Annotated in this window: 51 protein-coding genes and 1 tRNA gene (1 of these 52 running past the window's edge); 23 read left to right on the top strand and 29 right to left on the bottom strand. The window is 71.0% G+C overall.

Annotated elements, in window-relative coordinates; genetic code table 11:
* Positions 1-527: the 5' end (the start) of a glycerol-3-phosphate dehydrogenase/oxidase gene (locus ACFO0C_RS44750; RefSeq protein ID WP_378072967.1), read on the bottom strand. It extends 1,183 nt beyond the left edge of the window; the window shows 527 of its 1,710 coding nt (coding positions 1-527); the start codon lies at positions 525-527; its stop codon lies beyond the left edge, outside the window.
* A 22-nt stretch (positions 528-549) separates the two neighbouring features.
* Positions 550-2,028: a glycerol kinase GlpK gene (glpK, locus tag ACFO0C_RS44745; RefSeq protein WP_378072966.1), complete on the bottom strand. Its 1,479-nt coding sequence runs from the start codon at positions 2,026-2,028 to the stop codon at positions 550-552.
* Positions 2,029-2,109: 81 nt separating this feature from the next.
* Between glpK (ACFO0C_RS44745) and ACFO0C_RS44740 the strand changes: the two genes are divergently transcribed.
* From ACFO0C_RS44740 to ACFO0C_RS44730, 3 genes are all read left to right on the top strand, one after another.
* Positions 2,110-2,871: an IclR family transcriptional regulator gene (locus ACFO0C_RS44740; RefSeq protein WP_378072965.1), complete on the top strand. Its 762-nt coding sequence runs from the start codon at positions 2,110-2,112 to the stop codon at positions 2,869-2,871.
* Positions 2,868-4,325 (top strand): glycerol kinase GlpK, encoded by a 1,458-nt coding sequence (glpK, locus tag ACFO0C_RS44735; RefSeq protein WP_378072964.1) that lies wholly within the window; start codon positions 2,868-2,870, stop codon positions 4,323-4,325. Before ACFO0C_RS44740 ends, glpK (ACFO0C_RS44735) begins: the two co-directional genes overlap by 4 nt.
* Positions 4,326-4,553: 228 nt before the next feature.
* A complete protein-coding gene (locus tag ACFO0C_RS44730; RefSeq protein WP_378072963.1) occupies positions 4,554-4,805 on the top strand; it encodes a hypothetical protein in 252 nt (83 codons plus the stop codon).
* A 39-nt stretch (positions 4,806-4,844) separates the two neighbouring features.
* On the opposite strand, the gene ACFO0C_RS44725 is transcribed toward ACFO0C_RS44730, so the two are convergent.
* Complete coding sequence (locus ACFO0C_RS44725; protein ID WP_378072962.1) at positions 4,845-5,369, bottom strand: GNAT family N-acetyltransferase; 525 nt, start codon at positions 5,367-5,369, stop codon at positions 4,845-4,847.
* Between the two features lie 118 nt (positions 5,370-5,487).
* On the opposite strand from ACFO0C_RS44725, the gene ACFO0C_RS44720 reads away from it, so the two are divergent.
* From ACFO0C_RS44720 to ACFO0C_RS44710, 3 genes are read left to right on the top strand one after another with little or no spacing between them, the layout of a single operon-like run.
* Complete coding sequence (locus ACFO0C_RS44720; RefSeq protein WP_378072961.1) at positions 5,488-6,501, top strand: segregation and condensation protein A; 1,014 nt, start codon at positions 5,488-5,490, stop codon at positions 6,499-6,501.
* Positions 6,498-7,484, top strand: coding sequence for an SMC-Scp complex subunit ScpB (gene scpB / locus ACFO0C_RS44715; RefSeq protein WP_378072960.1), 987 nt, complete (start codon positions 6,498-6,500; stop codon positions 7,482-7,484). The genes ACFO0C_RS44720 and scpB overlap by 4 nt, the downstream gene beginning before the upstream one ends.
* Entirely contained in the window at positions 7,453-8,208 is a 756-nt protein-coding gene (locus ACFO0C_RS44710) for a pseudouridine synthase (RefSeq protein WP_378072959.1), read from the top strand. The genes scpB and ACFO0C_RS44710 overlap by 32 nt, the downstream gene beginning before the upstream one ends.
* A 24-nt stretch (positions 8,209-8,232) precedes the next feature.
* Here ACFO0C_RS44710 and ACFO0C_RS44705 read toward each other — a convergent pair whose 3' ends face one another.
* From ACFO0C_RS44705 to ACFO0C_RS44670, 8 genes are all read right to left on the bottom strand, one after another.
* Entirely contained in the window at positions 8,233-9,201 is a 969-nt protein-coding gene (locus ACFO0C_RS44705; protein WP_378072958.1) for an ABC transporter substrate-binding protein, read from the bottom strand.
* 201 nt (positions 9,202-9,402) lie between these two features.
* On the bottom strand, positions 9,403-10,698 hold the full coding sequence (locus ACFO0C_RS44700; protein WP_378072957.1) for an ABC transporter permease: 1,296 nt from the start codon (positions 10,696-10,698) through the stop codon (positions 9,403-9,405).
* Complete coding sequence (locus tag ACFO0C_RS44695; protein ID WP_378072956.1) at positions 10,695-11,390, bottom strand: ABC transporter ATP-binding protein; 696 nt, start codon at positions 11,388-11,390, stop codon at positions 10,695-10,697. Before ACFO0C_RS44695 ends, ACFO0C_RS44700 begins: the two co-directional genes overlap by 4 nt.
* The gene (locus ACFO0C_RS44690) at positions 11,387-12,361 is read right to left on the bottom strand and encodes an efflux RND transporter periplasmic adaptor subunit (RefSeq protein ID WP_378072955.1); all 975 of its coding nucleotides are present in this window, start codon (positions 12,359-12,361) and stop codon (positions 11,387-11,389) included. The genes ACFO0C_RS44695 and ACFO0C_RS44690 overlap by 4 nt, the downstream gene beginning before the upstream one ends.
* Before the next feature lie 133 nt (positions 12,362-12,494).
* Positions 12,495-12,698, bottom strand: coding sequence for a hypothetical protein (locus tag ACFO0C_RS44685; protein ID WP_378072954.1), 204 nt, complete (start codon positions 12,696-12,698; stop codon positions 12,495-12,497).
* An 81-nt stretch (positions 12,699-12,779) separates the two neighbouring features.
* Positions 12,780-13,556 carry a metallophosphoesterase gene (locus tag ACFO0C_RS44680; RefSeq protein ID WP_378072953.1) on the bottom strand — a complete coding sequence of 259 codons (777 nt, stop codon included), beginning with the start codon at positions 13,554-13,556 and terminating at the stop codon, positions 12,780-12,782.
* A 43-nt stretch (positions 13,557-13,599) separates the two neighbouring features.
* Positions 13,600-15,855: a putative bifunctional diguanylate cyclase/phosphodiesterase gene (locus tag ACFO0C_RS44675; RefSeq protein ID WP_378072952.1), complete on the bottom strand. Its 2,256-nt coding sequence runs from the start codon at positions 15,853-15,855 to the stop codon at positions 13,600-13,602.
* A 37-nt stretch (positions 15,856-15,892) separates the two neighbouring features.
* Positions 15,893-17,224 carry an AMP-binding protein gene (locus ACFO0C_RS44670; RefSeq protein ID WP_378072951.1) on the bottom strand — a complete coding sequence of 444 codons (1,332 nt, stop codon included), beginning with the start codon at positions 17,222-17,224 and terminating at the stop codon, positions 15,893-15,895.
* A gap of 120 nt (positions 17,225-17,344) precedes the next feature.
* On the opposite strand from ACFO0C_RS44670, the gene ACFO0C_RS44665 reads away from it, so the two are divergent.
* The gene (locus ACFO0C_RS44665) at positions 17,345-19,093 is read left to right on the top strand and encodes an ABC transporter ATP-binding protein (protein ID WP_378072950.1); all 1,749 of its coding nucleotides are present in this window, start codon (positions 17,345-17,347) and stop codon (positions 19,091-19,093) included.
* A gap of 74 nt (positions 19,094-19,167) precedes the next feature.
* Here the strand turns inward: ACFO0C_RS44665 and ACFO0C_RS44660 are convergent, their stop codons facing one another.
* The 3 genes from ACFO0C_RS44660 to ACFO0C_RS44650 all read right to left on the bottom strand — a co-directional run bounded on the left by ACFO0C_RS44660 (position 19,168) and on the right by ACFO0C_RS44650 (position 23,378).
* Complete coding sequence (locus ACFO0C_RS44660) at positions 19,168-19,854, bottom strand: aminoglycoside phosphotransferase family protein (RefSeq protein WP_378072949.1); 687 nt, start codon at positions 19,852-19,854, stop codon at positions 19,168-19,170.
* Between the two features lie 150 nt (positions 19,855-20,004).
* The gene (locus tag ACFO0C_RS44655; protein WP_378072948.1) at positions 20,005-22,149 is read right to left on the bottom strand and encodes a 3-hydroxyacyl-CoA dehydrogenase NAD-binding domain-containing protein; all 2,145 of its coding nucleotides are present in this window, start codon (positions 22,147-22,149) and stop codon (positions 20,005-20,007) included.
* Between the two features lie 14 nt (positions 22,150-22,163).
* Positions 22,164-23,378 (bottom strand): acetyl-CoA C-acetyltransferase, encoded by a 1,215-nt coding sequence (locus tag ACFO0C_RS44650; RefSeq protein WP_378072947.1) that lies wholly within the window; start codon positions 23,376-23,378, stop codon positions 22,164-22,166.
* A 114-nt stretch (positions 23,379-23,492) separates the two neighbouring features.
* Between ACFO0C_RS44650 and ACFO0C_RS44645 the strand changes: the two genes are divergently transcribed.
* On the top strand, positions 23,493-24,698 hold the full coding sequence (locus tag ACFO0C_RS44645) for a TetR/AcrR family transcriptional regulator (RefSeq protein ID WP_378072946.1): 1,206 nt from the start codon (positions 23,493-23,495) through the stop codon (positions 24,696-24,698).
* 111 nt (positions 24,699-24,809) lie between these two features.
* Positions 24,810-26,639, top strand: a complete 1,830-nt coding sequence (locus ACFO0C_RS44640; protein WP_378072945.1) for an AMP-dependent synthetase/ligase — start codon at positions 24,810-24,812, stop codon at positions 26,637-26,639.
* 48 nt (positions 26,640-26,687) lie between these two features.
* Here ACFO0C_RS44640 and ACFO0C_RS44635 read toward each other — a convergent pair whose 3' ends face one another.
* Positions 26,688-27,014 (bottom strand): hypothetical protein, encoded by a 327-nt coding sequence (locus tag ACFO0C_RS44635; protein ID WP_378072944.1) that lies wholly within the window; start codon positions 27,012-27,014, stop codon positions 26,688-26,690.
* Positions 27,015-27,268: 254 nt separating this feature from the next.
* On the opposite strand from ACFO0C_RS44635, the gene ACFO0C_RS44630 reads away from it, so the two are divergent.
* Together ACFO0C_RS44630 and ACFO0C_RS44625 are read left to right on the top strand one after the other, a co-directional pair.
* A complete protein-coding gene (locus tag ACFO0C_RS44630; protein WP_378072943.1) occupies positions 27,269-28,288 on the top strand; it encodes a glycoside hydrolase family 26 protein in 1,020 nt (339 codons plus the stop codon).
* Between the two features lie 532 nt (positions 28,289-28,820).
* Entirely contained in the window at positions 28,821-29,375 is a 555-nt protein-coding gene (locus ACFO0C_RS44625; protein ID WP_378072942.1) for an NADAR family protein, read from the top strand.
* Between the two features lie 25 nt (positions 29,376-29,400).
* On the opposite strand, the gene ACFO0C_RS44620 is transcribed toward ACFO0C_RS44625, so the two are convergent.
* Positions 29,401-30,024: a hypothetical protein gene (locus tag ACFO0C_RS44620; RefSeq protein ID WP_378072941.1), complete on the bottom strand. Its 624-nt coding sequence runs from the start codon at positions 30,022-30,024 to the stop codon at positions 29,401-29,403.
* A gap of 62 nt (positions 30,025-30,086) precedes the next feature.
* Positions 30,087-33,044: an AfsR/SARP family transcriptional regulator gene (locus ACFO0C_RS44615; protein WP_378072940.1), complete on the bottom strand. Its 2,958-nt coding sequence runs from the start codon at positions 33,042-33,044 to the stop codon at positions 30,087-30,089.
* An 84-nt stretch (positions 33,045-33,128) separates the two neighbouring features.
* On the opposite strand from ACFO0C_RS44615, the gene ACFO0C_RS44610 reads away from it, so the two are divergent.
* Positions 33,129-33,509, top strand: coding sequence for a cellulose binding domain-containing protein (locus tag ACFO0C_RS44610; RefSeq protein WP_378072939.1), 381 nt, complete (start codon positions 33,129-33,131; stop codon positions 33,507-33,509).
* A gap of 59 nt (positions 33,510-33,568) precedes the next feature.
* Here ACFO0C_RS44610 and ACFO0C_RS44605 read toward each other — a convergent pair whose 3' ends face one another.
* Together ACFO0C_RS44605 and ACFO0C_RS44600 are read right to left on the bottom strand one after the other, a co-directional pair.
* The gene (locus ACFO0C_RS44605) at positions 33,569-34,108 is read right to left on the bottom strand and encodes a pyridoxamine 5'-phosphate oxidase family protein (RefSeq protein ID WP_378072998.1); all 540 of its coding nucleotides are present in this window, start codon (positions 34,106-34,108) and stop codon (positions 33,569-33,571) included.
* 108 nt (positions 34,109-34,216) lie between these two features.
* Complete coding sequence (locus tag ACFO0C_RS44600) at positions 34,217-35,014, bottom strand: S1 family peptidase (RefSeq protein WP_378072938.1); 798 nt, start codon at positions 35,012-35,014, stop codon at positions 34,217-34,219.
* Between the two features lie 88 nt (positions 35,015-35,102).
* Between ACFO0C_RS44600 and ACFO0C_RS44595 the strand changes: the two genes are divergently transcribed.
* Positions 35,103-35,621 carry a hypothetical protein gene (locus ACFO0C_RS44595; protein WP_378072937.1) on the top strand — a complete coding sequence of 173 codons (519 nt, stop codon included), beginning with the start codon at positions 35,103-35,105 and terminating at the stop codon, positions 35,619-35,621.
* Here ACFO0C_RS44595 and ACFO0C_RS44590 read toward each other — a convergent pair.
* The 3 genes from ACFO0C_RS44590 to ACFO0C_RS44580 form a co-directional block, all read right to left on the bottom strand.
* Positions 35,618-36,886: a M14 family metallopeptidase gene (locus ACFO0C_RS44590; RefSeq protein ID WP_378072936.1), complete on the bottom strand. Its 1,269-nt coding sequence runs from the start codon at positions 36,884-36,886 to the stop codon at positions 35,618-35,620. The genes ACFO0C_RS44595 and ACFO0C_RS44590 overlap by 4 nt on opposite strands.
* Positions 36,887-36,953: 67 nt before the next feature.
* A complete protein-coding gene (locus ACFO0C_RS44585; RefSeq protein WP_378072935.1) occupies positions 36,954-37,871 on the bottom strand; it encodes an oxygenase MpaB family protein in 918 nt (305 codons plus the stop codon).
* Position 37,872: 1 nt separating this feature from the next.
* Entirely contained in the window at positions 37,873-38,901 is a 1,029-nt protein-coding gene (locus tag ACFO0C_RS44580) for an LLM class F420-dependent oxidoreductase (RefSeq protein WP_378072934.1), read from the bottom strand.
* 56 nt (positions 38,902-38,957) lie between these two features.
* Between ACFO0C_RS44580 and ACFO0C_RS44575 the strand changes: the two genes are divergently transcribed.
* On the top strand, positions 38,958-39,599 hold the full coding sequence (locus ACFO0C_RS44575; RefSeq protein ID WP_378072933.1) for a GntR family transcriptional regulator: 642 nt from the start codon (positions 38,958-38,960) through the stop codon (positions 39,597-39,599).
* Positions 39,600-39,602: 3 nt separating this feature from the next.
* Here the strand turns inward: ACFO0C_RS44575 and ACFO0C_RS44570 are convergent, their stop codons facing one another.
* Entirely contained in the window at positions 39,603-40,973 is a 1,371-nt protein-coding gene (locus ACFO0C_RS44570) for an aldehyde dehydrogenase family protein (protein ID WP_378072932.1), read from the bottom strand.
* A 91-nt stretch (positions 40,974-41,064) separates the two neighbouring features.
* On the opposite strand from ACFO0C_RS44570, the gene ACFO0C_RS44565 reads away from it, so the two are divergent.
* From ACFO0C_RS44565 to ACFO0C_RS44545, 5 genes are all read left to right on the top strand, one after another.
* The gene (locus ACFO0C_RS44565; RefSeq protein WP_378072931.1) at positions 41,065-42,189 is read left to right on the top strand and encodes an acyl-CoA dehydrogenase family protein; all 1,125 of its coding nucleotides are present in this window, start codon (positions 41,065-41,067) and stop codon (positions 42,187-42,189) included.
* A 135-nt stretch (positions 42,190-42,324) separates the two neighbouring features.
* Positions 42,325-42,678: a DUF1304 domain-containing protein gene (locus ACFO0C_RS44560; RefSeq protein WP_378072930.1), complete on the top strand. Its 354-nt coding sequence runs from the start codon at positions 42,325-42,327 to the stop codon at positions 42,676-42,678.
* A 245-nt stretch (positions 42,679-42,923) separates the two neighbouring features.
* Positions 42,924-45,053 (top strand): Hsp70 family protein, encoded by a 2,130-nt coding sequence (locus ACFO0C_RS44555; protein WP_378072929.1) that lies wholly within the window; start codon positions 42,924-42,926, stop codon positions 45,051-45,053.
* Positions 45,054-45,218: 165 nt separating this feature from the next.
* The gene (locus ACFO0C_RS44550; RefSeq protein WP_378072928.1) at positions 45,219-46,367 is read left to right on the top strand and encodes an ankyrin repeat domain-containing protein; all 1,149 of its coding nucleotides are present in this window, start codon (positions 45,219-45,221) and stop codon (positions 46,365-46,367) included.
* Positions 46,356-46,431, top strand: a tRNA-Cys gene (locus ACFO0C_RS44545). The genes ACFO0C_RS44550 and ACFO0C_RS44545 overlap by 12 nt, the downstream gene beginning before the upstream one ends.
* 19 nt (positions 46,432-46,450) lie before the next feature.
* Here the strand turns inward: ACFO0C_RS44545 and ACFO0C_RS44540 are convergent.
* The 6 genes from ACFO0C_RS44540 to ACFO0C_RS44515 form a co-directional block, all read right to left on the bottom strand.
* Complete coding sequence (locus ACFO0C_RS44540; protein WP_378072927.1) at positions 46,451-47,050, bottom strand: lysoplasmalogenase; 600 nt, start codon at positions 47,048-47,050, stop codon at positions 46,451-46,453.
* On the bottom strand, positions 47,047-47,874 hold the full coding sequence (locus ACFO0C_RS44535) for a sterol desaturase family protein (protein WP_378072926.1): 828 nt from the start codon (positions 47,872-47,874) through the stop codon (positions 47,047-47,049). The genes ACFO0C_RS44540 and ACFO0C_RS44535 overlap by 4 nt, the downstream gene beginning before the upstream one ends.
* Positions 47,871-48,599, bottom strand: coding sequence for a FadR/GntR family transcriptional regulator (locus ACFO0C_RS44530; protein ID WP_378072925.1), 729 nt, complete (start codon positions 48,597-48,599; stop codon positions 47,871-47,873). Before ACFO0C_RS44530 ends, ACFO0C_RS44535 begins: the two co-directional genes overlap by 4 nt.
* A gap of 82 nt (positions 48,600-48,681) precedes the next feature.
* Positions 48,682-49,662: a hypothetical protein gene (locus ACFO0C_RS44525; protein WP_378072924.1), complete on the bottom strand. Its 981-nt coding sequence runs from the start codon at positions 49,660-49,662 to the stop codon at positions 48,682-48,684.
* A gap of 82 nt (positions 49,663-49,744) precedes the next feature.
* Positions 49,745-50,578: a DUF4142 domain-containing protein gene (locus tag ACFO0C_RS44520; RefSeq protein ID WP_378072923.1), complete on the bottom strand. Its 834-nt coding sequence runs from the start codon at positions 50,576-50,578 to the stop codon at positions 49,745-49,747.
* Positions 50,579-50,763: 185 nt separating this feature from the next.
* The gene (locus tag ACFO0C_RS44515) at positions 50,764-51,741 is read right to left on the bottom strand and encodes an arabinan endo-1,5-alpha-L-arabinosidase (protein ID WP_378072922.1); all 978 of its coding nucleotides are present in this window, start codon (positions 51,739-51,741) and stop codon (positions 50,764-50,766) included.
* Positions 51,742-52,040: 299 nt separating this feature from the next.
* Here ACFO0C_RS44515 and ACFO0C_RS44510 point away from each other — a divergent pair, with 299 nt between their 5' ends.
* From ACFO0C_RS44510 to ACFO0C_RS44495, 4 genes are all read left to right on the top strand, one after another.
* A complete protein-coding gene (locus ACFO0C_RS44510; RefSeq protein WP_378072921.1) occupies positions 52,041-53,210 on the top strand; it encodes an FIST signal transduction protein in 1,170 nt (389 codons plus the stop codon).
* A 4-nt stretch (positions 53,211-53,214) separates the two neighbouring features.
* Positions 53,215-54,609 (top strand): diguanylate cyclase domain-containing protein, encoded by a 1,395-nt coding sequence (locus ACFO0C_RS44505; RefSeq protein WP_378072920.1) that lies wholly within the window; start codon positions 53,215-53,217, stop codon positions 54,607-54,609.
* A gap of 61 nt (positions 54,610-54,670) precedes the next feature.
* Positions 54,671-55,579, top strand: coding sequence for an LLM class flavin-dependent oxidoreductase (locus ACFO0C_RS44500; RefSeq protein WP_378072919.1), 909 nt, complete (start codon positions 54,671-54,673; stop codon positions 55,577-55,579).
* 64 nt (positions 55,580-55,643) lie between these two features.
* Positions 55,644-56,558: a DMT family transporter gene (locus ACFO0C_RS44495; RefSeq protein ID WP_378072918.1), complete on the top strand. Its 915-nt coding sequence runs from the start codon at positions 55,644-55,646 to the stop codon at positions 56,556-56,558.
* The last annotated feature ends 66 nt before the right edge of the window (positions 56,559-56,624 follow it).

Genomic DNA, 56,624 nt, shown 5'->3' with positions numbered 1-56,624 from the left:
TCGACCTGCGCGTCGTAGTAGCGGATCGCACCGACCAGCGTCTCCGGGCGTAGCGACGGGAAGGCCTTGAGCGCTTCGACCCGGCTGAGGTGCCGGTGTACGGGCACGCCCGCGCCGCCACCGGAGAGGGCGAGGATGTCGTAGAGGGCCACGCCGGCGCCGACGTAGAGGCGCTCCCAGGCCCGCTTCTGCAGCGGGTAGAGGAACGGCACCGGCCGGACCAGGTGCGGCGCGAGTTTCTGGATGAGCAGGCCGCGTTCCCGCAGTGCTTCGCGGACCAGGCTGAAGTCGAGCATCTCCAGGTAGCGCAGGCCGCCGTGGATCAGCTTGCTGGACCGGCTGGAGGTGCCGCTGGCGAAGTCGCGTGCCTCGAGGAGGCCGACGGAGAGCCCGCGGGTGGCGGCGTCGAGTGCGGACCCGGCGCCGACGACTCCGGCGCCCACGACGAGCACGTCCAGTTCGGGGCCGGACGACATGGCTTCGAGGGCCTTGGTGCGGGCCTGGGGCGAGATCACTCCGGTTTTCATACTGGTCCTTCCGGAAAAAAGGTCAGCCGACGCTGACCCAGTCGAGGGTGCGGTCGATGGCCGCTCGCCAGCGGGTGAGACCTTCGGTGCGCCGGTCCGCCGACCAGGACGGCTGCCAGCGCCGGTCCTCGTGACGGTTGGCGCGCAGGTCGTCCAGGGAGTTCCAGAAGCCGACCGCGAGCCCGGCCGCGTAGGCGGCGCCGAGCGCGGTGGTCTCGGCGACGACCGGCCGGCTGACCGGTACGCCGAGGATGTCGGCCTGGAGCTGCATGCAGAGCGCGTTCGCGGTGACGCCACCGTCGACCTGCAGGCAGTCGAGGGCGGTCCCGGAGTCCTGGGCCATCGCCTCGACGACGTCGCGGGTCTGGTAGCAGATCGCTTCGAGGGCGGCCCGGGTGATGTGGGCGGCGGTGTGGAAGCGGGACAGGCCGACGATGGCGGCCCGGGCGTCCGGCCGCCAGTAGGGGGCGAACAGGCCGGAGAACGCGGGCACGAAGCAGACGCCGGCGCTGTCCTCGACCTGGCCGGCCAGGGTCTCGCTGTCGCCGGCGGACTCCAGGACGCCGAGCTGGTCACGCAGCCACTGGATGGCGGAGCCACACGCGGCGATCGAGCCTTCCAGGGCGAAGACCGGGGCGTCGGTCCCGAAGCGGTAGCCGACCGTGGTGATCAGGCCGTGGCTGGACCGGACCGGGGTGGTGCCGGTGTTCATCAGCAGGAACCCGCCGGTGCCGTAGGTGCATTTGGCCTCGCCCGGCTCGAAACAGGTCTGCCCGAACAGGGCCGCCTGCTGGTCACCGATGGCCGCGGCGATCGGCACCCCGGGGAGAACCGCGTCGGCGGTGCCGTAGACCTCGGCCGAGGAGCGGATCTCCGGCAGCATCGCCCGCGGGATCCCGAAGAGCGCGAGCAGGGCGGGATCCCAGTCCAGGGTGGAGAGGTCCATCAGCATGGTGCGGCTGGCGTTGGTGACGTCGGTGAGGTGCAGGCCGCCGGTGAGGTTCCAGATCAGCCAGCTGTCGACCGTGCCGAACAGCACGTCACCCCGGGAGGCGCGGTCCCGCAGGCCGGTGACGTTGTCGAGCAGCCATTGGACCTTCGTGGCGGAGAAGTAGGTGGCCGGCGGCAATCCGGTCCGGTCCCGGATCAGATCAGGATCGAGAGCGGCGACCAGATGATCGGTACGGGTGTCCTGCCACACGATGGCCGGTGCGACGGGCGCTCCCGTGGCCCGGTCCCACAGCACCACCGTCTCGCGCTGGTTGGTGATACCGATGGCGGCCAGGTCGGCCGGGGTGAGGCCGGTGTCGGCGAGCGCCACCGCGATGGTCTTGAGGGTGTTCTCCCAGATCTCCGCCGGGTCGTGCTCGACCCAGCCCGACCGGGGCTGGATCTGCCGGTGCTCCAGCTGGTGTCGGCCGATCTCTCGACCGGCCCGGTCGAAGATCATGAACCGCGTGCTGGTGGTGCCCTGATCGATCGCGCCGACGTATCGCGCCACAAGTGCCTCCTGTCCTCGACGTCGGGGACGTTAGGAGCCGTTCAGGAGTGCCACAACGCCGTGCGTGCGACAATGTCGCACGTGCCGGGGTTGATCCAGTCGATCGAGCGGTCGTCGGCCGTGTTGCGCCTGCTGGCGGCCGGTCCGGACCGGCTGCGCGTCAAGGAGGTCGCGGACGCGCTCGGCCTGCCGAAATCCACCGCGCACAGCATCCTGCGGACCCTGGAGCACGTCGGGTTCGTCGAGCAGGACACCCGGACCGCCCGCTACCGGCTCGGCCGCGGGCTGCTCGACCTGGGTTCGGCCGGCATCGACGCCAACGAGCTGCGCGGGCGGGCGCTCAACTGGGCCGACGCGCTGGCGGCCCGCAGCGGCGAGGAGGTGCGGCTGGGTGTGCTCGACGGCGGCCAGGTCCTCGTCGTGCACCACGTCTTCCGGCCGGACGACTCGGCCCAGTCGCTGGACACCGGGGTCCGGCTCCCGCCGCACGCCACCGCCCTGGGGCAGGTCCTGCTCGCCTACTCGGCCGCCGCCGAGGCCTCGGTGGCGGCGGGCGGGCTGGAGTCGTACACCAGAAGGACCGTGACCGACCGCCGTGATCTCGCCCGGACGCTGACCGAGACCCGCGCCCGCGGATGGGGTCTGTCGGTGGAGGAGTGGCGGCCCGGTCTCGCGGCGATCGCCGCGCCGGTGCGCACCTCCGGCGGTCTCGTGGTGGGTGCCGTCGGCATCGCCGGCCCGGTGGAGCGGCTGACCGACACCCGGCGGCAGGCGCGCCCGGCACTGGTGGAGCACGTGGTGGCGGCGGCGCGGTCGATCTCCCGGGACGTGGCCGGGGCATGAGCTACGTTCTGGCTATCGATCAGGGGACGACGTCGACGCGGTGCATCCTGTTCGACCGGCGGGCGACCGTGGTGTCGGCGGTGCGCGCCGAGCATCCGCAGTCCTATCCGCGGCCGGGGTGGGTGGAGCACGACGCGGCGCGGATCTGGCGTGACCTGCGGAAACTGATCAGGAAGGCGCTGGCCGACGTGGATCCGTCCGAGGTGGCGGCGATCGGGATAGCGAATCAGCGGGAGACGGTGGTCCTGTGGGACCGTGTGACGGGGGTGCCCGTGGCCCCGGCGATCGTCTGGCAGGACACCCGCACCGACGTCTCTACATTGGACGCGGATTTCGTGAAGAGCCGGACAGGGCTGCCGCCGGCCACCTACTTCTCGGCTACCAAGATCCAATGGCTGCTCGACAACGGCCTCCGCGACCGGGCCGAGCGCGGCGAGATCCTCTTCGGCACCATGGACAGCTGGCTGATCTGGAACCTGACCGGTGGCCTGCACATCACCGACGTCACCAACGCCAGCCGCACCATGCTGATGAACCTCTCCACCCTGGACTGGGATCCCGCTCTCCTCGACCTGTTCGGCATCCCGCGGGCCATGCTGCCGGAGATAAGATCATCATCCGAGGTGTACGGGACAGCCGACGCCGTGCTACCCGGGGTTCCGATCGCCGCGGCCATCGGTGACCAGCAGGCGGCCCTGTTCGGGCAGACCTGTTTCGAGCCGGGCGAGGCCAAATGCACCTACGGCACCGGCGGGTTCCTGCTGATGAACACCGGCACCATCCCGGTCCGGTCCAGCCACGGCCTGATCACCACGGTCGGCTACCGGATCGGCGGCGAGGATCCGGTGTTCGCCCTGGAGGGCTCGATCGCGATCGCCGGCTCGCTCGTCCAGTGGGTCCGCGACGGGCTCGGGCTGATCGCCACCGCCTCCGAGATCGAGACCCTCGCCGGTACGGTCGCCGACAACGGCGGCTGCTACATCGTCCCGGCGTTCTCCGGGCTCTACGCGCCCTACTGGCACAGCGAGGCCCGCGGTGTGATCGTCGGTCTCACCTCGTACATCACGAAGGGCCATCTGGCCCGCGCCGTGCTGGAGGCGACCGGCTGGCAGACACGCGACGTCGTCGACGCCATGAACGCCGACTCGGGCCTGGCCCTGACCACCCTCAACGTGGACGGCGGGATGACCGCCGACAATCTGCTGATGCAGATCGTCGCCGACGTCCTGCAGGTGCCGGTGGTCCGGCCGATGGTCGCCGAGACGGTGTCGCTCGGTGCCGCCTACGCGGCCGGGCTGGCCGTCGGCTACTGGTCGGACCTGCGGGATCTGCGCGCCAACCGGCACCGGGCCGGACGATGGCGGCCCACACTGGACTCCGGCCGCCGCGATCGCGACTACGCCCGCTGGCGGCGGGCCATCGAATGCGCGGTGCTCTTCAGCCGGGAGGACTGACCCTCTACCGTGGACTGTCGGCGAGGAGTGTCACCGGGAGTCGCAATTGCGTGCCGCTCCCGGCTTTTCCGATGTGTGGACGGCTGAGCCCGATCGGCCAGAAACAGAATGGTGAACATCTCACTTCGGTCACGCTAACCCCAGATTTCACAAGGGTGTCTATAGTCGCGTCCACACACACGCGCGCCGGCTGGGTCGCGTGAGCTACATCTGCGAAAGGAGGCCGACGTGGCGAAGACCAAGGAAAAGGCCAAGAAGGCGGAAAAGGTCGAGGCTGCGCCGGTTGAGCCGGTGAAGGCCGAAAAGGTCAAGAAGGCCAAGAAGGCCGTCGTGGCCGAGCCGGTCGTCGAGGCGCCCGTGGTGGTCGAGGCCCCTGCCAAGGCCAAGAAGGCCAAGAAGGTCGTCGTGGCCGCGCCGGTCGTCGAGGAGCCGGTGGCTGTCGAGGCCCCCGCCAAGGCCAAGAAGGCCAAGAAGAAGTGATCTGCCGGGCCGCCGTGCTCTCTGCTCGGCGGCCCGTTCTCACGACGCGTTCGTGAACAGTTCGAAAGTGGAGTTGTAATACTTGTCGGTCTGCCCCAGGTGACGCATTCCGAGGCGCCGGCACACCGCCTGCGACGCCGTGTTCTCCGGCCAGGTCACCGCGAGCACCGGCGCGATTCCGGAACGGGCCGCGTAGGCCATCACCGCATTGGCAGCCTCCGTCGCGTACCCCTTGCCCCAGGCGTTGGGGTGCAGATGCCAGCCGATCTCCGTCTCGCCGCACGGCGTCAGTGTCTCGCCGGAGGCGAGGAGCGGGACCAGCAGCGCGGTGCCGAGCAGGTGACCGGTCGACCGGTCCTGGACCGCCCAGATCGTGTGCACGTCGTCCTGCCGGGCACGCCAGCGGGTCAGCGTCGCGACCGCGTCGTCGTGCCCGGTCAGCACCCGTGGCGCCGAACCGAGGAACCGTGCCACCTCCCACCGCGAGTACATGTCGAGGAGGAAGTCGATGTCCTTCTCCTCCCACTCGCGAAGAAGCAGCCGGGGTGAGATCAGTGACCGCATCGCCGCAGCGTAACGCCGATCGCGAGGAAATGTAACCGGCCGGTAACCCGGCCGCGGAGCAACCCGGCAGGGATTGAGACGTTGGAAGAGCGTGCACCCGGAGGAACTCGTCACAGGCATGGTCTACGGTCGGCACGTGCTTGAAGAGCCCGCCCCGTCGCCGCCGGAGCCCGGTGCCGCCGTCCCGGCCGTCGCGCCCGCCGGTGTGGAGATCGAGGCCAGTGGATTCACCGTCCGGCTGGACAACTTCACCGGCCCGTTCGACCTTCTTCTCCAGCTGATCGGCAAGCACAAGCTGGATGTCACCGAGATCGCGCTGCATCAGGTCACCGACGACTTCATCGCCTACATCCGGGCCATGGGCGACGACTGGGACCTCGGCGAGACCAGCGAGTTCCTGCTCGTCGCGGCGACCCTGCTCGACCTCAAGGCGGCCCGGCTGCTGCCCGCCGCCGAGGTCGAGGACGAGGAGGACCTGGCGCTGCTGGAGGCACGCGACCTGCTCTTCGCCAGGCTGCTGCAATACAAGGCCTTCAAGGAGGCCGCCGCACACATCGCGGAGCTCGAGGCCACCGGGGCGCGTCGCTGGCCGCGGATGGTCACCCTCGAGCAGCGGTATGCGGATGCGCTCCCCGAACTGGTCCTGGGCGTCGGGCCGGAACGCCTGCTGAAGATGGCGCTGAAGAGTTTCCTGCCCAAGCCGGGGCCGCCGCAGGTGTCCATCGCCCACATCCATCAGGTGCGGGTCAGTGTCCGCGAGCATGCCAACCTGCTGCGTGACCGGCTGCGCCGGGCCGGTGTGGCCACGTTCAGCCTGCTCGTCGCCGACTGTGCGAACACGCTCGAGGTGGTGGCCCGGTTCCTGGCGCTGCTGGAGCTCTACCGCGAAGGGCTGATCGACTTCGAGCAGCCCGTCTCGCTGGACGAGCTGACCGTCCGGTGGATCGGCGGTGACGGTGACATCGAGCTCGACGTCGACGACTACGAGGGCAGCAAACCGGCAGACGACGATACCGGTTCGGACGATCCCGCGGCCGCGCGGCTTGACTCGGACGCCGCTGGTGGCGATCTTGACACGGGTGACGACGAGGCCCCGGCGGACGAGCCGGCGGCCGTGGAGGAGACATCGTGAGCAGCGAGGAGCAGCCGGAGTCGCTGGCCGCCCAGGCCGCGGCGTGGGTGCCGCCGTGGGAGCGGCGGCGGGAGCCGGACCGGGAGTACCAGGCCGAGGCCGAGGCCGCCGCCGAGCTTCTCGACGAGCCGCCCGCCGAACCCCCTCTCGTTCCGGCGGTCGAACCCCCTCTCGTTCCGGCCGCTGAATCTCTCGCCGGAGCCGAGCCGGTGGCGGAGATCGAGTCCGCCGTCGAGGCTGAGCCGGTCGTGGAGCCGGAACCCGAGCCGGAGCCGGTTGTGGCTGCGATGCCGGTTGTGGCCGTGGAGCCGGAAGTCACACCGGTGGTGGCCGAGCCGGTGGTGATGGCCGCGGTGCCGTCGCAGCCCCGGCGGCCGCGGGAGGCGGTTCCCGCGGTTGCGGAGAGCGTCGCCCGTACCGCCGCGGTGGTCGATCTCGACGACGCCGACCTCGCCGCCGCTCTCGAATCGATCATGCTCGTCGTCGACGAGCCGGTCGGCGAGCTGCAGCTGGCGCAGGTTCTGGAGCAGCCGGTGGAGCGGATCGCGCGGACGCTGGAGAACGTGTCGGCCCGCTACACGGCGGCCGGGCACGGCATCGACCTGCGGCGGGTCGCCGGCGGGTGGCGGTTGTACACCCGCCCGGAGTACGCGGCGTACGTCGAGCGGTTCGTCCTGGACGGCCAGTCGGTGCGGCTCACCCAGGCCGCGCTGGAGACACTCGCCGTGGTCGCCTACAAGCAGCCGGTCACCAGATCCCGCATCTCGGCCATCCGCGGTGTGAACTGTGACGGGGTCATGCGTACGCTGGTCACTCGCGGCCTGATCGAGGAGGTCGGCACCGAGCCGGAAACCGGGGCATACCTGTACCGGACGACGCCGTTGTTCCTCGAGAAGCTGGGCCTCAACTCGGTCGACCAGCTGCCGCCCCTTGCTCCGTTCCTGCCCGACGATGTGGAAGAAGTGCTCGATGCCTCAGGCTGACACCGCCGAACGCCTCCAGAAAGTCCTGGCGGCGGCCGGTGTTGGATCCCGGCGCGCCTGCGAAGACCTGATCTTCCGGCGGCGCGTCACCGTCAACGGCCGGGTCGCCAAGCTCGGCGACAAGGTCGACCCCGCCACGGCGGAGATCCACGTCGACGGGCAGCGGGTGATCACCAACACCAAGCTCGTCTACGTGGCGCTGAACAAGCCGCGCGGCGTCGTCTCCAGCCTCGACGACGAGAAGGGCCGCACCGAGCTGGCCGACTTCCTCGGGGCCAACTTCGAGCAGCGGCTGTTCCACGTGGGCCGGCTCGATGCCGACTCCGAGGGGCTGCTGCTGTTCACCAACGACGGCGGGCTGGCGCACAAGCTGATGCACCCGTCGTACGAGATCAACAAGACCTACCTGGCCGAGGTGGTCGGGCCGCTGCCGCGGACCGTCGGCCGTGCCCTGCAGAAGGGCATCGAGCTGGAGGACGGCCCGGCGAAGGTGGACTCGTTCCGCCTGGTCGACGCGATCGGCAAGACCGCGCAGGTGGAGATCGTCCTGCACGAGGGCCGCAAGCACATCGTCCGCCGGATGATGGACGCGGTCGGCCACCCGGTGACCCGGCTGATCCGCACGGCGGTCGGCCCGATCCGTCTCGGCGACCTGCGTCCCGGCGGTTTCCGGCACCTGTCGACAGCCGAGGTCGGGGCGCTCTTCAAGGCCGTCGGCGACTGATTCCGTGGTGCCCTGCCGGCCGGATCAGTAGGTGCGGTCGAGCAGGGCCTCGGCGGCGGTCTGCGTGTCGAAGACCGCCTTCTCCGACTGGATGCGCTTCTGCACGCGCCCGCCGTGGAACAGGTCGACGACCACCGACATGAGCGGCTCGCCGATCTCCGGGCTGCATTCGACGACATAGGTGAGTTTTCCGGCGACGAGTCCTTCGAGGGCCGCTTTCGTGCCGTCGACGGTGACGATTTTCGGCGCTGATCCCGGTTTCTTTCCGGCCGCTTCGAGAGCGATGACAGCACCCAGTCCCATGTCGTCGTTCTGGGCGAAAACGGCGTCGATCCGCTTGTTCCGCTTGATCAGCTTCTTCATCGCGGCCTCACCGCCGTCCTTCGTCCAGTCGCCGGTCTCCTCGTCGACGACCTTCAGCTTGCCGCTCTTGGCGGCGGTGGCGGCGAACCCCTGGGCGCGCTGCTTGGTCGGGGTGGCGCCGGTCGCGCCGAGGATCTCCACCACGTTGACCTGGCCGGATGTCCCGGCGTACTCATTCTCCAGGTAGATGGCGGCCAGGTTGCCCTCGGAGGCGAACTCGGCACCGATCGAGCTGACCCAGAGCGACGTGTCCTTCTCGTCGATCAGGCGGTCGGTCAGCACCACCGGGATCCCCGCGTCCCGGGCCCGGCGCAGCACCTGTCCCCAGCCGGTCTCCACCACCGGGGCGAAGGCGATCACGTTGACCCGGGCGTCGATGAACGAGTGGACGTCGGCGATCTGCCGGGCCGGGTCACCCTCGGCGTCCTTGAAGTTCAGATCGATGCGGTTGCGCTCGGCCGCCTTCTTGATCGAGGCGGTGTTCGCCTTGCGCCAGCCGCCCTCGGCGCCGACCTGGGAGAAACCGAGAACGATCGGGCCCTTCGGCGCGTTCTTCAGGTCGACGCCGCCCGGCTCGTCCTTGCCGCAGCCCGCCAGCAGCGAGCCGACGCCCGCCGCGGTCAAGGTCACGAAAGAACGTCTGTGCATGGCGGGGCCCCCGTCGGTATGAATCCAAATGATCATTTCCCGGAACGGATGTTGACGATAACAACGAGGTCATCGTCGTTCTACCCCGCTTATTGAATTGTCGGCCTTCACTGTTTGCCGAATGCTAAGTACTGATTTTTCGGGTGATCCCGGCATCGGTGACATTCACCGATGCCGGGATTCTCAGGCCCGCATCACCGTGGCGATCGGGATCCCGGCCGCGCGGATGGCCGGGATGAACCCGCCCAGCACACCCGCGATCAGACCGGCGATCACCCCGGCCACCCCGGCGTCCCAGGGGAACTGCATGCCCTGCAGGAACGGCTGCGAACTGCCGGCCACCGACACCAGCACCTTCATCCCCAGCACGCTCACACCGATCGCCAGTGCCGCGGTCAGCAGGCCGGTGATCAGGGTCTCGGCCAGCACGATCCCGGCCAGCAGGGCCCGCGGCGTACCGACAGCCCGGCGCAGCGCGAACTCCTCGACCCGCTCGCCGACCGTGGCCAGGCCGACGTTGAGGATGCCGGCCACACCGATCAGCAGCACCAGGCCGGCCATCGCCAGGAACACCAGCCGCATCAGCGACAGCTGCTCCTCCTGGTCCTCACGGGAGTTGACGGTACGGACCATCGGGTCCACGCCGATCGCCCTCAACTTGGCCGACAGCACCTGCTCGACCGGGGTGCCCGCGGTCATCAGGACCCGCACCTCGCTCATGTTCGGGTCGATGAGCTTGGCGGTCGGCACCCAGTGGCTCAGCTCGTCGAGCCGGACGTAGGCGCGCGGCTGCTGATCGCCGTCGTCCACCACACCGATCAGGGACGGCGTCATGTTCGCCGAGGCACCCGGTACCCGCATCTCGGCGGGCACCTTGTACTGCTCGAAACCGTAGGCCGCCGCCTTGTTCAGCACCAGCCGCGGTGCCAGGGACGGCATCGTGGAGAAGTCGAGCCAGGTGCCGGACTGCGGACGGTACGGACGGTACTGCCGGACGTCGCCGGTGAGCGCGGTCAGCCGTACCTCGATGGCCTGGCCCTTGGGTTGGATCTCGGAGGGCGACAACTCCCGGCAGCCTGTCTCGTCGCAGGTCATCGGGGTTCCGAAGTCGCCCCACGAGCCGTCCAGCGGCACGCCGCCCTCGTTGACCGGCCGCACCCCCGGCTCGCCGATGATCGCCTGCATGCCGGTCATCGCCACCGCGTCGGAGCGGCCCGCAACGGTGGATGTGACGACCTGGCCCAGCTGCGGCGACGTGCCGCCGATGTCCATCACGACGGTGCCGTCCAAGCCCTCGAACAGCTCCATGTCGGCGAGCAGGGCCCGCTCGGCGATGCTGGCGCCGGCCTGCACCACGACGACGGCGAGCACGCCGAGGAAGAGGCTCACCATGGACAGCAGGGTCCGCGTCTTCCGCGACCGGATCCCCTGCAGGCCGATGATCAGGGCCGACCGGGCCCGCCCGGACAGCCGCATCATCGGGCGACCATCCCTTGCTCGGTCAGGACACCCGCATCCAGGTGCAGGATGCGGCCCATCCGGGCGGCGTGGTCGCGGTCGTGGGTGACCAGGATCAGGGCGCAGCCGCGGGCGGTGACCGACTGCAGGGCGTCGATCACGAGGGTGCCGGTCTCGGTGTCCAGGGCGCCGGTCGGCTCGTCGGCCAGCAGGATCCTCGGCTCACGGACCAGGGCGCGGGCGATCGCCACCCGCTGCTGCTCGCCGCCGGACATCCGGGCCGGCCGGTTCTTCGCCAGGTGCGCGATGCCGACCTCCTCCAGCGCCTGCATGACCTTGGCCCGGCGCTGCCGGCGGGGCAGCCAGCCCTGGCCGTTGACCAGGGCCATCGCCACGTTCTGCGCCGCGGTCAGGTGCTTGAGCAGGAAGAACCGCTGGAAGACGAAACCGAAGTGCGAGCTGCGCAGCTTCGCCGCCTTGCGCTCCGGCAGGCGGCTGATGTCGTCACCGGACAGCAGATAACTGCCCTGGTCCGGGCGGTCGAAGAGGCCGAGCACGCTGAGCAGGGTGCTCTTGCCGGACCCGGACCGGCCGACGATGGCCAGACTCTCGCCGGCGTGCACGTCGAGGCTGACCCCGTCGAGGATGGTACGGGGCTGCTCCTGCCCCTTGAGGACCTTGGTGATCCCGTCGAGCTGGATCAGCGCGGTCACCCGGTCACCTCGGGCTGCTCCGGGGCGGGCAGGTTCGGCCCCGGGATCGCGATCGTCTCGGAGCCGGTCAGGCCCTTCTTGATCTCGACGACCTTGCCGTCCGAGATGCCCAGCACGACGTCGACGGTCGTCCGCTGCTTGTCCTCGCCGACGATGTCGACCTTGCCCTTGCCCTGGAGCCCGGCGACCGCCTCGACGGGCAGCACCATGACGTCCTCGGCCCGGCCGGTGATCACATCGAGGGTGACGTCGGAGCCGTTGATCAGGCGCACCTTCTCCGGCGCCGCGCAGACCAGCCGCAGACCGGTCGCCTCGGAGCCCTCCGGCGCGGCCGGACGCTCGGTCTCGACGATCACCGGAGGAGCGGACGGGTTGGCCGCCGGCGCCTTGGTCGGGACCGGCTCGGGCTCCGGGAAGGTGCCCGCCGGCAGCGCCGCGATGGTGCCGACCGGCTTGCAGTCGAACGGGCCGGGGCCGTTCTTGATCTGCGCCTTGATCTGCTTGACGGCGCCGGAGATCCGGTACGCCTGGGCGCTGTCGATGTCGGCGGTGATGCCGTAGCCGACGTGCCGGGCGGACACCACCGGCATGCCCTTCGACACCGGGGAACGGTCGTCCATCAGCCGGCCGGCCATGGTCGAACCCTCCGGCACGAAGATCTTGCGCGGGACGCCCCCGTCCCACACCGACGCCACCCAGGTGTCCCGGCTGACCGCCACCGTGGTCGGCTGGCGCTCGGTGAACCGCAGCTCGCCCTCGGCGGGAGCCACGATGCCGTAGACCGGGTTGATGCTCACCTTGCCGGACAGGCTGATCTGATTGGTCAGGTCCTGCCGGGTCGGCTGCACGGTGGTGAGCACGGTCCCTCTGGCCTCGAGCTCCGGCGTCGGTGCCGTGTCGGCCTCGGACGTACAGCCACTCAGGACCAGCGCGACGGCCGAGGCGGCCATCACCCCCACACGTCTCTTCACTCGCTACCCCGTTCAGCTTCGGTACCGGACATACCGGCATCGAAGATGGTGTCTGTGAGCCGGCGCGGCAGAACGGTACCGTATGGTCGCAACCACGGGTAGCGGTGGATCAGTCCTCGGGGTGGCCGCGGGGTCAGTCCTCGGGGTAGCCGTGCGCGACGAGGACCGACATCAGCCTTTCGTCCCAGCCGATCTCGTCGGCGTCACGCCAGCGGTGGCCACCGGGGCACTCCCAGTTCGGCGGCTCGACGGGCATGGTGCATCCGCCCAGGGCCAGCTCGCCGTGGCGGGCGGCGGCCTGTGCCTCCGCGGCCGGCAGCCCGAAGATGAGCGGCACGCCGGCCGCTCCACACTCGGGACAGGAACAGATCATCTCTCGCACCGTACCCCTCAGCGACGGCTCCACACCCGGCGTCACTCAGAGCAGACGGGTGACGAGCAACGCACCACCCTCGAACACGCCACCGTCGATGGCCAGGACACGGCCTCCGCCGTACCGGAAGGGCCGGCTCGCCTCCGCCCGGCTGAGGCCGAAGCAGCTGATCAACGTGCTGTGACCGTGCACTATCTGCGAGCCGCCGAAGGCGGCGAGAAGGAAGTCGGCCGCCTCCGGCGAATGCAGCTCACCGCGACCGCTGACCAGGAAGCAGAAGGTCAGCCACTCGGCCGGATCGTTGCCGGCCAGATGCCCGGCGACCGCCTTGTTGACCGCCTCGACGGTGTCACCGAACTCCAGGTAGCGGGTGCTGTCGCAGTGCATCAGCAGGTACCCGTCCACCAGGGCCATCGCCGGCAGGGCCCGCAACCAGGCCAGATGGTCGAGCGTCAGGCGGCGCATGTCGTCCTCGCGGCCGCCGAGCGTCATCCACGCACCCCAGTAACCGTCGGCCCGCGCCGCCCAGCCGGGCACCGGCGCCGACCCGAACCGGTGCGCGGCCAGCAGATGCGCCTCGTGATTGCCGAGCAGGGCGCCCACCTCGCCACCGGCCGCGGCCGCCTGCGCGGTGAGCCGGCGGATGTCGTCGACCACGCCGATGCCGTCCGGCCCGCGGTCGAAGTAGTCGCCGAGAACCCACAGCCGGGCGTCGGCGCCGGCCCAGTCCCCGGCCGGATCCATCAGCCCGGCGTCGCGCAGGGCGGCCCGGAACTCGGCACGATGACCGTGCATGTCGCTGGCGGCGAAAAGGGGGCGCACGGCCCGGGACTATAACCGGTCGATGTGTCGATGATGTTGAGAGTCAGGGGATCAGGACCGGGCCGGTGAGCAGCTCTTCGATGTCGGAGGCCGGAATCGGGCGGGCGAAGTAGTAGCCCTGCGCGTATCGGTAGCCGAGCGCGTGCAGACGGTCCGCCTGATCGCGGGTCTCCACACCCTCGGCGACCGCCCGCAGCCCGAGGGTGCTGGCGATCGTGCTCAGTGACGACGCGATGGCCTCCTGCTCGGCCGTGCCGTTCAGGTCGTCGATGAACGACTTGTCCACCTTGAGCGTGGTCACCGGACATGTCCGCAGCAGAGTGAGCGAGCTGTGCCCGGTCCCGAAGTCGTCCAGGGCCAGGCCGACGCCGAGTTCACGCAGTTCCCGTACCGTTTCGAGGGCCGCGCCGCCGGCGAAGACCGCGGTCTCGGTGATCTCGATGGTGATCCGGTCCGGGGTGAGCCCGTGCCGGTGCAGGGCGTCGGCGACCAGACCCGGCAGGTCCGGGTCGAGCAGCTGCCGCGCCGACACGTTGATGTTGACCCGCGGCCCGCCGGAACCGTGCCGTTGCTGCCACGCCGCGGCGTCCGCGCACGCCTGGTCCAGGATCCACGCGCCCAGGTCGATGATCAGGCCGCTGTGCTCGGCGACCGGGATGAACTCGGCCGGCGAGATCACCGGCTGGTCGGCCGGGTGCCAGCGGATCAGCGCCTCGACACCGGTCACCGTGCCACCCGGCAGTTCCACGATGGGCTGGTAGAGCAGGCGGAACTCGCCCCGCTCCAGGCCCCGGCGCAGTGCGGCGGCCAGTTCGGCGTGATGCTGCGCGGTGGCGTCCAGGGCGCTGTTGTGCTCGCGGAACCGGTCCGCGCCGGTGTACTTGGCCGCCTGCAGCGCCAGCTCGGCGCGGCGCAGCAGATCAGGCACCTCGTCGCCGGTCCCGGTGGCCACGCCGGCGGTCACCGTCACCAGCAGGTCGCGGGAGTCGACCCGCAACGGGGTACGGAACGCGTCCACCAGCGTCTCGGCGAGGCTGGTGTCGCCGCCCGGCATCAGCACGCCGAACTCGTCACCGAGCAGTCGCGCCACCACCGCACCGGGGCTGACCGCGACGACCCGCTCGGCCGCGGCACGCAGCAGCGCGTCACCGGTCTCGTCGCCGAGCCGGTCGTTGAGGGCCGCGAACCCGTCCAGGTCACACACCGCGACGGTGGTCGGCGTCGTCCGCCGCGACAGGGTGGCGGTGAACAGGCGACGGTTCGGCAGGCCGGTCAGGTCGTCGTGATGGGCCTGGTCCTCCAGCCGGTCCAGCAGCACCGCGTTGTCCAGCAGCGCGATCAGCTGACGGGTCACCACCAGCACGGTCAGCACGACCGAGCCGCCGGCCAGGCCCGGTGTCAGGTAGCCCAGGCGGAGCGTCACGACGATCAGCATCGTGGCGACAGCGGCGACGGCGATGTAGGGCACCAGGCTGATGTTGCGCCACGGGCCACTGCGCCGGCCGGTCGCCGCCGACCGTGCGGTGGCCGGCCGGTCGGTGGTGTTCACCCGGTCCTGCACCCACGCGGCGAGCGCCACGATGAGGCTGGAGACGGGCAGCGAGGCAACCGACGTGTCCAGGTGCGGCCACGGGGCCATGACCGGGGCCAGCAGCCAGGAGAGAGGGGAGAGCAGCCCGATCGGCGCGAGCGTCCACAGGGCGGGCGCCAGCACCGGTCCGGCGCCGGCCACCCCGGCCTTGATCACGGCGGCCACCGCGGCGGTCCCGGTGATCATCACGATCAGCAGGAAGGTCGCCGTGGCGGTGCCGCCGGTGGCCGGGTTCGCGGTGTTCCACAGGAAGTGGCTGAAGACGATCGCCGCCGCGGTCGTGACGATCGCCATGTCCAGGCCGGTGGCCAGGGAGGACCGCCAGGTACGCCGCGGGTGCGGCAACCGGACGATGGCCACCATGGCGAACCCGGCCGCCACCGCGAAACAGACCCCGGCCACCGGGTTCAGCGCCTCCGAGTGGTCGATGAACAGCCGGTTGCCGAGCTGCACGACACCACCGACGGTGAGCCACACCCAGGTCGAGCTCATCCGCCGCCAGAAGTCGCGGGCCACACCCTGCCCGGATTCCGTCGCCACCCGGCAGGCCATCGTGGCGGTGGCGGTCGCGCCGATGGCGGCCGGCCACAGCAGCCACGGCGGCACCGGCCACAGCACCCCGAAGGCACCGAGCGCGACCGCGACCAGCAGCCAGATCGCCGCGAGGGCGAGCACGGCGGTGGCCGGGCGAAGGGATGGTCTCGTCACGAGCCGTTCGATCGGCAGACGGAGACCCCGGGTTGAGTCAATCCGCGGTCAACAAACTTTTCTGCACCTTGCCCATCGCGTTCCGGGGCAGGCTGCCGACCAGATGCACGGCCCGCGGGCGCTTGTGCACGGCCAGCCGGCCGGCCACGAAGTCGATCAGGTCGGCCGGCGCGACCGGGTCGGCGACCACGAACGCGGTGATCTGCTCACCCAGGTCCGGATGGGGTACGCCGATCACCGCCGCCTCCCGCACGGCCGGGTGCAGCAGCAACGTGTCCTCCACCTCGCCGGCGCCGACCCGGTAGCCGCCCGTCTTGATCAGGTCGGTGGAGGCCCGGCCGACGATCCGGTGCCACCCGTCGGGGCCGATCGTGGCGACGTCACCGGTGGGGAACCAGCCGCCGGACAGGTCGGGTGGGCGTACCCCCTCGGGGATGAGATAGCCGTCGAGCAGGGTCGGGCCGGTCACCTGGAGGTGGCCGATGGTCTCACCGTCGGCCGGCAGGGGCGTGCCCGACTCGTCGACCAGCCGGGTCGTGACGCCGGGCAGGGGCAGGCCGACGTGACCGGGGCGGCGCTCGCCGTCCGCGCGGGCGCTCACCGTGATCAGGGTCTCGGTCATCCCGTAGCGCTCCACCGGGGCCTGGCCGGTCAGCGCGGCCAGGCCGTCGAAGACCGGGACGGGGAGCGGGGCGCTTCCGGACACCAGCAGGCGGGCCGGGGCCAGGGCTCTGGCGGCGGCCGGATCGGCGGCGATCCGTGACCAGACGGTGGGTACGCCGAAGTACATGGTGCCGGGGTGGGCGGCGTACGCCTGCGGGGTGGGACGGCCGGTGTGGATCAGCCGGCAACCCAGGCGCAGCGGGCCGAGGACCCCGAGGACCAGGCCGTGCACGTGGTAGAGCGGGAGGCCGTGGACGAGGGTGTCGTCGGCGGTCCACTGCCAGACCTCGGCCAGGGCGTCGAGGTCGGCGGCGATGGCCCCGGGGGAGATGACCACGCCTTTGGGGGCGCCGGTGGTGCCGCTCGTGTAGAGGACGAGAGCGGCGCGCAGATCACGCCCGGAACCTGATACATCCGAGATGTCTCCGCGGGACAGAAGCAACGTGGCACCCGAATCCCGCAGGATGTGCGCCCGTTCCAGATCGCCGGCGTCCGGCGGGATCGGCACGATCGGAACCCCGGCCAGCAGCGCCCCCGTCACCGCGACGATCGTCGGCAGGTCGGGTGTGGCGTCGACGGCCACGATCGGCGCGCCCTTGATCCGTTCCGCGACCCGGGAGGCCCGCTCCAGCAGCTGATGACGCGACAGGGAACCGGACGGCGTGACCACCGCATCCGGCAGATCAGGGGATTCGATCAGGCGCATGACCGGATCCTACGAAAGGACGACCGTCCGCCCCCTTGCCGCGCTGGCATCCCCGCCGCCGCCGTTGTCGCCGTCCGAACCGCCTGCCTAACGTCAGATCTCCTGGTGAGAGGGGGCGTCATGGCCGGATGGCGGGACCTGCGCCGGCTGACCCGGGGCTATCGCCGCCCGATCGTCGGCGCCGCCGCCCTCAGCCTGCTCGGCACCCTGCTCGCACTGACCCAGCCGCTGCTGGCGCGGGCGGCTGTCGACGGTGCCGCCGCCGGGCACCTGTCGTGGCCGGTTCTCGGCGCGCTGACCGCGCTGTTCGCCGCGCAGGCGTCGGCACTGGCGCTGGCCCGTTACGTGCAGGCGCACACCGGCGAGAGGATGACCCGTGACCTGCGGCGCACCCTGACCGAGCACCTGCTGCGGGTGCGGATCGCCGCGTTCGACGACGGCCGGATCGGCGACCTGATCGCCCGGGCCTGCGGTGACACGACAGTGGTGAAGACGCTCATCGCGCAGAGCCTGGGCACCGGGCTGGCCGGGGTGGTCGGGCTGGCCGCCGCCGTCGGGCTGCTCGCCTGGCTGGACCCGTCGCTGCTGGCCGCGGTGGTGGTGCTGTTCGGCAGCTCGTTCGGGGCGCTGCTGGCCGTCGTGCGGCAGGTGCGGATCGCCTCGCGTACCGCCCAGACCGCCGAAGGCGCCCTGCTCGCCGACCTGGAACGGGCCCTCGGTGGCATCCGGCTGGTCCGTGCCTGCCGGGCCGAACCCCTCGAAGCGCGCCGGCTGGACACCTCGGCAGGCCGCGCCCACGCCGCGAACCTGCGGATGGCCGGCATGGTCGCGCTCAGCGGCCCGGCCAACGACCTCGCGGTCAGCGGTGCCTTCCTGGCGGTCCTGCTGTTCGGCGCGAACCGGGTGTCCACCGGCGCGATGACCCTCGGTGACCTGGTCGCGTTCACGCTGGCGATGACCTATCTGGCCGCGCCAGTCTTCGAGATCTTCCAGGCGGTCAGCGCCGTGCAGCAGGGTTCCGGGGCACTGCACCGGATCAACGAGGTGCTGGCGCTCCCGGTCGAACGGGACCGGCCGGTCGCTGTCGCCCGGGTCCGGGGCAGCGCGCGGCGTACCCGGCCGGTCCTGGAATTCCGCGACGTGTGGTTCGGATACCGGCCCGGAGCCCCGGTGTTACGCGGCGTCGGCTTCACGGTGCCGGCCCGCGGGCAGGTCGCCCTGGTCGGCCCGTCCGGCGCCGGGAAGTCGACGATCTTCGCGCTGGCCGAACGCTTCTACGAACCGGATCGCGGATCGGTGCTCCTGCACGGACGCGACGCGCGGTTCACGCCGTACGACCGGCATCGCGCCGCCGTCGGCCTCGTCGAACAGGACAGTCCTCTGCTCGCCGGAACACTCCGTGACAATCTGCTCTACGGTGCCGGCCCGGTCACCGACCGTGACCTGAACCGCGTCCTGGCCATGACCGGCCTGACCCGGGTCGCCGCCGGCCTCCCGGCCGGTCTCGACACCCCTGTCGGCGACCACGGCCGCCGCCTCTCCGGAGGTCAGCGTCAGCGCGTCGCGATCGCCCGCTGCCTGCTGGCCCGCCCCGACCTGATCCTGCTCGACGAGCCCACCGCCCACCTCGACCCGGACAGCGAACGCGCCCTGGCCGCCACGCTCCACGACGTCGCCCAGGTCTGCGCTCTGATGATCATCGCCCACCGGTTCACGACGGTCCGCTCCGCGTCCCGGGTCCTGGTGATCGACGACGGCGTCATCGCGGCGTCCGGCACTCCGGGCGAGTTGCTGCTCACCAGCCCCTACTACCAGAGCCTGGCAGAGGTACGGCTGACGCCGCCCCACCCGATCCACCCCGTCCCGTAGCTCCCGCGCGAGGTGGCTGCCCGCTCCCGCGCACCCGGCGCCGCACGCGCATGGCCGCTGGTCGCCGAAGGTCGTCAGCCCGGGAACGTGGCCAGCTCCTTGACGGCGGCGGCCAGGCGGAGGTCGAGGCCGGAGTGGATGAGCTCGCGGCAGTCGTGGTCGCCGTCGGTGGCCAGGCGGCGGATGTCGTGGATGGCGGCGCTGATCCGGTCGCGGACCTCGCGGACCATGTCGCCGGCGGTTCCGCGCCAGCCGTAGGCGTCGAGGAGCATCCGCAGGCGGCGGGGGCGGCCGGTCAGATCGGTCCAGCCTTCGGCGACGGCGTCGTTGCGAGCGGTCAGCGGCACCCAGGCGAAGGCGGTGAACGCCAGGTCGGCGTCGCGGCTGACCGGGCCGGCGAAGTCCCAGCCGACGAAACCGGTGAGGCGGCGGCCGGCGCGGGTCGCGTTGTACGGTGCGGCGTCGTTGTGCCCGATGATCAGGCCGGGCTCCCAGGCTCCGCCCTTGCGCCAGACGGCGTCGTCGGGGGGCACGAAGTCGGTGACCGCTTCGTGGTACTCACGGAGCCATTGGGCGACCTGCCACAGGGTGTCGTCCTCCCGGGTCCATTCCGGCCAGGGCAGGGCGGCACCGGTCGGAGAGCCGTCGACCGGCGGGGCGCCGTCGAATCCCGAGTCCTCGAGATGGCGCAGCAGAGCCCGTACCGCGGGGGCCCAGGGTTCCTCGACCGGGACGCCGGGTAACTCCGCGTCGATATTCATGATCAACCTCCGGGATGGACGGTAGTCCGGAGATCATCGATCATGCATCGGCCTGTTGTCCGACCGGAAGATGCCGGATGAAGGAATTCATGCAGGTCCGTGTCCCGTGGCTCACAGGGAGGCCACGAGACACGGATCACGCGACGGGCGTCAGGCGAAGATCTCCCCGGCCTCGGCCTTGGCGATCAGCAGCGGCGGCGGGGTGAACCGGGCACCGTAGCGCTCGGCCAGTTCCCGGGCACGGGCCACGAAACCGGGCAGCCCGCCCTCGTACTGGTTGACGTACTGCAGCACGCCACCGGTCCAGCCGGGGTAGCCGATGCCGAAGATCGAGCCGATGTTGGCCTCGGCGACCGACAGCAGCACGCCCTCGTCCAGGCACTTCACCGTCTCGATGGCCTCGATGAAGAGCAGCCGCTCCTTGAGGTCCTCGAACGGGATCGCCACGTCCGGCCGGGCGAAGGCGGACAGGCCGGGCCACAGACCGGTGCGCTTGCCGTCGGTGTACTCGTAGAAGCCGGCACCGCCGGAGCGACCGGGACGCCCGAACTCGTCGATCATCCGGTCGATGACCTCGTCGGCCGGGTGGACCTCGAACTCCTGGCCGGCCGCCGCGGCCGCCGCACGGTACTCGTTACGGATCTTGCGCGGCAGGGTGAGGGTCAGCTCGTCCATCAGTTGCAGCACCGGGGCCGGGTAGCCGGCCTGGCTGCTGGCCTGCTCGATGCTGGCCGGCGCGACACCCTCGGCGAGGAGCGCGATGCCCTCGTTGGTGAAGGTGCCGATGACCCGGCTGGTGAAGAAGCCGCGGCTGTCGTTCACCACGATCGGCGTCTTGCGCAGCCTCCGGACCACGTCGAGCGCACGGCGTACCGTCAGATCGCTCGTCTTCTCGCCCTTGATCACCTCGACCAGGGGCATCTTGTCGACCGGCGAGAAGAAGTGCAGGCCGATGAAGTCGGCCTCGCGGCTGACCCCCTCGGCGAGCAGGGTGATCGGCAGTGTCGAGGTGTTGGAGCAGAGCAGCGCGTCGGGTGCGACGACGCCCTCGATCTCGGCGAACACCTTGTGCTTGAGCGCCGGGTCCTCGAAGACCGCCTCGATCACCAGGTCGGCACCGGCCAGGTCGGCGATCTGGTCGGTCGCGGTGATCAGGTCGAGGAGAGCCTTACCCTTCTCCTCGGTGATCCGGCCGCGGGCGACGTCCTTGGCGACCAGCTTCTCCGAGTAGCCCTTGCCGCGCAGCGCGCCGTCGAGCGAGACGTCGCGGAGCACCACCGGCAGCCCGGAGCGGGCCGAGACGTACGCGATCGCGGCCCCCATCATTCCGGCGCCGAGCACGGCCACCTTGGTGATCGGCGGGACCTCGCCGATGTCACGCTGGCTCACCTCGTTGAGGTCGAAGAAGAACGCCTTGATCATGTTCTTCGCGACCGGGCCGGTGACCAGCTCGACGAAGTAGCGCGTCTCGATGACGAACGCGGTGTCGACGTCGACCTGGGCGCCCTCGACGGCGGCGGCCAGGATGTTGCGCGGTGCCGGGTAGTTCGCCCCCTTGAGCTGCTTGCGCAGGTTGGCCGGGAAGGCCGGGAGCATCGCGGCCAGCGCCGGCGTGGACGGTGTACCCCCGGGGATCCGGTAGCCCTTGGTGTCCCACGGCTGGGCCGCCGCCGGGTTGGCCGCGATCCACTCCCGGGCCGCGGTGATCAGCTGCTCCGGCGTGTCCACGATCTCGTGGATCAGACCGAGCTGCAGGGCCTTGGCCACCCGGTGCCGGGTGCCCTTGAGTAGCACCTCCATCAGGGCGGTGGCCAGACCGAGCAGTCGCACCGTACGGACCACGCCGCCCCCGGCCGGCAGCAGGCCGAGCGTGACCTCGGGCAGGCCGATCTCGGTCTTCGGGTTGTTCAGCGCGATCCGCCGGTGGGTGGCCAGCGCCAGCTCCAGGCCGCCGCCGAGCGCCGAGCCGTTGATCGCGGCGACGACCGGCTTGCCGAGTGTCTCCAGCCGGCGCAGCTGCCCCTTGACCCGGGTGGACAGGTCGAACACGTCCTGCCCGCGGTCGGCCGGGACCGAGCCGAGCTGGTCCAGGTCGCCGCCGGCGAACCAGGAGTTCTTCGCCGACGTGATGATCACGCCGGTGATCTGGTCGCGCTCGGCCTCCAGCCGGGAGACGGTCGCCTCCATGCTGGCCACATACGCGTCGTTCATGGTGTTCGCGCCGCGGCTCGGGTCGTCGAGGGTGAGCACGACGATGCCGTCGTCACCGCGGTCGTAGCGGATGGTCTCGGTCATGGAAAGTGGTCCCCTCAGAGCCGTTCGACGATGGTGGCGATGCCCATGCCGCCGCCGATGCAGAGCGTGGCCAGGCCGTACCGGCCGCCGCGCCGCTCGAGCTCGTCGACGAGGGTGCCGAGGATCATGGCGCCGGTGGCGCCCAGCGGGTGGCCCATCGCGATCGCGCCGCCGTTGACGTTGACCTTCTCCGGGTCGAGTTTGAGGTCGTCGATGAAGTGCAGCACGACCGCCGCGAACGCCTCGTTGATCTCGACCAGGTCGAGGTCGTCGACGGTCAGGCCGGCCTTGTCGAGCGCCTTGCGGGCGGCCGGGGCCGGGCCGGTCAGCATGATCGTCGGGTCGGCGCCGCTCAGGGCGGCCGACACGATCCGCGCGCGCGGGGTGAGGCCGGCGCGCTGCCCGGCCCGCTCCGAGCCGATCAGCACGAGGGCCGCGCCGTCCACGATGCCGGACGAGTTGCCCGCGCTGTGCACGTGGTCGATCTTCTCGACCCAGTGGTATTTCTGCAGCGCCACCGCGTCGAAGCCGCCCTGGTCACCGATCACCGCGAAGGAGGCCGGCAGCTTGCCCAGGCTCTCCACCGTGCTGTCCGCGCGGATGTGCTCGTCACGGTCGAGGATGAGCAGGCCGTTGCGGTCGCGGACCGGCACCACCGAGCGGTCGAACCAGCCGTTCTGCCAGGCGCGTGCCGCTTTCTGCTGGGAGCCGACGGCGAACGCGTCGACATCCTCCCGGCTGAACCCGTCCATCGTGGCGATCAGGTCGGCGCTGATGCCCTGCGGGATGAAGTCGGTGTCGAGCGCGGTCTCCGGGTCCATCGCCCAGGCACCGCCGTCGGAGCCCATCGGCACCCGTGACATCGACTCGACGCCGCCGGCGAGGACCAGGTCCTCCCAGCCGGAGCGCACCTTCTGTGCGGCGATGTTGACCGCCTCCAGGCCCGAGCCGCAGAAGCGGTTGAGCTGGACACCGGACGTCTCGTAGGGCAGCCCGGCCGCGAGCGCCGCGGTCTTGGCGATGTCGGAGCCCTGGTCGCCGAGCGGGGACACCACGCCGAGCACGACATCCTCGATGTCGGCCGGGTCCACCGACGGGAAGCGGCGGCGGAGCTCGTCGATCAGCCCCACCACCAGCGAGATGGGTTTGACCCCGTGCAGGGCTCCGTTCTTCTTACCCCGGCCGCGCGGTGTGCGCACGGCGTCGTACAGATAGGCCTCGGTCGTCATCGACAGCTCCCCTGCATGCGAATTGCGACTAACTTTTGCCGATGTTTCCGCTAGGTGTCAAGGATACGGAGCCAAAGGTCGGGCGAACCACAGATCACCGTTAGGCTGTGCTCCATGAGCGTCGCCGCGGCCGGCGAACCGGCACCAGCAGAGGTCCGCAAACGCCCCAAGAACCGTAGGTCGCAGCTGGCCCTGGCCGCGGCCGAGATGTTCTGCGATCGCGGTTATCACGGTGTGAGCCTCGACGAGATCGCCACCGCGGTCGGCATCAGCGGCCCGGCCATCTACCGGCACTTCCCCAACAAGTACGCGATGCTCGTGCACGCCACCCGCCAGCTCGTCGAGACCGTGCTGGCCGCCACCGACCTGCCCGCCGACGGTGACCCGGAGCAGCGGCTCGACCACCTGCTCGCGGTGCTGGCCCGGCTCGCCGTCGACCATCGCCGGGTGGCCGGCCTCTACCAGTGGGAGTGGCGCTATCTGGAGCCGGAGCACCGCGAGGAGTTCCTGGCCGAGCTGAGCACCCTGGCCGCGCGACTGGCCGGCCCGCTGCGCGAGGTGCGGCCGGAGCTCTCCGGGCGGGACACGTTCGCGCTGGTCCGGGCCGCGCTCAGCGTCTACGGCAGCCTGGGTACGCATCGGGCCGCGATCGCGCGCGGCCGGGCCGAGGCGGTGCTGCGCCGGGTGGCGTGGGCGGTGCTGCGCGACGAGCCGGCCACGCCCGTGTCTCCGATGCCCGAGTACCCGGCGCCCGAGCCGACGGTCGGCGTGACCGCGCGGCGGGAGATCCTGCTGGCCGAGTCGATCAAACTGTTCCACCGGCACGGGTACCACGCGGTGGGGGTGGAGGACATCGGCCGGGCCGCGGGGATCAACGCGTCAAGCGTCTATCGTTATTTTCCCGGCAAGGCGGACATCCTGGCCGCCGCCTTCTACCGTGCCTCCGAGCGGGTCACCGAGTCCACCGCGGCGGCCCTGGCCGGTGCCGCCGGTGACGAGGAGGCGCTGGACCGGATGGCCGAGTCCTACGTGGAGCTGACCTTCGAGCGCAGCGCCCTGGTCTCGGTCTACCTCGCGGAGAACAACAATCTGCCCCAGGCTGACCGGCATGAGCTGCGCAAGATGCAGCGGCTGCACGTCGAGGAGTGGGTGCGCCTGCTCGGCCGGCTGCGTCCCGGGCTGGCCGCCGCGGAGGCCCGGGTGCTGGTGCACGCCGGGCTCAACCTGGTCACCGACCTGAGCCGGCTGGTCCGTTTCGACCGGCGTTCAGGCATGGACCGGCATCTGACGCGTCTGACCCTGACGGTGCTGAAAGCCTGATGAAAGCCTGAGAAAGTTAAGCTGGATTCGCATGGCGTCTTCCCAGGAAGTTAGTGCGCGTTTACAGTCGCGCCATAGCCGTCCGTCTTCGGCTTTCCCAGGAGGCAGCTCATGGATTCCGCCCTCAAGCAGCGGTGCGCCGACATAGCCCGCGACCTGACGATTCCCGCTCTGCTGCACCGCAACGCCACCGAGTACCCCGATCTGCCCGCGCTCAGCCTGCTCGGCTCGTCCGACACCCTGAGCTGGCGGCAGGTCCACGACGAGGTCGCCGTGCTGTCCCGCGGACTGGCCGATCTCGGTCTCGGGCCGGGCGACCGCCTGCTGATCATGATGTCCAGCCGTCCCGAGCACTGGCTGATCGACCTGGCCGCGGCGTCGCTCGGGGCGATCCCGTCCACCGTCTACGCCACCCTCTCCACCGACCAGTTGCGCTATCTGGCCCGCCACTCCCGGGCCGGGATCGTGGTGCTGGAGGACGACGCCGCACTGCAGCGCTGGCAGCCGATCCTCGACGACGTCCCGGAGATCCGCCGGGTGGTCGTGGTCGACCGGGCCGCCGACGACCCCGACGGCCGGGTCGTCTCGCTGCGGCACGTCAGCATCCGCGGCGCCGCCGCACACCAGGCCGACCCGGAGGCCTTCGAGAAGACCTGGCGGGAGGTACGCCCGGAGCAGCCCGTGACACTGCTGTACACCTCCGGCACCACCGGCGACCCGAAGGGTGTCGTGCTCACCCACCACAACGTGCTCTACCAGTGCGTCGTCATGGAGAACACGATCGACACCCCGGACCACGCCGCCTCCCTGGCGTACCTTCCGCTCGCGCACATCGCCGAACGGGTCCTCGGTGTCTACAACCCGATCTACCGGGCCGGGCACGTCACCATCTGTCCCGACCCGACACAGCTGCTCGCCGGTCTGGTCCGGGTCCGTCCGGTGTCGTTCTTCGGCGTGCCCCGGATCTGGGAGAAGATGGTGGCCGGCGTGCAGGGTCAGCTCGCCGCGGCCGAGCCGCCGGTGCAGGCCGCCGTCGAGGCCGCCCGGGCCGTCGCCACCGAGGTGTACCGGCTGCGCGAGGCCGGGCAGCCGATCCCGGACGAGCTGGCCGCCCGGCACGCCGCCCTGGACGCGCAGGTGCTCAAGCCGCTACGCGCCAAGCTCGGCATGGACAACATGCTGTGGGCCGGCAGCGGTGCCGCGCCGATCCCGGTGGCGGTGCTGCTCTACCTGGCGAGCATCGGGATCGACGTGCTCGAGGTGTGGGGCATGACCGAGACCACCGGCACGGCGACGATCAACACGCCCGGCAGCTTCCGGACCGGGTCGGTCGGGCAGCCCAACGGCGGTATGGAGATCCGGCTGGCCGCCGATGGCGAGATCCTGGTGCGCGGGCCGCTGGTCAGTGCCGGATACCTGCGCGCCGACGGAGGGATCGAGCCGATCACCGACGCCGACGGGTGGCTGGCCACCGGCGACGTCGGGGTGCTCGACGACGCGGGCTTCCTGACCATCACCGACCGCAAGAAGGAACTGATCATCAACTCGAGCGGGAAGAACATCTCGCCCGCTCAGATCGAGAACCTGCTGCGGGCGCACCCGCTGATCGCCCAGGCGGTGGCGGTGGGCGACCGGAGGCCGTACGTCACCGCCCTGATCGTCCTCGACGAGGAGATCGCGCCGCTGTGGGCCCGCTCCAAGGGCCTGCCCGCGACGACGGTCGCCGAACTCGCCGACGACCCGGTGCTGCGGACCGAGATCGACGCCGCGGTGTCCGCCGCGAACACCAGACTGTCCCGCCCCGAGCAGGTCAAGACGTACCGGATCCTGGCCCGTGGCTGGAGTCCCGAGTCCGGCGAGCTGACCCCGACGCTGAAACTGCGGCGCCGGATCATCCAGGACCGCTACGCCGACGAGATCGGCGCGCTCTACGAGGGATGACAAGGGCACCGGCCGGAACCGTGAGGTTCCGGCCGGCCCGGATGGCACTCAGTAGCAGAACTCGTCGAAGCCGGCGGCGTAACCGCGCCTGAAGCCCTTGTCGTAGCCGCGATCCCACTCCGACTCTCCGTGGACGCGCAGCTTCAGCATCGCCGCGGCCATGTTTTCGCACTCGTTCTTGGCCTCTCGCCAGCCGTCCCGGAAGCCCTGCCGGTAACCCTTGCGGTAGGCCTCACTCGGCCACGGATCACTCGGCTGTAACGTCTGAGTGGCCGGCGCCGGGGCCGCGGCGACCGGAGCCGACACTCCGATGATCCCGGCACTCGCCAGGAAGAGTGTTCCGGCAGCCATCGCGCAGCTCTTGCGAATGTTCATTGGTCTTCCTCCCCCGATTCCCGGGGCGCCGGCGTGGCGCCCCGGCTAGGCAGAAACCTACGCGCCACCCGGTGGCCGGGCAGGAGAACCGTCGGCAGTGGCCCATTCGGCCCAGCGGTTCGCACCGTTCAGCCGACCAGGTGCTGTGGGCTGAGTCATGTTTCCGCAGCTCACCGGCCGTTCGGCTGACATCGTTCCGGCGCGATTGCGGCAAGATCCCTGCGGTCACGCCCCCGTCGGAAGCGAGTGCCGCCTTGAAACGCCGTCAGCTGCTGACCCTGCTGGCCGTCACCGGCACGGCGGCCTGCGGCACGTCCCCGGCCGCCACCACGGCAACGGCCACCCCGTCCGGCGCACCGGTGTCCGTGCCGGCTCCGGCCACGACCGAACGGCTCGGGCCGGCACTCACGGCGACCTCACCACCACCGTCCCCGTCCACGTCCGTGTCACCGCCGGTGACCGGGAAGCCCGGCGTCATGCTCGGCTCCTACCTCGCCCTGGGCGGGCGGACGCTGCGGCAGAGCCTCGCCCTGCGCCGCCGGCAACTGAGCCGTGAGCAGCGCATCGTCCATCGTTTCTACCCGTGGGACGGTTACCTCCCGGCGTCCGAGCCGGACGTCGCCGCCGCCAGCCGCCTGATGGTCTCCTGGCACGGCGCCCCGTGGGCCGGAATCCTCGACGGAGGCTCGGACGCGATGATCCGTTCGGTGGCGCGCAAGCTCAAGGCCATGGACCGCCCGATCCTGCTGCGCTGGGGCTGGGAGATGAACGGCGACTGGTTCGCGTGGTCGGGCGCGGCCAACGGGCAGGACCCGGCCGGTTACGTCACGGCCTGGCGCCGGCTGCACCGGATCTTCGCCGACCAGGGCGCCACCAACGTGTCCTGGATCTGGAGCCCGAACTGGAACTCGTCCCCGGACGTGCCGTGGAACCGGATGCAGAGCTACTACCCGGGTGACGCCTACGTCGACTGGGTGGGCGTATCCGGCTACAACTTCTACGGCGAGTCACCGTCCACACTGTTCGGTCCGGTAACCCGGCGTTACGGCGGCCGCAAGCCGATCATCCTGAGCGAGACGTCAGCGGTGCGCGACCGGGCCCGCTACATCGAACGGCTGCACACCTGGGTCGCGGACACCCCGGCGGTCGGCGCGGTCGTCTGGTTCGACACCGACATCCAGGAGGGCACCGACCACGATTTCCGCATCGACGCCGACCCGTCCGCGCTGGCCGCCTACCGCTCCATGGCCCAGGACCCTTACTTCAACGCCTGACCCCGCCGTACGCCTACACATCCGGAAGCCACACGATGTCGTCCCGCCCCGGCCGATCCCCGGCGGAGAGGAAGTCGTCCAGCGCCTTGCCGAGCCGATGCAGGCCGGATCGTGTCCGGGGGAATCGCCGGCTCGTGACCAGCACCAGACCGGCGTGGCTGAATCCCTGGTGCGCCAGTCGCAGGAAGTGAGGAGAACGGCCGTCAACGCTTCCTCCCGCGCAGGAGGGCCTGCTGGGCCTTCCACAGCTCTTCCTCCCGGTCAGCCACCTCCCGGTTGAGCGAGATCCGTTCGTCGATCTCGCCGGGGTAGGCCGCGTAGTACCGCAGAGCGACATGGACCTGGGCGGCCGACAGGCCGGTGACCGCAGTGAGTTCCCCGACCAGCTCGTCGTCGCCGATCCGCGGATCCTCGTCGCGAATGTCGTTCAGCGCGGAGATGACCTCCCCGACGTCCGGCCCGCCTGTCGGACTATGAGGGCCCCGCGGAAAATGGTGGGCGCGGGAGTGGGGTGGGCGGGCAGACTCGCGGCATGGTTTTCGACGATGTCGCCGGACTCTCCACTGCCTGGGCGGCGGGGGCGAAGGTCAAGTTCCTGTATTTCTGGAAGCACGAGGCCGAGCGGGACGGCAGCGCCGGGTCCGGGTGCCTCAGCCAGTGGTGGCCGGGGCGGTTCGAGGCGGACGGGCACACGTTCGCGTCGGCCGAGCACTACATGATGTGGCGCAAGGCGGTGCTGTTCGGTGACGACGTGATGGCCGGGCGGATCCTCGGCGCGTCGCATCCGCACCAGGCGAAACGGCTCGGTGGGCTGGTTTCCGGGTTCGATCAGGCGGTGTGGAACGAACACCGCACACCGATCGTGGTCGCCGGCAACCTCGCGAAGTTCGGGCAGGACGACAAGCTGCGGCACTACCTGCTGACCACCGGACGGCGGGTGCTGGTGGAGGCGAGCCCGATCGACCGGATCTGGGGCATCGGACTGGCCGCCGATGATCCGCGCGCGGGTGACCCGTACCGCTGGAGGGGTCTGAATCTCCTGGGTTTCGCCCTGATGCGTGTCCGCGCGGAGCTGGCGGGGGCCTGAGCGCGGCCCCCGCCAGCCCAGCAGGTCAGTAGACCTCCAGGCCGATCGAGAAGCCGTCGGGGTCGAAGGCGTTCGAGTCGTACGCCCACGGGCTGAAGCCGCCGCCGTCGTACAGCCACGGCGTGTACTGGCGGTAGCCGTTCTGGTCGCGGCCGCCGAGGTCGACGGTCTTGATGGAGACCCGCAGGTCGTAGAGGTCGATCGCGGCCGGCATGGTCCGCGTCTCCAGGCAGACCCGCACCCGGTCGGGGTCGAAATAGTTGGTGTCGAAGGCGTCCGGGCTCATGCTGCCGCCCTGGCTGGCCCACGCCGTCCACTGTACGGGGCCGGTCTCGGAGCCGTTGCGGTCCTGCACCTGGATGCCGAGCCGCAGGTCACGGTCGCCGAGTCGGCCGCGCGGTGCCGGCATGAGCAGCACCCGGGCGCCGTCGGGGTCGAAGGAGTTGGGGTCGCCGGCCCAGTCGGAGCAGCCGCCGCCGAACGTGGCGAACGGGGTCATCTGCATCTGACCGATCTCGTAGCCGTTGTCGATGAGCTGGATGCCGATCTGGAAGTTCGGCAGGTCGGAGGCGGCAGACGCCGGAGCCGTCCCGGCGAAGACCAGCGCGCCGGTCGCCGCGAGCGCCGCCAGCATACGGAGAAGTCGCATTACGTTCGTCCCTCCTGGACATCGGTTGTCGTGCTGGGAGGGACCGTAGGGACGGGCTCTGGTCAGCGACTGGACTCCGGCGGGACGGTGCTGGACAGCCCGCGCACGGCGCGTTCCCGCTGGTGGTGGTCGCCGATCTCGACGGCCAGGGCGAGCGCCGACTCGTGGTGGGCGCGCGCCTGCGACGGCAGCCCGGCGGCGGCCAGCGCCTCGCCGAGACTGTTGCCGGCGTCGGCCTCACCGGCCCGCTCGCCGAGACGGCTGAACGTCACCAGCGCCTGCCGCAGCAGGTCGACGGCGGTGTCGTGGTCGCCGGCGCCGAGACGGGCCAGGCCCAGGGCGTTGAGCGCGTAGCCCTCGCCGCCGGGCTCGTTGTTGCCGCGGCACAGGGTCAGCGCTGTCCCGGACAGGGCGGCGGCACGGTCGTGCGCACCGTCGCGCAGGGCGATGTGGGCCAGGCTGATCAGGGCGTACGCCTCCCCGACGGCATCGCCGATCCGCCGGTTGATGACGACCGCCGCGCTCAGCCGGTCGGCCGCCTCACCCGGCCGGTCCTGGCGCAGCAGCACCTGGCCCAGGTTCCCGAGAGCACGGGCCTCACCGGTGGCGTCACCCGCGGTCCGGCACAGGACGATCGCCTCGGCGAGCAGGCCGGCCGCCTCGGCGTACCGGCCCTGCCGTTCGTGCAGGTGACCCAGGTTGCCGAGGGCCCGGGCCCGGGCCGCCGGATCGGTGGTGGTCGCGGCCGCCCGGCGCAGCCGCAGCTCGGCCTCCGGGTAGCGGCCCTGCTGGGCGAGGATCACCGCGAAGTTCGTCTCCAGGTGCGCCTCCTGCCGCGGGTCGCCGAGCCGGGCGGCGGCCCGCAGCGCGTGCGTGTGCAGGGTGGCCGCCTCGTCGTGGTGCCCGCCCGCCTCCACGTAGCGCAGCAGCACCAGGGTCAGGGCGGTGGTGTGTTCCGGCCGGCCGTGCCGTTCGGCGTGCACGGCGGTGGCGACCAGGTTGGCGCGTTCGGTGTCGAGCCAGGCCAGGCTGCGGGCGGCGGTGTCGAGCAGGGGCCCGGGACCCGCCGGGGCGGGGGAGTCGACGAGGCGGCGGCGTTCGGCCGGGTACATCGTCTCGGCGGCGGTCTGCGCGGCGAGCCGGTAGTAGCGCAGCAGCCGGTCCAGGGCCTGCTCCGACTCGTCGTCGGCGGCGGCGAGACGTGCGGCGTAGGCCTGGAGCAGATCGTGCAGCACGTAACGGTCGGTGTCGGTGCGCCGGATCAGGTGGGCGCGGGTGAGTACGTCCACGGCGGGCCGCGCGTCGCCGCAGAGCGCGGTCAGGGCGTGGCCGTCGATGTCGGGGCCGGGGTGCACGCCGAGCAGCCGGAAGACCCGGGCGGCGTGCGGGGGCAGGTGGCCGTACGACCAGGAGAGCACCACTGCGACGTCGGTCTGCGGGTCGTCGCCGGTCGCCAGCACGTCGAGGCTCCGGTGCCGGTCGGACAGTTCGCCGACCAGGTCGGACAGCGGGGTGCCGCGCATCAGGGCCAGTTCGGCGGCGATCCGCAGCGCCAGCGGCAGGCGGGCGCACCGGACGGCCAGCGCGGCCACCGCCGTGGCCTCGTCGCCGGCGCGGGACCGCAGCAGCCGGCCGACCAGGGCGACGGCGTCGGCGAGCGGCAGCAGATCGAGTTCGAGGCGGTCGGCCCCCTGCCCGGCGACGAGCCCGGCGAGCGAGTCCCGGCTGGTCACGAGCGTGACGCAAGCGCCGGCGCCGGGGAGCAGCGGGCGGACCTGGTCGACGGTGGCGGCGTTGTCGAGCAGCAGGAGCATCCGCCGGCCGGCGAGCAGGCTGCGCAGGCGGGCCGAGCGTTCGGCGAGACCGGGCGGGATCTGATCGGCGGTGAGGCCCAGCGAACGCAGCAGGCCGGCCAGCGCGTCACCGGCGGTGACCGGCTGTTCGGGGTGATAGCCGCGGAGGTCGACGTAGAGCTGACCGTCCGGGAACCGGTCCCGCGCACGGTGCCCCCAGCGCACCGCGAGGCTGGTCTTGCCGACCCCGGCGGTCCCCGATACGACGACGATCCGCTGGCCGCTACCCGCCAGGCGATCCAGCTCCGCCGATTCGGCCTGACGGCCGGTGAAACCCGCGACCTCGCCCGGCAGTTCGGCCGGCGGCGGCGCCGTGCGAGACCCCGCGACATCTCCCGGTCGTCCGGCCGGCGGCGGCGCCGTTCGCGCCTCCGGCAGGGGAGGGGATACGGCCACGCCCGGCCCGTTCGGGGAGGACGACGGCAGGCCGCCCCGGTCCTCGGCGAGCAACTCCTCGTGTGCCGCCGTCAGCTCCGGCCCCGGATCGACTCCGAGTTCCTCGGCGAGGGTCGCCCGTACCGCATGGAAGGTCTCGAAGGCCTCGGCCCGCCGGCCCACCACCCGGAGGGCACGGATCAGCCGGGCCTGCCCGGCCTCGTCGAGCGGCCGTGCCGCGGCGGCCTCGGCGAGCAGTCGGACGGCCCGGCCGGTGTGCCCGTCGGCGAGCATCACCGTGGCGTAGCGGGTGAGCACGGCCCGCCGTTCCTCACCGAGCGCGATCACCGCCGGGTGGCGCCCGAGCAACGGAACGTCGGCGAACGGCTCCCCGTGCGGCCACAGCCGCAGTGCCGCGTCGAGACGCCGGTCGTCGTGTTCCTGCCCGGCCTGCCGTACCAGCCGGCGGAACTCGGCGAGGTCGACGCTGCCCGGCGGGGCGGCGAACCGGTACCCGTCCCCGGCGAGCGGGATCAGCTCGCTCGCGGTCCGGGCCGTCCGCCCGGGTTCGAGGACGCGCCGCAGGTGTTTGACCCGGGTCTGCAGGACGTTGACGGCGCTTTCCGGCGGCTCGTCGTCCCAGAGGCCGTGCACGAGCGCGGCCCGGCTGACCGGCTGTCCGCCGGCGAGGATCAGCAGCCCGAGGAGGGCCCGCTGCCCGGCCGGCCCGAGGTCGGCCGGTTCGCCGCCGACCCACGCCCGGGTGAGACCGAGGACCTGTATCCGCAGCACCAGTCTCCATCCAGTCGCCGTCCAGTGACGGCCGTCAGTGTCTGGTGTCGAGGATGGAGAGCACCGACGCAGGGGGGAACCAGAATGTCGCGAATCTTCCGGTCACTGTTGGGCGTGGTCGCGGTGCTGCCGGCACCGGCGGTCGCGGGTGCCGGGGCGGGTTGTTCGGTCGGCTACGCGTGGAAGCAGGTGGACGCCACGGTCCACCAGGCGACCCTGGTGATCGGCAACACCGGCTCGGTGACGATCAAGGGCTGGACGCTGCGGTTCACGCTGCCGGCCGGGCAGAAGATCACGCTGGTCAAGGGTGCTTCGCTGGCGAGCCCGTCGGAGGCGGTGGTCGCGCACGACATCGTCGTCAACGCCACCGTCGAGCCGGGCGGATCGGTGACGGTCACCTACCGGGCGACCGGCGCGGGCGGCACCGCGAGCGGCTTCACCGTCAACGAGGTGCCGTGCTCCTGAGGGTTCGCCGGCGGGCCCGCCCGCCGTGCCCTTGCCGACTGGTCGTCACCGATGCCGCGTCATGAGATCCGGGGGGCGGGTGGCCGTACATCCACGAGGGTTTGTCTTGGGGCGAAGCCTTCACGGCGGAGCCAGTGCTCGGTGTAGACGATGCGGTCGGGGGTGATGACGACGATCGTGCCGAGTGGGGGTTCGTCGAGCGGGCGGGAGCGTTCGACGTGGTCGGACTGCCAGCGCACGACCGGCCAGTAGGTGCCGAAGGCGGTGTCGTCCGGTTCGAGGACGCGGGCCGTGCCGAAGAACTGGGCGCCGCGGCTGCTGGCCTGGCCGACGAGCGGGGCGAAGACGCCGGCCGAGACGCGTGGGTCGGCGCGCAGGTTGCGGATCTTCGGGGAGGTGCCGAGGGCGGTGAAGACGAGTTCGAACCCGAGGTGGAAGTAGCGGACCGGGGTGGCGTGCGGGCCGCCGTCCGGGGCGGTGCTGGCGACGACGCACATGTTCTGCGAGGAGAGCAGGTTGAGGATGCGTTCCTCCAGGCGGTCACGGTCCAGGCGGCGGGTGGGGGACGGGCCGGCGAGCCACGGGTTCGTCGTCATCAGCACATGAAACACCGGGCGCCCGCGCGTGACGCGGAGGATGCCGTCCATGAAACACCGGGCGCCCGCGCCTGAAGCGGCGGACGCCCGGTGTGGTCATCGCGGGAAGGGTCAGCCGCCCAGCGAGGTGGCCGCGGCGCGGATGGCCGACGAGAAGTAGCTGACCTGGGTGTAGACGCCCGGCTTGTTCGGGCGGGCGCAACCGTCGCCCCAGCTGACGATGCCGACCTGGACCAGGCCGGACGCGCCCTGGCGGAACATCGGGCCGCCCGAGTCACCCTGGCAGGTGTCGACGCCACCGGCGGTGTAACCGGCGCAGATCTCCTCGGCGGCGATCACCTCACCGCCGTACATGCTGCTGGAGTTGCAGGTGGCGTCGCTGACGAACGGCACCGTGGCTTTGAGCAGGTAGCGCTGCTGCGCGCCGCCCTCGCTGGCCGCACCCCAGCCGGCGATGGTGAAGGTGCCGGTGTCGTACGCCGTCGAGGTCGTGATCGGCAGGGTGCTGATGTTGGTGCCGCTGACCGGGCTGGCCAGGCGGATCAGCGCCCAGTCGTCGCCGCTGCCGTTGTAGCCGGGCGCCCGGTAGACGTAGTTCGACTTGCGGGTGACGCGGCTGGTCGACTGCAGGTCGACGACGCCGAAGGTGGCGGTGATCGAGGTGTTGGCGCCGGTCCGGCTGACGCAGTGCGCCGCGGTCAGCACGAGGGTGGGGCTGTAGAGGGCGCCACCGCAGCCCATCGAGAGCCGGACCATGAACGGGAACTCGCCGAGAGCGGCACGGCTGCCTCCGACGACGTACGGGACGACCGGGTCGTCAGCGGCGGCGGCCTGGGCCGGGCTGGGGGACATGGTGGCCGCGGTGACGACCGCGGCGAACATCGCCAGAAGGGTTCGCCATCTGCGCATCTCGGTTCTCCTCTTGTCTGGGGGTGCACCGAGCATGGCATTGACGTTCATAGATATAAACATCCCGTGTCGCTTATATCGTGTGTGGGTGACCTACTCTCCGGTTCCCGAGTTGAACCTGCTGAAGGCGTTCCAGGACGAGCACGGCTACGAGTCGTACTCGGAGTGTTTCGGCCTCGATGACTGGAACGACGTGTCCGGGCTGACGGCCGGCTGGTCGAAGGATCCGGAGTTCCTGGCCCGGCTACGGCCGTTCGCGCGGGCCACCGGGGGCGGCTCGTTCTACGCGCTCTGGGAGGCCGGTGACGGCGCCCTGCCGGTGGTGGTCTTCGGTGACGAGGGCGGGGAGCACGTGGTCGCGCGTGACGTGCGGGAGCTGTTCCAGCTGCTCACCTTCGACAGTGAGCCGATGGTCGACCACGACGGGGTGACGTTCTACCGCGACGCCGATGACGAGCACAGCGAGGCCCGCGACGCGTTCGTCGCGTGGCTGGAGACGCACTTCGGCCTGGCGGCCACCGACGACCCGGAGGGGGTCGTCGGCGCCGCGCAGGCCGAGTACGGCGAGCGGTTCACCACCTGGAAGGGCGCCTACCTGGCGTACTAGCAGTAGGTCGCCTGCTTGCCGATGATCTTGTAGGGGCAGTCCGCGGCCTCGGCCAGCATCAGTGCCGCCGTCCGGTTGCGGGCCGTCTCGGTCGGGATCACGCTGGCCGGCGGGTAGAAGCCGCCGCCACCCGAACTGCCCGGGTAGAGCTCGAAGGTGAACGCGAAGATCTTGTGCGTGCCCCACAGCCAGTCGAGCGAGTCGCCGTCGGTGATGTAGAGATCGCTGGACTGCTGCGGGGTGTAGCCGTTGGTGGCCGCCATCTGCTGGCCCAGCGTGGCGAAGGTGTTGTACTGGTCGGCGTTCATGCCGGTGGCGGTGTTCGCGGTGGTGTGCCCGTACGGCCACAGCACCAGCTTCGAGTACGAGTGGAAGTCGATCGCCGCCTTGATCTGCTGGACGCCACCGACGACCCGGCTGTTCACGAAGTCCCGGATCACCTTGGTCTCCGGGGCGGAGAACGCCGACGGGCCACGGTAGGTGGCCGACGAGGTGCTGCCCGAAGAGCCGCCGCAGCAGCCCCAGTTGTAACCGTAGTTACGGTTGAGGTCGGTGCCGACGTAGCTGGATCCGCTGTTGGGCTGCCGGTTCTTGCGCCACGACCGGTAGCTGCCGGTGGCGATGTCGTACTCGACACCGTCCGGGTTCACCATCGGGATGATCCAGATCTCGCGGGTGTCGACGACGTTCTTCACCCGGGTGTCGGTCGCGTAGGTCTTGGTGAACTGCCCGAGCAGGTAGAGGGCCTGCTCCGCGGTCAGGTGCTCCCGCGCGTGGTGGTTGGCGTCGTAGAGGACCTCGGGCTCGGACTCGTCGGTCGCGACGTTGTCGGAGATCTTGACGGCCACGATGTCGCGGCCCTCGTACGACTTGCCGAGCACCCGCTTGCTGGCGATCGCCGGGTAGGCGGCCACCACGGCGTTGATCTCGGCGATCGTCTCGGCGTAGTTGTGGTAGGCCGAGTCGGACGACGGGAAGTCGAGGGTCTGGAGGACCGGCTGGACCTCGAACCCGAGACGCTCGAGCTTGGCGACCTCGCTCGCGGTCGCGGTGACCGTCGCGACCCCGTGCTCGAGGTCCTCGATGGCGACACCGGTACGGGCGATGGCGTTGCGCTGGCTCAGCGTGTGGATGTCGTAGACCTCGTACTCACCGGGCGGTGCGGGCTCGGTGACGGGTGCGGCGCCTGCGGAGGAGGAGGCGGAGATGGCCGCGGCCGCGCAGAGCGTGACCGCGGCGAGCGCCGCGAGGGACCGTCGTCTCATGAACGACCTCCGGATAGGGGGAACAGTGCTCACAGCAAACCCCCAGACATCGAAGGCCAGCAATGCATCAGGTCATGTCAATATTCCCCTGACCCTGACGTGATGACCGGCGGAACTCGGCCGGCAGATCGTCGGGTGGGGGAGGGGCGCCCAGGTCGGAGGGCTGATAGCCGGAAGGGTATCCGGGATAGGTGTGGTTGCGCTTGGGTTTGCCCAGCACCGACTCCCGGCGCGGCGGGAAGAGCCGCAATGCCCGCGCGCGGGTCCGCAGGCCGAGGGCGGCGAGCTTGCCGACCCACTGCGGGGCCGGGTCGAAACCGAAGGCGCTCAGCATCCGCTCGTCGAGCATGCCCCGGACGCCTAGCCGGACGGCCGGCTTGAGGAAGCCGGGGAACCAGTCGGCGAAGAGTTCGACGGTGTAGCGCCCGATCTCCCGGTTCGTGGCGGAATACACGAAATATCGCTCCTCGTAAGAATGCTTGAACGTGAGGAACGACTGGTAATTGTCAGGAATGCCGCGAATGCCCATGCGGGTGCCGACCGCGCGGTAGTAGTGGAACGCCGCCAGCCTCTCGTGCTCGTGCAGAGGCCGCCAGCCGTACCGGGCGAGCCAGTCGATCGGGTCGTAGATGAAGGTGGACAACACGTACAGCATGTCGTCGTTGCTGATCGCATACCGGCCGTGCGCACGGTTGACGACCTTCAACGCCTCCCGGCCGCGCGCGGAGTCGTACCCGTGCGCCGCCATCTCCGCCATCAGCAGCGCCGTGTCGTCGTAGCGCCGCTGCGGCCGGTCCCGGAACTCCCCGGTCGCCGCCAGCAGCTTCGAGATGCTCGGCACGCAGTAGGTCCGGAACAGCGCGAACTCCAGCGCCCGCGTGTAGTCCCAGGGGAACTCCCGCCCTGACGAGATCTGGTAGATCTCCAGGTGGTCCTTCTCCGGATCGAGTGCCGCGATCCGGTCCCGCAGGTCGTAACGGCCCATCTCAGCTGATCAGCTCCTTCACCTTGGACAGCAGACGCTGCGGGTCGGCGTCGATCGGGGTCACGTTCAGCACGGTCACGCCGGCCTCCCGGAACGCGGCGATCCGGTCCCGTACGTACGACTCCGGGCCGATCAGGCTGCTCAGCTCCAGCAACTCGTCCGGCACCGCGGCGGCGGCCTCCTTCTTGCGCCCGGCCAGGTAGTGCTCCTGGATGAGGTCGGCCTCCTTCTCGAACCCGTAGCGGCTCACCACGTCGTGGTAGAAGTTGCGGCCCTTGGCGCCCATGCCGCCGACGTAGAGGGCGATCAGCGGGCGGGCCAGATCCCGCAACCCGAGAACGTCGTCGCCGATCGCCACCGGGCCGCCGGCGACGATCTCCAGCGGGGGGAGTGCCGCGTCGCGCTTCGAGAAACCGGCGGCCAGTTCGGCGCCCCAGACGTCGGAGGCCCGCTCCGGCACGTAGAGGAACGGCAGCCACCCGTCAGCTACCTCGGCTGTCATACGGACGTTGGCCGCACCCAGGGCCGCCACGTAGACCGGGATCGAGTCCCGTACCGGATGAGTCAGGATCTTGAGGGGTTTGCCCAGGCCGGTGCCCTGTCCCTCGGGCAGCGGGAGCTGATAGAGGCCGTCGTGGGTGACCACCTCGCGCCGCCAGATCGACCGGCAGATCTCGATGATCTCGCGGGTCCGGCCGATCGGCTTGTCGTAGACGACCCCGTGCCAGCCCTCGATCACCTGCGGGCCGGAGGCGCCGAGGCCGAGGATCGCCCGGCCGCCGGACATCGCGTCCAGACCGGCCGCGGTCTGCGCGAGCAGTGCCGGGGTGCGCGAGTAGATCGGCAGGATCGCCGATCCGATCTGGACGCGTTCGGTCTTGGCGGCCAGATAGCCCATGATCGTGGGGGCGTCGAAGCCGTACGCCTCGGCCACCCAGAGCACGTCGAGCCCGGCGTCCTCCCATCCGGCCACCGTGTCAGCGGTCGCCCGTGGATCTCCGGCATACATCAGCGTCGTTGCGAGGCGCATCGCTCACCTTTCCTCTTTTTTGATATTTGATACGGTGACGGCCCATAAAGCGAGAGGTGAGGGCTTTGCTTTCCGAGGAGGTCGCCGGCGCGCTGCGCGGCCGGATCATGTCCGGTGAGCTTCGTCCCGGCGCGCGGATCCGCCTCGAGGAGGTCGCCGCCGGCCTCGGCGTGAGCATCACCCCGGTCCGGGAGGCGCTGCTCACCCTGCGCGGCGAGGACATGGTGGAGCTGGAGCCCCGCAAGGGTTACGTGGTGGCCCCGCTCTCCCGGCAGGACATCCTCGACGTCTTCCAGCTCCAGGGCGACATCGCCGGTGAGCTGGCCGCCCGGGTCGCGACCGGCATCGGTGAGGGCCAGCTCGCCGAGCTGCGGGTGGCGCACAACAAGGTGGCCCGCGCGCGCAAGGCCGCCGACGTGGAGACGTATGAGTACGAGTTCCATCGCGCGGTCAACCGGATGTCCCACTCGCGCAAGCTCAGCTGGTTCCTGCACACCGCCACCCGCTACACCCCGGCCCGGGTCTACTCGGCCGACCCGGGCTGGCGTGAGGGCATGCGCGCGGATCACGAGGCCGTGCTCGCCGCCTTCGCCGAGGCCGACGCGGACACCGCGCGCACCGCGATGACCAGGCACTTCACCGACGGGGCGGAGCGCCTGGTCAAGCATCTCGACGACCTGGGCATCTGGGATTCCTGAGCCTTACCGCCCGTGCCTGAAGTGGAAGAGCCTCAGCGCCCGCTGCATCACCTTCGGATCCCGGTCCAGCCGCATCAGGTCCATCGGCGCGGCGAACCGCTGCCGGGTCACCGCCTGGGCCCGGGAGAACTCGCGCAACCCGTCCGCCCCGTGGATGCGCCCGAACCCGGAGTCGCCCACCCCGCCGAACGGCAGTGACGGCACCCCGGCGAACCCGAGGACGGCATTGACCGAGGCCGCGCCGGTGCGTAGTTTCCGGGCGATCCGGGTCGCGCCGTGCGAGTCCTTCGAGAAGATCGAAGCAGCAAGCCCGTATTTAGACGCATTTGTCAGCTGAACAGCCTCGTCCACGCTGTCGACCGGGTTGACCACGAGCGTCGGCCCGAACGTCTCCTCGGTGACCGCGATGCTGTCCTCGGGCACCTCGGCCAGGACGACCGGCGCGACCGTCGAGGCGGTGATCGACGACGGCCCGCCGACCACGGCCCGGCCGCCCCGAGAGACGGCGTCCTCCACGTGTGCCCGCACGATCGCGGGCTGTTCCGGGGTCGTCATCGTCTGCTCGCCGACCGCCAGCGCGCTCAGTTTTCCCAGGAACTCCGGATACACCGAACGCTCCACATAGACCCGTTCCACTCCCGCACACGTCTGTCCCGCATTGCCGAACCCGCCGAACGCCGCCGCCCGCGCCGCCGCGTCCAGATCGGCGTCCGCCGCGACGATCATCGCGTCCTTGCCGCCGCCCTCGACGACCAGCGGCGTGAGGGTCTCCGCGCAGGTCGCCATCACCTTGCGGGCGGTCGCCGCCGACCCGGTGAACGCGATCTTGTCCACTCCCGACCAGGTCAGCTCGGCCCCGACTGCCCCGTCGCCGAGGACCGCCTGCAGCACCGGCTCACCCGGAACGGCCGTCGCCCACGCGTCGGCCAGCCACGCCCCGGTGCGCGGGGTGTGCTCGCTCGGCTTGAACACCACGGCGTTGCCGGCTGCCAGCGCGTAGGACACCGAGCCCAGCGGCGTGTAGACCGGATAGTTCCACGGCCCGATCACCCCGATCACGCCGAGCGGCAGATACTCCAGCGTGGCAACGTGGTTGGCGGCCAGCATCCCGCTCGGGACCCTGTGCCGGCCCAGAACCTTGCCCGCGTTGCGGGCCGCCCAGTCCAGATGCTCGACCGCCAGCATCACCTCGAGTGCGGCGTCGTCCTGCGGCTTGCCGGTCTCCTCGGCGACCAGCGCCGCGAGCTCCCCGATGTGCCGCGCGATGTGCCGCTTCCAGGCCAGCAGCCGGCTGCGGCGTTCGTTGTAGCTGAGCCCACCCCACCAGCGTGCGGCCGACCGGGCTTTTTCGACTGTTGCCTGAACCTCGGTCATCGTTGCTCCCGGGCTAAGATTTGATATTTGATATGTTACGGTCGCTGTCAACATAGCGATTCACCTGCGAGAACTCCCGAAGGGTGACGAAATGAGCATCGATCTCAGCGACGAGCAGAAGGCGTTCACCGAGGCCGTCGACGACTTCTGCCGACGCGAGGCCGGCACCCGCGAGCAGCGCGGCGACAGCCCCCACCACGCCGGTCTGTACCGCAAGATGGCCGACCTCGGCTGGCTGGGCGTCACCATTCCCGAGGAGTACGGCGGCTCCGGCGCCGGCATGCTCGACACCTGCCTGTTCCTGGAGCACGTCGCCTACGGCCAGGCCCCGGTCGGCGGCTTCACCACCAGTGCCATCGTCGCCGCCGCCGTGCAGCGCTCCGGCTCCGACGAGCAGAAGAAGACGGTCCTCGGCGGCCTCGTCAACGGCCGGGTCTACTCGATCGCCATGTCCGAGCCCGAGGCCGGCTCCGACGTCGCCAACCTGTCGTGCCGCGCGGTCCGCACCGACGACGGCTGGATCGTCAACGGTCAGAAGACGTGGTGCTCCAACGCGCACATCGCCGACGCGATCCTGCTGGTCGCCCGGACCTCCGGCAGCCCCGGCGACCACGCCGGCCTGACCATGCTGATGGTTCCCGCCGACGCCCCCGGCCTGCGGATCAGCGGCATCGAGACGATGGGCGGCAAGGAGGTCAACGACCTCTACTTCACCGACGTACGCCTGCCCGCCGACGCCGTCGTCGGCGCCGTCGACAAGGGCTGGCAGCAGCTGATGGCCGGCCTCAACGTGGAACGCCTGATCCTGGCCGCGTTGATGCTCGGCACCGCCCAGCGCGCCTTCGACGACGCCCTCGACTTCATCCGGCAGCGCAAACAGTTCGGCCGGCCGGTCGGCTCCTTCCAGGCGCTACGCCACCGGGTCGCCGACCTGGCCACCGAGATCGAATGCTGCCGCCTGCTGGTCCACCGGGTCGCCACCCTCGCCGACCGCGACCCGCACAAGGTCCTCCCGCGCGAGAGCAGCATGGTCAAACTGAAGACCACCGAGGTCGCCCGCCAGGTCGCACTGGCCGGCATGCAGATGATGGGCGGCTACGGCTACGCCACCGAGTACGACATGGAACGCCACGTCCGGGCCACCCTGGTCTCGACGATCTACGGCGGCACCAGCGAGATCCAGCGAGACATCATCGGAAAAACCTACGGACTCTGATCTCGTACGGCCAGGGGCCCCCGACCGCAGCCGAACCGTCCCGTGAGCCACCCGGCGACGTGGTCCGTCGGCCAGGCCCGCAGCGCCCGCTGCGGGCCGAATGCGGTGGTCACCATGCCAGGTAGTCTCCGCATCATGCTGATCATCGGGAACGTCCTGGCCGCCCTCGTGGCACTGATCCACGTCTACATCGCGGTCCTGGAGATGTTCCTCTGGACCAAGCCGCAGGGCCGCAAGGCGTTCGGCTTCACGCCCGAGTTCGCCGAGCAGACCAAGGTGCTGGGCCTCAACCAGGGCCTCTACAACGGCTTCCTGGCCGCCGGCCTGATCTGGGGCCTGCTCGGCGGAGGTTTCGCCCCCATCGTCTTCTTCCTGATCTGCGTGGCGATCGCCGGCATCGTCGGAGCCCTGACCGCCAGCCGCCGCATCATCTACATCCAGACGGTCCCCGCGGTCCTGGCCCTGATCCCCACCCTCCTGGCCCACTGACCCCGGCCGGTCCCATCGCTCACGTGCCACGATCCGCGTCGCGCGGCGAGGCGGCCTGAGCCGGAGTCACCGGCGCCGGTGACGGGCAACTCGCCGGGGATCTCCCGGAGCGGGCTGGGCGGGGGCGGGACCCTATTCTGGGAGCCCCCTGACAGAGGGGGCCGAGGCGGGCCCGCGCCGGACTCGGTCTGATCGGCTCTTCGCTCGTTTGTCGTGGCCCCGACCGGAACCGGAGTTACTTCGGGATGTATGCGCTCGGTATCGATCTGGGAACCACCTACACCGCGGCTGCCGTCTGGCGGGCGGGGCATGTGGAGATCGCGTCGCTCGGCAGCCGGGCGGCGGCCGTTCCCTCGGTCGTGTTGCTGCGCGCCGACGAGACCATCCTGACAGGGGAGATCGCCAGCCGGCGCGGTCTCAGCGAACCGCAGCGGGTCGCCCGGGAGTTCAAGCGCCGGCTGGGTGACCCCACGCCGATCCTGCTCGGCGGGGTGCCCTGGTCGGCGGAGTCGCTGATGGCCCGGATGCTGCGGGCCGTGATCGACGAGGTGTCGGCCCGCGAGGGTGGCGACCCCGACCGGATCTGCGTCTCGCACCCGGCCAACTGGGGGCCGTACAAGATCGATCTGATGTATCAGGTGATCCGGCTGGCCGGCATCGAGCAGCCGGTGCAACTGGTCACCGAACCGCAGGCGGCCGCCGTCTTCTACGCACGGCAGCAGCGTCTCGACCCGGGGGCGGCGGTGGCCGTCTACGACCTGGGCGGTGGCACGTTCGACGCGGCGGTGCTGCGCAAGACCGTCGACGGGTTCGAGCTGATCGGCAAACCGGAGGGCATCGAGCGGCTCGGCGGCATCGACTTCGACGCCGCGGTGTTCGCGCACGTCGCCGGTGCGCTGGGGGGCGCCCTCGATCAGCTCGACGACGAGGACCCGGCGGTGCTCTCCGCTGTCGCCCGCCTGCGTGAGGAGTGTGTGCAGGCCAAGGAGGCGCTGTCGGCCGACACCGACGTGACGATTCCGGTGCTGCTGCCGGAACTCACTACGGAGGTCCGGCTCACCCGTCCGGAACTGGAGGCGATGGTCCGCCCGGTGCTGCACGGCCCGATCGAGGTGCTGCGCCGTGCGATCCGGTCGGCGGGGATCGAGCCGGCCGACCTCCACTCGGTGCTGCTGGTCGGCGGATCGTCGCGGATTCCGCTGGTCGCGCAGATGGTCAGCTCCGAACTGGGCCGCCCCGTCGCGGTCGACGCCCACCCGAAACACGCTGTGGCGCTCGGCGCCGCCTGGCAGGCCGGGTCCGAGATCTCCGAGGCCGGTACCGCGCTGGTGCTCCCCGAGGCCGTCGACCCCTGGGCGACCGGCGCCGCGGCCGCCGCAGCCGGCGGCTGGCCGGGCGACACCGGACTGCCCGCGCTGGGCCTGCCGGTCCAGCCCGCCAGCGCCGCTGGCTTGCCGGTCCAGCCCGCCGACGCTGCGGGCCTGCCGGGTCCCGGCGAGTCCGCAGCGGGCTCCGGCCGGTCGCGGGATGCGGCGCCGGACGGCACCGAACCGCGTGACCCGGTTTCTGCGGACGGGACGTCCGGTTCAGTGTCCGGAGCCGGAGCCGGAGCCGGAGCCGGAACCGGGATCGGCGGTGGGGAGGCTGTCCGGGGCGAGCCGACCGCCGCTGTGCTGCGGTCCGCCGACGACGGGTCGGGCGGGGTGCCGGATCCGGGCGGCCCGGGCGGTGTGGGGCAGCCGATCCTGCCGCCGGCACGGACGGGACGGACACTCGGCACGGTTCTGGTGGTTGCGCTGGTCGGGGTGCTGCTGGCCGGCATCGCGGGCACGGCACTCGCGCTCGGCAAGCTCGCCGGCGGTGGCGACGAGGACAAGAAGAATCCCGGCACCCCGGCGGCGGCCGGTTCGCACAGCATGGGCAGCGACGGGGCGACCGGGTCACCGGCGGTCTCGGCGAGCACGACGACGGCCGCGCTGCCCGCCTACGAGGTGTGCACCGACCAGATGCGGCAGAGCACCCGATGGGTCTGTCTCACCCGGGCGACCATTCGCGACGGCAAGTTCACCCTCTGGTACGAGGCCGAGTGGGACGGTGTCGAGCCGGACATCGAGGAGGGCTTCCACCTGCACGTCTACGGCGGCGACGGCCAGGAGCCGGACGAGACGACGATGGGCAGCCAGGTGACCGCCCACGGCAGGTACTACTTCGAGGACGAGCAGCCGTCGATCCGGGAGGTCAGCGAGGAGGACTTCGAGGCGGTGGGTGACGCGACCAAGGTCTGCGCCCGGATCGCCAAGTCCGGGCACGGCCTGGCCCGGGCCGCCGACGGCAGCTACCACACCGGCAACTGCATCCCCATCGACCGCGGCTGACCACCACACCTCTCGTTCCCACTGCCGCCGGGCCCTCGCGGTGACCAGGGGAAACGCCCGTTAGGCGCGTTGTTCTGCCGGTGCCGGGCACACGTCGCGTCGTAGGCTCGGGACGGGGTGGGCTGCGGTGGGGGCGGCGTCGGGCGTACCAGATAGGTTGTGGTAGTGACGGCGCTCGATGAAAAGGATCGCTGGACCGCCGCGGAGGCCGGGATCGCGGTCTTCGCCGACCGGCTGATCCTGGAGGCGCGGCCACCGGCCGATGACGCCGCACTGGATGCGGTCGCCGCGCGGTGTTCCGGCCCGCTGCCGGAGGCGCTGGTCGCGTTGTGGCGGGTGAGTTTCGGCGGCCGGATCGACTACCAGCTGGACGGGCAGATCTCGTTCACCCAGTTGTTCCATCCGGGTGCGGACGGCTACCACGATCTGTGGGGCTGGATCGATCATGAGGCGCCCGGCGCGGTGGTGCGTTTTCTCCCGTTCGGCGGCTTCGAGTATCTGGATCGCCTCTACGTCGACACCGTCGGCGACGGGCGGGTGCGCTACTGGCAGCAGGGCCTTCCGCCGGGCTGGGAGCTGACCGAGGGTGACCGGGCGGATGACCTGGCCGTCGATGTGCGGGCGCTGTTCGGGCAGCTGGCGCTGGAGGACGACCCGTGGGAGACCGATGATGCCGATGCGGGCGGTGACCTGCGCGACGCGGTCGACGAGCTGGCCGGCGAGGAGCCCGGAGTCGCCGCGAAGCTGCGTGACCTGGTGCGGTCGGCTGTTCTGGACTGGCGGGCGGCGCTGGCGGCGGGCACGATCGGGGCCGAGCCGCGGCTGCGCAGGCTGGCGCTGGACCGGGCCGCGTCGGCCGGTGACACCGATCTGCTGGAGCGTCTCGCCGCGGCCGGCTGCGATCTGGCCGAGCCGGTTCGCGGTGGTCTGACGGCGATCGACATCGCCCTGGTCAACCGGCGTCTCGACACGGCCGCGCACCTGCTGGAGTGCCGGGTCCCGGTGACCAACACGCTGCGGACCGGCGCGCACGCGGTGACGGCGAGCCTGACAAGGACCCTGCTGGACCGGGGTGCGGCCGTCACCGCGCACGCGGTGGGCGGGGCGATCGACAACGACGATCCGGAGGTGCTGAGGATGGTCGCGGCGCGGCTGCCGGCGTCGGAGGACGCCCGGGCGTACGTGCCGCGGCTGCGGATGCTGGCGGCGCAGGCGGCGCACGCCGCGGACCGTTCGGGTGACGAGCGGATGCGCGACCGTGCGACCGTCCTGAGAGAACTCGCGGCTATGATCACCGCTGGTGCGGGTTCGTAGCGCAGAGGTCGTCGCGTCGGCCTGCAAAGCCGAAGGACGCCGGTTCGAATCCGGCCGGCCCGCACCCCGAGGCGGCCGGACCGTCACCGTGGGTTGCCGAGTGGACGGCGCCGCCGTACCCAGCCGGTCGTGAGCAGGAACAGCGCGGCGGCGTAGGTCGTCATCACCAGGACGCCGTGCGCGGGCGGGCGCAGGCCGGCCGCACCGAGCCCGATCAGCAGGTCCGAGACGAGGAAGAGCAGGCCACCGAGGGCGACACGCCGGGACACCCCGGCCGCTGCCGCCGCCATCGTGGTCAGCGCGAGGCTGTAGATCAGCACGGGTACGGCCAGAGCGCCCAACCGGTCCCACAGAAGGATGTTGGCCAGCACCCAGAGCAGCCCGTAGGGCACCGAGTACCTGGCCCGCAGTGGCCGGAACGCCGCGATGAAGCAGAGCTGCGCGCCGAGGAAGAACCCCATCCCGGTGAGGAACGCGGCCTGTCCCGGCACGAGCAGCGCGACGTCCCCGGCGGTGGCGAACACGAGTGCCACGGTGACGGCGTCACGCCGGCCACACCGGATCATCCAGAGGATCAGCAGTGGCCCGAGCAGTGGTTTCGTCAGCCACTGCACGACCGTCCAGTCGGCGGCGACAGCCACGACCTCGACGGCGGCGACCGCGGTGAACAGTCGCAGGATCATGCCGAGGGCTGCCAGCCGGGACGCCCGAACAGGTAGCCGGCCCGGTGCCGCCAGCTGGTGGCGTGGCGCAGGTCCCGCCAGATCGCCGCGTACTCGTGTGTCGCCACCTTGAGCGGGTTGTAGGTCTGGATGTTGCTGGTCAGCCCGTATTCGACCTTCTCCCCCTCGGGTTCGAAGCTGCGGAAAAGCCGGTCCCAGACGATCAGGATGCCGCCGTAGTTGCGGTCCAGGTACGGGTCGTTGGAGCCGTGGTGCACCCGGTGGTGCGACGGCGTGTTGAAGAACCACTCGATCGGCCGCCACATCCTGTCGATCCGCTCGGTGTGCAGGAAGAACTGGTAGGCGAGGCTGATCGACTGCTGGAGGAAGATCATCCAGGGCGGGAAGCCGAGCGCCGCGAGCCCGAGCCAGAACGGCAGCGCGGTCATCGGGGTCCAGCTCTGCCGCAGTGCCGTCGACAGGTTGAAGAACTGGCTGGAGTGGTGCACGACGTGCCCGGCCCACAGCACCCGCACCTCGTGGTGCAGCCGGTGGAACCAGTAGTAGGCGAGGTCGTCGGCGAAGAACAGCAGCACCCACACCCACCAGTCGGTGGGGTCGAGCCGGAACGGGCTGATCACGGAGAGCCCGGCGAAGGCGACGGCGGTGAACAGCTTCCACGGCACGCCGATGATCTGGCTGCCCAGGCCCATCGACAGGCTGGTGGCGGTGTCGCGGGCCTCGTAGCCGCGCTCCTCGTCGTCGGGCAGGAACCGGAACGACAGGAACTCCATGACGATCAGCAGCAGGAACGCCGGGACGGCGTAGAGGACGGCGGGGATCATCGGCGCTCCTGCTCCTTCTCCTGATCGTCGGAGAACGACGGGACGGACGGGGTGAGCAGCGCCCGGGCGGCCCGCTCGGCGCCGGTGGCGTCACCATCGGTGATCAGCGTGGCGAGGCGGCGGTGCAGGGCGACGTCGAGCAGTTCGGCGGCCCGCAGGTGCGGTGGCACGTGCCCGACGGCCAGGTCGCCGGCGGTGAGGCTGTTGTACGCCAGCAGGTACGCGATGTTGCCGGAGCCCTCGATGATGCGCCGCCACACGGCCAGGTCGGCCGCGCCCATCGCGGTGAGGTCGGGAACCGCGGCGGCGTAGTCCTCGACGGCGGCGGTGACGGCGGCGCGTGCGTCCGCGCCCGCGCGCAGCGCGCAGAGCCGGGCCGCGTCGGCACCGATACTGACCCGCATCTCCATCACGTCGCGGGCCAGCGTCGGCACCGGCAGCACGTCGCCGGCCTGGGTGAGTGTCATGGCCAGGTCGAGCCCGGCGGTGGCCCGCCAGTCCTGGACCCGGGTGGCGCCGCCCTGACTGACCCGGACCAGGCCGAGCTGCTGGAGGCGGCGCAGCGCCTCCCGGATCGCGTGCCGGTTGACCCCGAAGGAGGCGGCCAGGTCACGCTCACCGGGCAGGGCGTCGCCGGCCGCGTAACGACCGCCGAGAACGGCGTCACGCAGCCGGCCGAACACCTGATCGGAGACGGACTGTCGATCGAGCGGTGCGAACGTCATGGCGGCAGTGTGCCCCTCGTCACGTCAACCCGTCAACTGGTTGGACCAGTCACCTTCTGTACGGCGCGGCGGCGCCCCACCGCTATTCGTCCGGCTCCTCCTCGCCGGCGATGTCGATGCGCAGCGCCACCGGGAGGCCGTCGGCGTCGACGTCCAGGTACACGTCGAAGAAGCCGTCGCCGACCGAGGCCATCGCCATCAGCACGTCCGCCCCGGCCACCTCGATCACGCCGGCCTCGTGCTCGGAGGCCCGCACCAGGCGCATCACCTGCCAGTGGTGCGAGTGCGGCCGGAAGTCGCAGGCGAACCTCGGCGCACCGGGCTCCGCACGGCGCGCCTCCATGGCCAGGCCCCGCTCGTAGGCCTCCTCGACCGGCAGGTCCAGCCACCCGTACAGCCCGTCGTCGAGCGGGGGAGCGCCGAACTCGGCGGCCACCCGCTCCTTGTCGCCGCCCCAGAGGACCAGGTCGGCCAGGCCGTCCAGGGGCAGGATGTGCTCCCACGAGTTCAGCGCGTCGGCGTCGGCGACGACGAACCGCGCGTGATCGACGCCGAGCTGGTAAAACACCCACGAGTCGGCGACCGGTTCGTCGCTGAACCCGATCCGCATCGACCGCCACTCGTGGCCGTCGTCGCTGCGGATCGCGGTGACCGGCAGGGCCCGGCCGGCCGGCGCCTCGATCGCCAGCACCGGCACGCCCATGACGATGAACCCCGGCTCCCGCCCGGCGACCGCGTACCGGACCCGCTCACGGTGCGGGACCTGCCGTTCGAACGCCTCCAGCCGCGCGTCGTGCCCGTGCTCCCGGCAGTGCTCGGCGAACGTCGTGGTGAACTCGCCGACGGCGTGCGCGGGAATGTCGTACAGCCGGGTGCCGGACTGCCGGTCGAAGGACTCCGCCGCGTCCTCGGCATCGGGGCCGACGATCGCGAAATCGGTGGCGGGCCGTTCCTCGTCCTCGGCCGCCCGGTCGCCGGACCACAGCTCCAGGTAGCCGCCGTCGGTGATCACCAACTGTCCGGACGGGCAGGTCACCGTGCCGAGCAACACCTCGTTCGTCATGGTCGCGGAGTCTAGGGCGGCGCCGGGAACGGCGAAGCGGTGACCACCACAGGGGTGGTCACCGCTCCGGTCGTGCGATGCGTCAGTAGCCGTACCCGCCCCGGCTTTGTCGCTGTCGATAGCGACGGCGCGGGTCGTTCATCATCTTGCGGGTCACGAACAGGCCACCGACCACGGCCGCGATCGCGACTCCGGCGATCAGCGGCAGGCTCATCGACTGGGAGCCGGTGCTGTTGCTGGCGTCGGCTGCGGACAGCACCGGGTTGGCCGCGGTGGTGGGGGTGGCGGCGTTCGGCGGCGGGGCGGTGGGCAGCGCGGCGAAGTCGACGATGCCGCTGCTCTCCAGCAGGGTCAGGTGGGTCATCACGAACTGGTTGGCGCGCTGGGCCAGCTTGCGGACCGTGTCGTTGCGGGTGCTGGTGCGGATCGTCGCGATCGCCGGGAAGATCTTGCCGTGCGCGGCCCGGAGCCGGTCGATGTAGATCTGGTCGAAGTCCTTGCCGACGTTGGCGTCCTCCATCTCCTGGAGCCAGCCCTGCTGATCCTCGTTCGGCTCGTTCGGCAGCTCGATGTCGAGCTTCTTGGCCGCCGCCCGGGTCAGCTGGTCGAGGACCTTGTGCTGCTCGGCGATGTCCGCGCCGATGCCCTTGACGCGGTTGCTCTTCGACTTGTCCTGCGCCATCTCGCCGGCCGGGATCTCCCAGAGACCGGCCAGCCGGACCTTGATGACGAAGTCCTTGTCCGCCGCGGCCAGCTTGCCCTCACCGGTGTCGGTGATCAGGTTGCTCGGCGGGTCCGGGACGCCCGGCTCGACGGCGAGCGCCGCCTGCGGGCTGAACAGGACTAGCGCCAGGGTGGCGGTGAGCAGCCCCGCCGCCCTGCGGGGCGAGGCGAACATGCGGACGACGGCGAGCACGTGAGCCTCCAGGGCCTGTGTGAAACCTGTGCGGGGGTTCCCGATGCACATCACCACGGATCACAGCCGCGATCGGATCAACGGAACTCATTAGATCTTCACAGTTTGGGAGCGCGCCCTGTCCGGACGTGGGCGACGGAGGCGCCGGCGTCCCGTGACACCGGCGCCTCGGACAGCCGTCCGGATCAGTAGACGTACGGCCAGGCCGACGAATCCCAGCCCAGCAGGTTGATGCCGAGCTTGGCCGTGCCGGACGAGTTGTAGTAGTGGTAGACGAGCACGTCGGCGTCGGAGTCGGTGAACACCGCCGGATGCCCGGGGCCGTGGACGCTGTCGTGGCCGGCCAGGATCTCGGTGCCGCCGCCCGCGGTGGTGTAGGTGCCGGCGCGGTCCCGGTACGGCCCGGTGATGCTCGTCGACCGGGCCACCATCGTGCGGTAGGTGCTGGACGCGCCCTGGCAGCAGAAGTCGAACGACATGAACAGGTAGTAGTAGCCGTTGCGGTAGTGGATGAACGGGGCCTCGACCGACTTGCTGTTCACGAACCGCTCGGCGATGTTGTACATCGTGGAGTCGGCGCGCAGGCCGGTGCTCGCACTGAGCTTGACCATCTTGATCCCGCTCCAGAACGAGCCGAAGGTCAGCCACCACTCGCCGGACGGGGTGACGGTCAGGTTCGGGTCGATCGCGTTCCAGCCGGAGCTGGTGGTCGACTCGATCACCTTGCCGACGTGGGTCCAGCTGCCGGACGCGCCGGTGGTGCTGGTGGCCAGGAAGATCGCCGACTTGCTGGAGCCGAACGTCGAGGCCGAGTAGTACAGCCAGTACCTACCGTTGCGGTAGGAGAGGTCCGGCGCCCACAGGTTGGCGCTGCCTCCGGTGTAGGAGGTGGCCCACGACGTGCCGCTGGGGAACGCCTTGCCGGCGTCGGCGAAGGCGGTGCGGTTCGTGGACGTCTTCAGGGTGATGCCGTCGCCGGTGGTGGCCAGCAGGTAGCCGCCGGTCGGGCGCTTCACCATCGTGGGGTCGTGGGCGTTGGTCGAACCGGTCACGACGCCCGGGTTGGGGTAGGTGGCGGCGTTCGCGGTGCCGGTCGCGTACACGCCGGCGCCGAGAGCGAGGATGCCGGTCACGCCGGCGAGGAGCAGTCTGCGGATGCGCATGGGGATTTCACCTTCGGTGGGGATGCGCGGTCCCGCTCGGGGAAGCGGAGCCCGCGGCCGGAAGTGACTGTCATCGGTATCTATCCGATTACCGACATGTTAACGATCACAACAAGATAGTCAATATTGGACTGTCAGCTGGCATGATCGACTGTGGCGCGTTCACAGCGATGATCTTTCACCGCAGGCTGGTCAGGATGGCCCTGGCAGGCCGTACCAAATCATTAAAAAGCCGGACCGGACCGCCGAACTTCTCTCCCGGACGGTTCGCGCCGCGAGCCGCTGGCGAAGGAGTGAACATGGGCGCGCCCGAGGATCGCTGGTTCGGAGTCGGACGCAGCCTGGCGGCGGACCCCGCGACAGCCGGCACCCAGGCCTGCCGGGAGGCGCTCGGCGGACGCCGCGCCGACCTGCTGATCGTCTTCGCGTCCCTGACGCACGCCACCCTCGAGATGGCCCGGGCCGTGCACGCCGAAGCCGGCGGCGACGTCCTCATGATCGGCTGCTCGACGTCCGGCGAGTTCACCACCGACGGCCGCGGCGCCGGCGTGGTCGTCAACGCCCTCGGCGGCTACACCGCGTCGGTCCGCGCCGTCCCGCACGAGGTCGACGACCTGTACGAGGCCGGCATGCGCGCCGCCTCCTGCCTCGACGACGTCGACGCCGAGAACCGCGTCGTCCTGCTCCTCGGCGACGGCCGCAGCAGCGACCAGCAGGAGATGGTCCGCGGCGCCTACACCGTCGCCGGCGCCCTCGTACCCCTGGTCGGCGGCTGCGCCGGCGACAACGTCACCCAGACCGGGACGTTCCACTTCTTCAGCGACGGTACGGACGTGCAGCTCCTGCCGAACGCGGTCGTCGGTGCCGCCCTCGGTTCGCCCGCGCCGTTCGGCATCGGCATCGCCCACGGCTGGCGCAAGACCGGCGAGCCGATGGTCGTGTCCCGCAGCGAGTCCGGCACCATCTTCGAACTCGACGGCGAACCCGCCCTCGACGTCTACCTGCGCCGCACCGGCGCCGACCCGGCAATCGCCGCCGACCCCGAGGCGTTCCTCAACTTCGCCACCATCCGGCCGCTCGGCCTGGCCCGCCGCACCGGCGAGGACATCCGCGTCATCTTCCAGGCCGACCCGGAGCAGCGGTCCATCTCCGGCCTCGCCGACACCCCCGAGGGCGCGATGGTCTGGTTCATGGAGGCCGACACCGACGGCATCGTCGACGCCACCTCGGCCGCCGCGGTCGCCGCGACCTCCTCGCTGGAGTCCGCCCCGCTCGGCCTGCTGGTCTTCGACTGCTGCGTACGGTCGATCGCGCTCGGCGGCGACGGCACCGACCTCGCCGCGTCCCGCCTGCGCGACGCCGTCAAGCCCGTGCCCTACGGCGGCTTCTACTCCAACGGCGAGATCGTCCGCCGCCCGCAGGCCAAGGGCATGCACCACCTGACCGTCGTCGCGCTGGCCTTCGGCTGAGGTCATGTCCGGCTGGTCCACCCTGCAGCTCACCGAGTTCTTCAGCGCCATCACCCGCGCCGGAACCGTGTCCACCGCGGCCCGCCTCGCCGTCCAGCGCGCCACCGAGGCGACCGACGCCGAGGTGGCCGCGGTGGTCAGCGGCGACCAGGTGCCCGCCTCGGTGGGCCTCGGCCGCACGCCGTCCCCGTCGCTGTTCACCAGCCTCGGCCCCGGCACCGACGAGACGACGTTCCCCGGTGCCGGCCCGATGTACCTGACCGTCCACGTCCTCGACCGGGACGCCCCCACCGCCGACCGCCTCATCGTGGCCCGCGCCGACGAACCGTTCGCGGCCGAGGAACGGCAGATGCTCCAGGGCATGGCCCGGGTCCTCGGGCTGGCGCTGCGCAGCCTCCGCACCCTGGAGGCCGAACGGCAGCTGCGCCTGGAACAGGAACGGGAGGCGATTGCCCGGCTGGAACTGGTGGAGGCGCTCGAACGCCGGGAACGCCTCCTGGAGACCCTGCTGCGGGTCCAGCGGTCGGCCGGCCAGCTGCCGCTGGCCGAGGTCCTCGACATGATCACGTCGGGCGCGGCCGGGCTGCTCGACGGGGCGACGGTGGCGCTGGTCCTGCGGGACGCGGTCGCCTCGGTCAGCGGGGAACCGTGCGAGGGACTGGTCTTCGCCGCCGACCGCGCGGTGACCGCCGGGGCGCCGATCACCTGCGACGATCTGGAGGCCGCGCCGGTCCACATCAACGGGGACGTGGCGGGCGCGCTGGTCATCGCGGTCCCCTCCGGAGCCGCCGGCCCCGGCGTCCGGGACGCGGAACGTCGCGACGTGCTCGCCGCCTTCGCCGAGCAGGCGAGCCTCGCGCTGACCGGCGCACACACACTCGCCGCCGTGCACGAGGCCCACCACGACCCGCTGACCCGCCTGCCGAACCGGGCCCTGTTCCTGCAACGCGTCGAGGAGACGGTGAACCACGGCACCGCGGCCCTGCTCTACCTCGACCTGGACCTGTTCAAGCAGGTCAACGACACTCTCGGCCACGCCGCCGGCGACGAACTGCTCCGAGCGGTGGCCGGCCGCCTCCGCGCCGCCGTCCGCGACACCGACATGCCGGCCCGCCTCGGTGGCGACGAGTTCGCGGTCCTGCTGGAACCCCTGGAATACCCGAGCCAGGCCGGCGACATCGCCCAGCGGGTCATCGACGCGATCGCCCACCCCTACGACATCGCCGGCCGCACGGTCCGCACCCGGGCCAGCGTCGGCATCGCCTACAGCGGGGGCCGCTCCGCCGAGCGGTTGCTGGAGGAGGCCGACCTGGCCATGTACCGGGCGAAGAAGACCAGAAAGGGCACCTACCAGGAGTTCGAGCCCCACATGAGACCCGAACTCCCGCAGGCCGTCTGAACACGTCTGCCGTACGCAGAAAGGCTTGGGCCCGCCTCGCGGCCGGTGGAAGGCTCCGGTGGTGACCACCTTCGCGCTCCAGGCGCAGCCCGCTGACGCCGCCTCCTGGCTGGACCTCGCCCGCCGCGCCGAAGCCGCCGGCTTCGACACCCTCCAGGCCGCCGACCACCCCGGCGTCTGCGCCGCCCCCTACGTCGCCCTCGCCGCCGCTGCCGCCGTGACCAGCCGGATCACCCTCGGCGCCTACGTCGCCAACGCCGGCATCCGCGAGCCGCTCCTGCTCGCCACGGACATCGCCACCCTCGACGTGGTCTCCGGCGGCCGCGCCCGCATCGGCCTCGGCGCGGGCCACACCCCGGCCGAGTGGCTGGCCGTCGGCCGCGAGCGACCCAACGTCGCCGGGCGGGTCGACCGCTGCATCGCCGTCGCCGACGCCGTCCGCGCCCTGCTCGGCGGCGACACCGTCACCGTCCACACCCCGCATCTCGACATGCACGAGGCCCGTCTCGACAAGCCGCGCCCGGTCCAGGAGCGGGTCCCGCTGCTGCTCGGCACCGCCAACACCCGGCTGCTGCGCTGGGCGGGCGCCCACGCCGACATCGTCGGCCTGTCCGGGCTCGGCCGCACCCTCGCCGACGGCCACAACCACAACGTCCGATGGCGCCTGGACCAGATCGACGCCCAGATCGAACAGGTCACGGCCGGTGCCGCCGACCGCCCGTCACCGCCTCCGCTGGAGGCGCTCGTGCAGATCATGGAGATCACCGACGACGCCGAGAAGGTCGCCGCACCCCACGCCGAAGAGATCGGTATGTCCGTTTCTGATCTGCTCGCAGCGCCGTTCGTCCTGATCGGCACCGTCGACGAGATCCGCACCTCCATCGAACGCCACGAGAAACGCTGGGGCATCACCCGCTACGCGGTGCGCACACCCGCCCTCGACGCCGTCGAAGCCCTCGGCCTGCTGTGACCCCGGCAACGCCAGGTCCGATTTCCGCTAGCGCCCAGCCGCGCGACACGCTTGGCTTCCTTCCATGACCCCCGATTCTGTACGCCCATCGCGCCCCGCCCTCGCGGCGGCGACGGTCACGGTCGTCCTGTGGGCGTCCGCATTCGTCGGAATCCGGGCCGCGGCCCCGCACTTCTCCCCGGGATCATTGGCCCTGGGCCGGCTGCTCGCCGGGGCCGTCACGCTCCTGATCTTCCTCGCGATCAGCCGGCAGGGCCTCCCACCGCGCCAGGCGTGGCCGGGAATCATCATCTCCGGGGTGCTCTGGTTCGGCCTCTACATGGTCGCCCTCAACTGGGGCGAACAGCTCGTCGACGCCGGCACCGCCGCGATGCTCGTCAACGTCGGCCCGGCGATCATGGCGCTGCTGGCCGGCTGGCTGCTGCACGAGGGTTTCCCGCCGCGGCTGCTCGCCGGCATCGTCGTCTCGTTCGTCGGGACCGTCGTCGTCGGCCTGTCGATGTCCGGCGGCGGCCACACCTCGATCCTCGGCGTCGTCCTGTGCCTGGTCGCGGCCGTCACCTACGCCGCCGGAGTCGTCGCCCAGAAACCCGCCCTGAAACACGCGACAGCACTGCAGGCCACCACGTTCGGTTGCGTGATCGGCGCGGTCGCCTGCCTGCCGTTCGCCGGGCAGCTGATCTCGGAGGTCGCCGACGCCCCGCTGCGGATCACCCTGAACGTCGTCTACCTCGGCGTCTTCCCCACCGCGATCGCGTTCACGACCTGGGCGTACGCGCTGGCCCGCACCACCGCCGGCAAGATGGGCTCCACCACCTATGCCGTACCCGCCGTGGTCGTCCTGATGTCGTGGCTGGTCCTCGGCGAGGTCCCCGGCTGGCTGACCCTGGCCGGCGGCGCCCTGTGCCTGGCCGGCGTGGCCGTCTCCCGTAGTCGCCCCAAACCGGCCTCCGACCATGCCGGAGCCGCCACCCGCTGACTCCCGATTCGCCTCATGCTGGGGCCCGGTCAGGTGCCGGTTGGCCTCATGCTGGGGCCCGGTCAG

Origin of the sequence: Actinoplanes subglobosus (assembly GCF_042650585.1) — a bacterium.
Taxonomy (GTDB): Bacteria; Actinomycetota; Actinomycetes; order Mycobacteriales; family Micromonosporaceae; genus Actinoplanes; species Actinoplanes subglobosus.
This window is presented reverse-complemented; position numbering and strand designations above follow the sequence as displayed.

What these genes read in the sequence shown, in the direction of transcription:
- glpK (WP_378072964.1), top strand. Translation starts at nt 2,868, where the DNA reads ATGAGCTACGTTCTGGCTATCGATCAGGGGACGACGTCGACGCGGTGC.
- ACFO0C_RS44725 (WP_378072962.1), bottom strand. Translation starts at nt 5,369, where the DNA reads ATGCGGTCACTGATCTCACCCCGGCTGCTTCTTCGCGAGTGGGAGGAG.
- ACFO0C_RS44720 (WP_378072961.1), top strand. Translation starts at nt 5,488, where the DNA reads ATGGTCTACGGTCGGCACGTGCTTGAAGAGCCCGCCCCGTCGCCGCCG.
- ACFO0C_RS44710 (WP_378072959.1), top strand. Translation starts at nt 7,453, where the DNA reads ATGTGGAAGAAGTGCTCGATGCCTCAGGCTGACACCGCCGAACGCCTC.
- ACFO0C_RS44700 (WP_378072957.1), bottom strand. Translation starts at nt 10,698, where the DNA reads ATGATGCGGCTGTCCGGGCGGGCCCGGTCGGCCCTGATCATCGGCCTG.
- ACFO0C_RS44670 (WP_378072951.1), bottom strand. Translation starts at nt 17,224, where the DNA reads ATGCGCCTGATCGAATCCCCTGATCTGCCGGATGCGGTGGTCACGCCG.
- ACFO0C_RS44665 (WP_378072950.1), top strand. Translation starts at nt 17,345, where the DNA reads ATGGCCGGATGGCGGGACCTGCGCCGGCTGACCCGGGGCTATCGCCGC.
- ACFO0C_RS44660 (WP_378072949.1), bottom strand. Translation starts at nt 19,854, where the DNA reads ATGAATATCGACGCGGAGTTACCCGGCGTCCCGGTCGAGGAACCCTGG.
- ACFO0C_RS44655 (WP_378072948.1), bottom strand. Translation starts at nt 22,149, where the DNA reads ATGACCGAGACCATCCGCTACGACCGCGGTGACGACGGCATCGTCGTG.
- ACFO0C_RS44650 (WP_378072947.1), bottom strand. Translation starts at nt 23,378, where the DNA reads ATGACGACCGAGGCCTATCTGTACGACGCCGTGCGCACACCGCGCGGC.
- ACFO0C_RS44645 (WP_378072946.1), top strand. Translation starts at nt 23,493, where the DNA reads ATGAGCGTCGCCGCGGCCGGCGAACCGGCACCAGCAGAGGTCCGCAAA.
- ACFO0C_RS44640 (WP_378072945.1), top strand. Translation starts at nt 24,810, where the DNA reads ATGGATTCCGCCCTCAAGCAGCGGTGCGCCGACATAGCCCGCGACCTG.
- ACFO0C_RS44635 (WP_378072944.1), bottom strand. Translation starts at nt 27,014, where the DNA reads ATGAACATTCGCAAGAGCTGCGCGATGGCTGCCGGAACACTCTTCCTG.
- ACFO0C_RS44625 (WP_378072942.1), top strand. Translation starts at nt 28,821, where the DNA reads ATGGTTTTCGACGATGTCGCCGGACTCTCCACTGCCTGGGCGGCGGGG.
- ACFO0C_RS44620 (WP_378072941.1), bottom strand. Translation starts at nt 30,024, where the DNA reads ATGCGACTTCTCCGTATGCTGGCGGCGCTCGCGGCGACCGGCGCGCTG.
- ACFO0C_RS44610 (WP_378072939.1), top strand. Translation starts at nt 33,129, where the DNA reads ATGTCGCGAATCTTCCGGTCACTGTTGGGCGTGGTCGCGGTGCTGCCG.
- ACFO0C_RS44600 (WP_378072938.1), bottom strand. Translation starts at nt 35,014, where the DNA reads ATGCGCAGATGGCGAACCCTTCTGGCGATGTTCGCCGCGGTCGTCACC.
- ACFO0C_RS44590 (WP_378072936.1), bottom strand. Translation starts at nt 36,886, where the DNA reads ATGAGACGACGGTCCCTCGCGGCGCTCGCCGCGGTCACGCTCTGCGCG.
- ACFO0C_RS44585 (WP_378072935.1), bottom strand. Translation starts at nt 37,871, where the DNA reads ATGGGCCGTTACGACCTGCGGGACCGGATCGCGGCACTCGATCCGGAG.
- ACFO0C_RS44580 (WP_378072934.1), bottom strand. Translation starts at nt 38,901, where the DNA reads ATGCGCCTCGCAACGACGCTGATGTATGCCGGAGATCCACGGGCGACC.
- ACFO0C_RS44570 (WP_378072932.1), bottom strand. Translation starts at nt 40,973, where the DNA reads ATGACCGAGGTTCAGGCAACAGTCGAAAAAGCCCGGTCGGCCGCACGC.
- ACFO0C_RS44565 (WP_378072931.1), top strand. Translation starts at nt 41,065, where the DNA reads ATGAGCATCGATCTCAGCGACGAGCAGAAGGCGTTCACCGAGGCCGTC.
- ACFO0C_RS44560 (WP_378072930.1), top strand. Translation starts at nt 42,325, where the DNA reads ATGCTGATCATCGGGAACGTCCTGGCCGCCCTCGTGGCACTGATCCAC.
- ACFO0C_RS44555 (WP_378072929.1), top strand. Translation starts at nt 42,924, where the DNA reads ATGTATGCGCTCGGTATCGATCTGGGAACCACCTACACCGCGGCTGCC.
- ACFO0C_RS44540 (WP_378072927.1), bottom strand. Translation starts at nt 47,050, where the DNA reads ATGATCCTGCGACTGTTCACCGCGGTCGCCGCCGTCGAGGTCGTGGCT.
- ACFO0C_RS44535 (WP_378072926.1), bottom strand. Translation starts at nt 47,874, where the DNA reads ATGATCCCCGCCGTCCTCTACGCCGTCCCGGCGTTCCTGCTGCTGATC.
- ACFO0C_RS44530 (WP_378072925.1), bottom strand. Translation starts at nt 48,599, where the DNA reads ATGACGTTCGCACCGCTCGATCGACAGTCCGTCTCCGATCAGGTGTTC.
- ACFO0C_RS44525 (WP_378072924.1), bottom strand. Translation starts at nt 49,662, where the DNA reads ATGACGAACGAGGTGTTGCTCGGCACGGTGACCTGCCCGTCCGGACAG.
- ACFO0C_RS44515 (WP_378072922.1), bottom strand. Translation starts at nt 51,741, where the DNA reads ATGCGCATCCGCAGACTGCTCCTCGCCGGCGTGACCGGCATCCTCGCT.
- ACFO0C_RS44510 (WP_378072921.1), top strand. Translation starts at nt 52,041, where the DNA reads ATGGGCGCGCCCGAGGATCGCTGGTTCGGAGTCGGACGCAGCCTGGCG.
- ACFO0C_RS44505 (WP_378072920.1), top strand. Translation starts at nt 53,215, where the DNA reads ATGTCCGGCTGGTCCACCCTGCAGCTCACCGAGTTCTTCAGCGCCATC.
- ACFO0C_RS44495 (WP_378072918.1), top strand. Translation starts at nt 55,644, where the DNA reads ATGACCCCCGATTCTGTACGCCCATCGCGCCCCGCCCTCGCGGCGGCG.